General features: G+C 67.5%; 30 protein-coding genes. 11 read left to right on the forward strand and 19 right to left on the reverse strand.

All coding sequences use genetic code 11. From position 1 onward, the window contains the following. Together VGP60_RS30675 and VGP60_RS30680 are read left to right on the forward strand one after the other, a co-directional pair. Positions 1–2820 (forward strand): ATP-binding protein (locus tag VGP60_RS30675; RefSeq protein ID WP_327551627.1); only part of this gene is annotated, 2820 nt, incomplete at its 5' end. After that, positions 2813–6475 (forward strand): BTAD domain-containing putative transcriptional regulator, encoded by a 3663-nt coding sequence (locus VGP60_RS30680; protein ID WP_327551628.1) that lies wholly within the window; start codon positions 2813–2815, stop codon positions 6473–6475. The genes VGP60_RS30675 and VGP60_RS30680, both read left to right, overlap by 8 nt. A gap of 28 nt (positions 6476–6503) precedes the next feature. On the opposite strand, the gene VGP60_RS30685 is transcribed toward VGP60_RS30680, so the two are convergent. The 16 genes from VGP60_RS30685 to VGP60_RS30760 form a co-directional block, all read right to left on the reverse strand. Then, the gene (locus tag VGP60_RS30685) at positions 6504–7127 is read right to left on the reverse strand and encodes a response regulator transcription factor (RefSeq protein WP_327551629.1); all 624 of its coding nucleotides are present in this window, start codon (positions 7125–7127) and stop codon (positions 6504–6506) included. Positions 7128–7217: 90 nt separating this feature from the next. Beyond that, positions 7218–7469: a hypothetical protein gene (locus VGP60_RS30690; protein ID WP_327551630.1), complete on the reverse strand. Its 252-nt coding sequence runs from the start codon at positions 7467–7469 to the stop codon at positions 7218–7220. Continuing rightward, complete coding sequence (locus VGP60_RS30695; protein WP_327551631.1) at positions 7470–8093, reverse strand: response regulator transcription factor; 624 nt, start codon at positions 8091–8093, stop codon at positions 7470–7472. 88 nt (positions 8094–8181) lie between these two features. Further along, a complete protein-coding gene (locus VGP60_RS30700) occupies positions 8182–8766 on the reverse strand; it encodes a type VII secretion system-associated protein (RefSeq protein WP_327551632.1) in 585 nt (194 codons plus the stop codon). A 28-nt stretch (positions 8767–8794) separates the two neighbouring features. Beyond that, positions 8795–20005, reverse strand: a complete 11211-nt coding sequence (locus VGP60_RS30705; RefSeq protein ID WP_327551633.1) for a hypothetical protein — start codon at positions 20003–20005, stop codon at positions 8795–8797. A 15-nt stretch (positions 20006–20020) separates the two neighbouring features. Further along, positions 20021–20875: a hypothetical protein gene (locus VGP60_RS30710; RefSeq protein WP_327551634.1), complete on the reverse strand. Its 855-nt coding sequence runs from the start codon at positions 20873–20875 to the stop codon at positions 20021–20023. 2 nt (positions 20876–20877) lie between these two features. After that, positions 20878–21279 (reverse strand): YbaB/EbfC family nucleoid-associated protein, encoded by a 402-nt coding sequence (locus VGP60_RS30715; RefSeq protein ID WP_327551635.1) that lies wholly within the window; start codon positions 21277–21279, stop codon positions 20878–20880. Between the two features lie 227 nt (positions 21280–21506). Then, the gene (locus VGP60_RS30720; RefSeq protein WP_327551636.1) at positions 21507–24740 is read right to left on the reverse strand and encodes a right-handed parallel beta-helix repeat-containing protein; all 3234 of its coding nucleotides are present in this window, start codon (positions 24738–24740) and stop codon (positions 21507–21509) included. 15 nt (positions 24741–24755) lie between these two features. After that, positions 24756–27194 (reverse strand): hypothetical protein, encoded by a 2439-nt coding sequence (locus VGP60_RS30725; protein ID WP_327551637.1) that lies wholly within the window; start codon positions 27192–27194, stop codon positions 24756–24758. 52 nt (positions 27195–27246) lie between these two features. Then, a complete protein-coding gene (gene eccB, locus VGP60_RS30730) occupies positions 27247–28602 on the reverse strand; it encodes a type VII secretion protein EccB (protein ID WP_327551638.1) in 1356 nt (451 codons plus the stop codon). Positions 28603–28610: 8 nt separating this feature from the next. Further along, positions 28611–30035 (reverse strand): type VII secretion integral membrane protein EccD, encoded by a 1425-nt coding sequence (eccD, locus tag VGP60_RS30735; RefSeq protein WP_327551639.1) that lies wholly within the window; start codon positions 30033–30035, stop codon positions 28611–28613. 11 nt (positions 30036–30046) lie between these two features. Beyond that, positions 30047–34036: a type VII secretion protein EccCa gene (eccCa, locus tag VGP60_RS30740; RefSeq protein WP_327551640.1), complete on the reverse strand. Its 3990-nt coding sequence runs from the start codon at positions 34034–34036 to the stop codon at positions 30047–30049. Then, positions 34033–37473 (reverse strand): hypothetical protein, encoded by a 3441-nt coding sequence (locus tag VGP60_RS30745; protein ID WP_327551641.1) that lies wholly within the window; start codon positions 37471–37473, stop codon positions 34033–34035. Before VGP60_RS30745 ends, eccCa begins: the two co-directional genes overlap by 4 nt. A gap of 40 nt (positions 37474–37513) precedes the next feature. Then, positions 37514–38146 carry a hypothetical protein gene (locus VGP60_RS30750; protein WP_327551642.1) on the reverse strand — a complete coding sequence of 211 codons (633 nt, stop codon included), beginning with the start codon at positions 38144–38146 and terminating at the stop codon, positions 37514–37516. A gap of 96 nt (positions 38147–38242) precedes the next feature. Next, positions 38243–38539 (reverse strand): WXG100 family type VII secretion target, encoded by a 297-nt coding sequence (locus VGP60_RS30755; RefSeq protein ID WP_327551643.1) that lies wholly within the window; start codon positions 38537–38539, stop codon positions 38243–38245. A gap of 61 nt (positions 38540–38600) precedes the next feature. Next, entirely contained in the window at positions 38601–38921 is a 321-nt protein-coding gene (locus VGP60_RS30760) for a WXG100 family type VII secretion target (protein WP_327551644.1), read from the reverse strand. A 167-nt stretch (positions 38922–39088) separates the two neighbouring features. On the opposite strand from VGP60_RS30760, the gene VGP60_RS30765 reads away from it, so the two are divergent. Beyond that, on the forward strand, positions 39089–39856 hold the full coding sequence (locus tag VGP60_RS30765; protein ID WP_327551645.1) for an isocitrate lyase/phosphoenolpyruvate mutase family protein: 768 nt from the start codon (positions 39089–39091) through the stop codon (positions 39854–39856). A 2-nt stretch (positions 39857–39858) separates the two neighbouring features. On the opposite strand, the gene VGP60_RS30770 is transcribed toward VGP60_RS30765, so the two are convergent. Then, on the reverse strand, positions 39859–40176 hold the full coding sequence (locus tag VGP60_RS30770; protein WP_327551646.1) for a hypothetical protein: 318 nt from the start codon (positions 40174–40176) through the stop codon (positions 39859–39861). A gap of 463 nt (positions 40177–40639) precedes the next feature. On the opposite strand from VGP60_RS30770, the gene VGP60_RS30775 reads away from it, so the two are divergent. The 7 genes from VGP60_RS30775 (at position 40640) to VGP60_RS30805 (ending at position 43747) form a co-directional block, all read left to right on the forward strand. Then, positions 40640–41134 carry a TetR/AcrR family transcriptional regulator C-terminal domain-containing protein gene (locus VGP60_RS30775; RefSeq protein WP_327551647.1) on the forward strand — a complete coding sequence of 165 codons (495 nt, stop codon included), beginning with the start codon at positions 40640–40642 and terminating at the stop codon, positions 41132–41134. Positions 41135–41225: 91 nt separating this feature from the next. After that, positions 41226–41747 carry a signal peptidase II gene (locus VGP60_RS30780; protein ID WP_327551648.1) on the forward strand — a complete coding sequence of 174 codons (522 nt, stop codon included), beginning with the start codon at positions 41226–41228 and terminating at the stop codon, positions 41745–41747. Between the two features lie 63 nt (positions 41748–41810). Further along, positions 41811–42128: a YbaB/EbfC family nucleoid-associated protein gene (locus VGP60_RS30785; protein WP_327551649.1), complete on the forward strand. Its 318-nt coding sequence runs from the start codon at positions 41811–41813 to the stop codon at positions 42126–42128. Positions 42129–42133: 5 nt separating this feature from the next. Beyond that, positions 42134–42409 (forward strand): hypothetical protein, encoded by a 276-nt coding sequence (locus tag VGP60_RS30790; RefSeq protein WP_327551650.1) that lies wholly within the window; start codon positions 42134–42136, stop codon positions 42407–42409. A 69-nt stretch (positions 42410–42478) separates the two neighbouring features. Then, positions 42479–42790, forward strand: coding sequence for a hypothetical protein (locus tag VGP60_RS30795; RefSeq protein ID WP_327551651.1), 312 nt, complete (start codon positions 42479–42481; stop codon positions 42788–42790). Positions 42791–42826: 36 nt separating this feature from the next. Next, a complete protein-coding gene (locus VGP60_RS30800; protein ID WP_327551652.1) occupies positions 42827–43492 on the forward strand; it encodes a hypothetical protein in 666 nt (221 codons plus the stop codon). Between the two features lie 36 nt (positions 43493–43528). Beyond that, positions 43529–43747 carry a hypothetical protein gene (locus tag VGP60_RS30805; protein ID WP_327551653.1) on the forward strand — a complete coding sequence of 73 codons (219 nt, stop codon included), beginning with the start codon at positions 43529–43531 and terminating at the stop codon, positions 43745–43747. A 1-nt stretch (position 43748) separates the two neighbouring features. Here the strand turns inward: VGP60_RS30805 and VGP60_RS30810 are convergent, their stop codons facing one another. Beyond that, the gene (locus tag VGP60_RS30810) at positions 43749–44717 is read right to left on the reverse strand and encodes a zinc-binding alcohol dehydrogenase family protein (protein ID WP_327551654.1); all 969 of its coding nucleotides are present in this window, start codon (positions 44715–44717) and stop codon (positions 43749–43751) included. A 9-nt stretch (positions 44718–44726) separates the two neighbouring features. Continuing rightward, a complete protein-coding gene (locus tag VGP60_RS30815) occupies positions 44727–45158 on the reverse strand; it encodes a MarR family winged helix-turn-helix transcriptional regulator (protein WP_327551655.1) in 432 nt (143 codons plus the stop codon). A gap of 227 nt (positions 45159–45385) precedes the next feature. On the opposite strand from VGP60_RS30815, the gene VGP60_RS30820 reads away from it, so the two are divergent. Then, positions 45386–45775 carry a hypothetical protein gene (locus VGP60_RS30820; protein WP_327551656.1) on the forward strand — a complete coding sequence of 130 codons (390 nt, stop codon included), beginning with the start codon at positions 45386–45388 and terminating at the stop codon, positions 45773–45775. Positions 45776–45815: the final 40 nt, after the last annotated feature.

Below are 45815 nucleotides of genomic sequence, written 5' to 3' on the forward strand. Positions count from 1 at the left end.
CTGGCCGAACTCCGCCTGACCACGCTCGAAGGCCGGGCGCAGGTCATGCTCGACTCCGGCGGCCACCACGCGATCGTCGACGAGCTGTCCGCGCTCGCGCGGGAACATCCACTGCGCGAAGGGATCCACGGCCTCCTGCTGCTGGCGCTCTACCGCGGCGGCCGCCGCGAGGACGCGCTCGACCTCTACCGCCGGATCAGCGCCACCACGATCGAAAGCCTCGGCACCGAACCGGGTCCCGCCCTGCGTGAGCTGCATGAACAGATCCAGGCCGACGACCCGGCGCTCGGCCGGACGCACGAGCGGGCCGGTGGTGCGGCGAAGCCGGTGCCCATCGTCTCCAGGCCCCGTCCCGCCCGGCCGCCGATCTTCGCCGGTCGGGCGAACGAGACGGCCGTTCTCCGGACCGCGGTGGAAAACCTGCGGAGCAGAACCGGACATTCACTCTGGATCGAGGGCGAACCGGGCATCGGCAAGTCCGCGCTGCTCGCCGAAGGTCTCGCCGAGACACCCGGTTGTCAGCTGGCATGGGCGTCGGCCGACGAGCTGGGACAGCGTTTTCCGCTGCGCGTGATCCTCGATTGTCTTGACGTCACAGCCCATTCCGCCGATCCTCGCCGCGCCGAACTGGCCTCGGTGTCACGCAAGACGGAGAACGACCCGAGCGACGAAGCGATGCTGACGGCTGTCGGTGGCGTGCTGCGGCTGGTCACCGAGCTGTGTGCCGAGGGCCCGCTGATCCTCGTCGCCGACGAGCTGCAGTGGGCGGACCCGGCGAGCCTGGTCGTCTGGCAGCACCTGTCCCGCGAAACGAGCAGGCTGCCGCTGCTGCTGATCGGCGCGTGCCGTCCGGTGCCACGCCGTCCCGAGCTGGAGCGCCTGCGCGCCGGGCTGGCGGAGGCCGGGACGGACGTGCTCGCCCTCGAACCGCTGTCCGAAGCGGCCGTGCGCGAGCTGATCACCGGGATCGTCGGTTCCTCCCCCGGCGCCGCACTGCTCGGTTTCGGTGCGAGCGCGGCCGGAAACCCCTTGTATGTCAGGGAAATCGTCGAGACGCTGACCCGGGAAGGCACCATCGACGACGCCGGTCCGGCGATGCCGGCCACGCTGGTCTCCGTGGTCGCCCACCATCTCAACTTCCTGTCCGGCCGGACCCGGGACGTGCTGCGGTGGGCCACGCTCTTCGGTGAGGACTTCAGCGCGGGCGATCTCGGCGCGGCAGTGGGGAAACCGCCCGGTGAGCTGGCCGAGATGATCGGCGAGGCCCGCGCCGCCGGGGTGTTCGTCGAGTCGCACGGCAGGCTCGCGTTCCGGCATCCACTGATCCGGCGCGCGCTGTACGACAAGACCCCGGCCGCCATCCGGATCGCGCTGCACCGGCAGCTCGCGGAAGCACTGGCCAACGCCGGCGCCCCCGCGGACAGGGTCGCCGAGCAGCTGACGACAGCGGCGGTGCCGGTGGATCCGTGGGTCCGTGACTGGGTTCTCGCGGAGATCAGCTCGCTCGCGACCCGCGCACCGGTCGCCGCGCTGAACCTGCTGCGCCGGACGATCGCGTCTTCGGTCGCTTCGGGCGACGTCAAGGAAACGCTGACGGCGACGTCGGCCCGGCTGATGTTCTGGCTGGGCCGTGAGCCCGAATCCGAGGCGAGTTACGTCGTCGCGAGGACGACCGACAGCGAGCGCGCCGCCGAGATGCAGTGGATCCTCGCCTACATCCACTACCGCCGCGGTGATCTCACCAAGGCCATCAGCGGCATCCAGGAAGCCTTACGGGACAACGAGATCCCGGAGATCTGGCGGGAGCGGCACAAGTCGCTGCTGTCGATGGTCCTGCCGGCGGGGTCGCTGCTCGCGATCTTCCTGGCCGGTGGGCAGCAGGCCGACGCCGAGCCCCTCGAACGTGAGGACACCCTCGGCCGCGTGCTGGAAGCCGTGTCGGAGGTGCCGAAGCTCGCGACCCTGCACCGGCTCCTGTTCGACGACACGATGTCCACCATGCGTGGCCTGGACCGGCTCGACGCCACGCTGAACACCGTGCGCCAGCCCACGATCCCCGACGTCCAGCCGGAGCCGCGGCCGGATCCGGCCGAGTCGTACTGGCAGGGCCGCTGGGACGACGTCCTCGCCGAGCTCGACACCGCGATCCGCAACGGACCGGCGATCGCCTCCTATGTACTGGGGCCGCCGGGTTCGCTGCGGCTCATCCACGGTGTCGCCGCGCTCATCGCCGGGCACCGCGGCGGGCCCGAAGAAGCGCAGGCACATCTGCGCGCGGCGCAGGACCAGCCGATCGCGCACCCGTCCGACACCGGCGGCCTCGACTTCGTGCTCGCGGCGAGCGCGCTCGTCGCCGAGCAACGGGATCGGCCGCAGGAAGCGCTCGACCTGCTGGCGACCATGCTCGAACCGGATTACGCCGCTGTGGCGAACCGGTTCCGCTGGTTGCCGGGGCTGGTGCGCCTCGCGATGGACCTGGGCGAGCGCGGCAGGGCCAGATTTGCGACACTGCTTTGCGAGCGGTCACCAGGTCACGAGACCGTCGCGCTGCGTTGCCGGGCTTTGCTCGACCGCGATCCGGAGCCGATGCTCCTGGCCGCCGAGCGGTACAGGTCCGGTGGCGACAGGCTGGAATTCGCTCAGACGATGGAGGACGCGGCCGTGCTGCTCGCCGGGAAAGACCGATTGGCCGAGGCCACCGCCACCTTCCGCACGGCACTCGTGTCCTACGACGGAATGGGCGCCGCCTGGGACGTCCGGCGCGCCGAGCGGCGCATGCGGCAGTTCGTTCTTCCCCCCGGTCCCCGAAGCCGTGGCTGACACCGGACTCCGGGTCGAGGTACTGGGTCCGCTTCGCGCTTGGCTCGGCGAAGAGGAACTGACGCTCGGCCCGGCGCGTCAACGTGCGGTGTTCGCGGCACTCGCGGCCCGCGAAGGACGGCCCGTTTCCCGTGGTGAGCTGATCAACGCGGTCTGGGGCGAGTCAGCCCCCGCGAGCGCCGAAGGCAGTGTTCACACCTACATTTCCGGGCTGCGACGGCGGATGGATCCCGAGCGGTCGCGCTGGACGTCGGGCGGTGTGCTGCTCTCCGAACCGGCCGGGTACGTACTGCGGCTCGCGCCGGACGGCCTGGACCTGCATGTCTTCACCGAGTTACAGGACAAGGCGCAGCGGCAACTCGCCGATGGTGACCACGGCGGCGCGCTGGAGTCGTTCGACTCGGCGTTGGCGCTGTGGCGCGGCGAAGCCTTCTCCGGGGTGCCCGGTCCCTTCGCCGAGCAGCAGCGGGAGCGGCTCGGCGAACTCCGGGTGGAGTGCGTCGAAAACCGCGCTTCGACCGTGCTGAAACTGGGCGGGCACGCGGAACTGGTCGCCGAGCTCGCCGTTCTGGTGCAGGAGCACCCGTTGCGGGAATCGCTGTGGGAGTCGCTGATGATCGCGCTCTACCGCAGCGGCCGTCCCGCCGAGGCGCTCGAAGGCTTCCAGCACCTGCGCAACATCCTCGTCGAGGAGCTCGGGATCGAGCCGGGGATCGCGGTACGCAAGGTGCACCAGCAGATCCTCACCAACGACCCCGAACTGGACGCCGCCGCGCCGCCACCGCAGGCCGAACTGTTGTCCGTGGTACCGCCGCAGGTGACCCGCGCCCTGCAGGACACCGCGCGTCGCGGCCCGTTTTTGGGGCGGGCAAAGGAAACCCTGCGGCTCGGTAAACTCGTGACCGACGTCGTCGCCGGGCGTGGCCGGTCGGCGTGGATCGAGGGCGAGCCCGGGATCGGGAAGTCCGAACTGCTCACGGTGGCGCTCGCCGACGCCGGGAAGCTCGGCTGCCAGGTGGCCTGGGCGGCCGCGGACGAGCTGGGCCAACGATTTCCGCTGCAGGTGATCCTGGAGTGTCTCGGCCTCGAACAGCCAGACGAGGAACGTCCCCATCGCGGATCGACCGACTCCGACCCGGTGCTCGCGGTCGTCGACCAGCTGCTCGCACATGTCGACGAGCTGTGCGCCCGCGCTCCGCTGCTGCTGGTGATCGACGATCTGCAATGGGCCGACGACGCCAGTGTCCTTATGTGGCACCGGCTTTCGGCCGCGACCCGGCAGCTTCCGCTGTTGCTGGTGGCCGCCTCACGACCGGCACCGAACCGGATCGAGCTCGCTCAACTGCGTCGCGGGGTGGAGGCGCGGGACGACGTCGTGCTGCTGCTGACCCCACTGACCATTGTGGACACCGAGGAGCTGGTCGGCGAGATCTTCGGCGCGGCACCCGGTCCGGGTTTGCAGGCACTGGCGGCACGCGCGTCCGGAAACCCGTTGTACCTCAGGGAAGTCATGAACGCGCTCGTGCGCGAGAACGCCGTCGACGTCGCCGACGGGGTCGCCGACATCCGTGGGTCCGCGCTGTACGAAGCACCGGAGTCGCTCGTCGCGGCGGTGAGCGGGACGTTGGACTTCCTCTCCGCGACCACCACCGAAGCGCTGCGCTGGGCGGCGTTGCTGGGGATGGAATTCGCCGTCGCGGAGGTGTCCGCGGCGATGGGCAAATCGCCATCGGAGCTGCTGGACGCGTTCGAAGAAGCGGTGGCGGCCAACGTGATCATCGAGGCAGGGACCCAGCTGGCGTTTCGCCATCCGCTGCTGCGGCACGCCCTGTACGACGACATCGACGAGCCGACCCGCGCGACCTGGCACCGGCTCGCCGCCGAAGCGCTGGCGGGCATCGGCGTCCCGGTCGAACGCGTCGCCGAACAGCTGGTGGCGATGGGGATCGACGGCGATCCTTGGGTCATGGCCTGGCTCGTCGACCACCATGACACCCTCGCCAACCGCGCACCGCTGATCGCGGTGGACCTGCTGGACCGGGTGCTGGCGAACTGCCCGCCGAACGACTCGCGCCGCGAAGTCCTGCTCGTGGCACTGGTACTGGTGCTCTATCGGCTCGACCGGGACCCGGAGGACCTCGCGCGACAGGCCTTGGCAATCGCTGTCGACCCGGATCGGGTGGCCGAGATGCGCCATATCCTCGCCGCGATGCTGCACCGCCGAGGCGAAGTCGAGGCCGCGGTGGAAATGCTCGAGCCCAACGACGGCCCGGACACGCCCAAGCTGTGGCGGCAACGCCGGCGCTGGCTGCTGGCGAACTTCCGCCGCGGCGACCTGACCGATCTCGACGCGGCCATCACCGGTGCGCACGACGCGTTCAAGTCGGCGCTGGTCTCCGGTGAGCTGTACCCGGTCGGGCATTCGCTGCAGACGTTGTGGCTGGTCAACTCGATCCGCCGCGACCACAGAACCGCCCTCTATTACATCGACCGCGCGCTCACCGTGTTGAAGGACGCCGGTGAGCTCGCCGACCTGCGCTTCGACCTGCTCGACAACCGGATGTTCAGCCTGCAGAACCTCGACAGGCTGCACGAAGCCGAGGGATCGCTCCGCTCGGCGCGTGAACTCGCGGCCGAATACTCGCTGCCGCACGGGCTTCAGGTGTCCGCGGCCGTGCAGCACTACTGGCAGGGCCGGTGGGACGAGGCGCTCGTCGAGCTCGACACGGTGACCGAGGACGGCCCGGCGATCACCTTCCACGGCCTGCGTGAACCCGGTGCCGCGGCTCTGCTGCTGCACGGTGTCGCCGCGCTGATCTCGGGCCGCCGCGACAACCGGGTCGACGCGGATTCGCATCTGGACGCCGCCGAGAGCTACCTGCCGGTGACCGACGCCGAACGGGAGAGCTTCGACTTCCTGCTGGTGGCGCAGTCGCTGGCCGCCGAACGCGACGGCGAACCTGGCAAAGCGATCGACCTGCTCGCACCGATCCTCGACCCGACGTACGCGCAGATGATGTTGCGGCACCAGTGGTTGCCGGATCTGACCCGGCTCGCCGCCGGCAACGGCGACCTCGACACGGCGGCGAAAGCGCTTGCGGTGTGCGAAGAAGAGGCCACGAAGGAGATCGTCCCGGCCAGGGCGCATGCCGCGGCCGCGCGCTGCCGGGCGCTGCTCGACGGCGACCCGGGCGGGATGCTGGTAGTGGCCGAGCACTACCGCCGCGTCGGCCGGCGGCTGGAAATGGCTTCGGCGCTCGAAGACGCGGCCGTGCTGCTGGCCAGGAACGACAGGCTCATCGAGGCCAAGGCCAGATTCGACGCGGCCGTCGAGGAGTTCGCCGGGGTGTCGGCGTCCTGGGACATCCGCCGCGCCGAAAACCGGTTGCGGGAGTTCGGGATCTCCCGGCGGCTCGGCTCCGGCGACGGTGCTTACGCGGCGGGCTGGGCGTCACTTTCCCCGGTGGAGGCGGAAATCGCCAAGCTGGTGGCGGTGGGCCGGTCCAACCCGGACATCGCGCGGGAGCTGCGGCTGCCGCGCCGGACCGTGCAGGCCCACGTCGCCCGCGTGCTCGGAAAGCTGGGCGCCAACTCGCGGATCGGCATCGTCGACGAAGTCCGGAAACAGCTGGACGACACCGCGCTCACCGGGTGACACGCTGATCCGGACACACATGACGGAGTTAGATCATTCCGGCACGCATGGCGTAAGCCACCGCGTGCGGCCGGTTCCGGAGCTTCAGCCGGCTGGTGAGGGCGTAGATGACGTTCTTGACCGTGCGCTCGGAGTAGCAGAGCTTGTCCGCGATCTCGGCGGTGTCCCAGCCGTCGGCCATCAGGCGCAGGACGTCGATCTCGCGCGGGGTCAGGCCGGCGGCGTTGAGGCCGCGCGGGGCGAGGACTTCGTGCTGGAGGCGCTGGACGTGTTCGAGGAGCTCGCCGAGCAGGTCGGCCGGCATCACGCCGCGGCCTGCCGCGGCGGAAAGCACGCTGCCGACCAGCTTGTCACCGGTGGCGGCCGCACGGGAAAGCACCGCGACGACCCGGCATTCGACCGCCGTCAGCAGGTCGGCTTCCTTGAGTTCGTTGGTCACCAGGACCTTGGGCACGACCACCTCGGTGCCGAAGCCCTTCAGCAGGGAAACGACCTTGGGGGTGATCCGGTCGATGGCGACGACGAGGACGTCGTGCTCGGTCAGGTCCTCTGGCGGCACCACGATCAGCTCTGGCCGCGTCCCCAGATAACTGGTGAGGCCGGCCAACGTGATCGGGTCGGAAGCCTGCACGGCGACGCGAACGCGTTCCATCGTTACCTCCTGTACTCGTTTACTCACCGATATAGTGCGTGACCGGACTTCACGATGTCTCTACGCGCCAATCGTCGAAAATGTAGAAGATCATTCAGGTATGCCGACCACAGGCGGCTTGCCAGGCTGCATATCCCTGGCACGGTTGTCTACAAAAGCTGCCAGGTTCGCGCTACTTTTGAAGAGCGTGGACAGTGCGGCGTTCTTCGCCCTGGCCGCGGCCGGATTCTCCGTTTCGGCGACATCACCCGTCGGAGGGACAGCGTCCAACACGCGGCGTAACTCGTCGGCCGCGCCGTGAAGCCGGTTCTTCAGCCCGGCGACCGGGTCTTCTTCGCTCATCTAGATCACTCCCGCACGCAGCGCGAAGGCGACGGCGTGCGCCCTCGTGTTCAACTCGAACCGGCTCATCAAGCCGTAGAGCACGTTCTTCACGGTGCGCTCGGAGTACGCGAGCTCACTGGCGATCTCGTCGGTGCCGAACCCGTCGGCCACCAGACGCAGGACATCGCGCTCACGCGAGGCGAGACCGGACAGCGTCAGGCCGTTCGGCTCGAGGACGTCCCGCCGCATCCGCTCCAGCTGCGCGAGCAACATGCCCTGCAGGCTCGGCGAAAGGTAGGCGGCACCCCGGCTGACCGAGAGCACTACGGACACGAGTTCGGCGTCGCCGGTCTCGCGCCGCGGCAGCACGGCCACGACCCCGCACTCGATGGCCGTCATGAGATCGGCCGCGCGGAAGTGGTCGGTGACGAGCACGCAGTGCGGCCGCGCCTCCGTCCGCAGGTCACGCAGGTGCGCGAAGACGTCGTCACCCGCGAATTCCTCGACGACCACCACAACCGAGGCCTGGGCCTCGTCGGCAGACTTGACTACACGCAGTTGCGGGCTGTTACGCAGAATAGCGACCGCACCGAACTCGGTGACCGCATCGGACGAGCGAACAGCGACTTGGACAGCTTCCACGGCTACTCCCAGAGACCCCGCAAGAACCTTTCGTGATGGAGTTTGCCCAATGTCACTTCACGATGGCTCTATTTGGTTCTGTATGGGTCTACGTGGTTCGGGTGTCCCAGGGGATGACCTGCAGATCCTCCGGCGCGTGATGCTCCGCGTAAATCCTCGAGACGTCGTTGTCATCCATCGCTGCCGTCTCGCGCATGAAGTCACCGGTGAGCCGGATGGCGGACGGGCCGCCGGGGTTGAACAGCACGTCGACGTCGCCGCCCAGCCGCTTCACCAGGTCCGCGATGCCGACTCGCCACCAGCCCGGCGAGATGACCCGCGCCCGATGCGGTTCGCCGGTCGCGACCACGACACAGGCCACGTCGTCCGGCGACTTCGTGACCAGCGGCCGCCCGTCGGTACCCACCGCGAGGTCGAACAGAGTGTCGCGCAGCATCAACTGGATATGCGCCGGCTCGGCCCGCCCGAGCAACGCGAGCCGCAACACGGCGTCGAGCGGATCGGTCGGCGAGTTCACGTCGGCGGGCTGGTACCCGGGGTTCGCCCGGAACTTGCCGAGCTCCCCGCCCTCTTCGACCGGCCAAAGCCCGACCACGGCGTCGACGGGCGGCGCCTCGTTCTCGTTCCCCGCCCGCCAAGCGGGGTCCATCAGCAGGAACCAGTTCTCGGTCATGGTCGCCATGATGGTCCTTCCGCGGGCCTCACAGCCAATCCGGCCAGTTCAGCGATGCCGTTTGCGTCAGTTCGGCGGGAAACGGCTGGGGTGGCGGAATGGGCGAAATGTTCACCAGCTGGTTCGCGGCACGGGACATCAGGATCTTGCGGAGGATCGCGAGCTCGTCCGCGATCCCGTAGTGATGCCAGGTGACCGTGTTGACCTGAGCCGCGAGCTCGGGCCGCGACGCGAGGAACGTCAGCACCGCGGTCCACACCACGCCGGCCTTGCTGTGCCCGGCGAGCACGGCGGCGACGGCGTTGAGGTGCAGGTCGCCGTTACGGACTTTGAGACCACGCACGAGGGTCTGGATGATCTTCTTCGTCAGCTCGGTCGTGCTGAGGTCGTCGACGTCCGGCGAGACGGGGAGCGGTTCGGGCCGCCGGTAGCCGTCGCGGAGCTGGTCGAGGAGGGCGGTCGTGGCGGGATGCCCCTTCGGCATGGCGAAGACGTCGTTGTCGGCGCTGTCGTGACTCCATGGCCGGCTGAGGTCGACACCGGCGAGATCGAGGTCGTGCAGGTCGCCTTCGACGGAGACACCACCGAAGCGGCGGAGGATCTCCAGCCGCAGGATGTCGGCGGGCTGCCCGGCCGGTTTCGCCATCTCGGTGGCGAAGAACGGCTGGAGGGACATCGGCGACTCGGCGTTGAAGACCTCGTTGATGTTGACCACGACGACGTTCTCGGACGGCTCCAGGTGGATCTCCGAACGCGGGACGTCGGTCCACAGCACGGTGAGCCAGCCGTCGTGGCTCTCGGGGAGTTCCACGCTGCCGAGGGAAACGGCGTGCACGAGGTTGGGCGAGGACTCGGTCAGCGCGTCAAGCTGTTCCGGAGCGTCGCGGGCCATGTCGAGCTGCCGGAGCAGATGCGCGCCCTGCCCGGCGGTGAGCGACGAATAGTCTTGCCCCGCAAGGAAAGCCGGGGCGGGCGGGGTCTTCCGCGTGCCGAACAGGTCTTGGCCTAGGACGCCGTCGTCCGGCTCGGGGTCTTCGCTCGCGGGCGCGGCGTCGGACCAGAGCTCGAGCAAGAGGGGGAAGGCGTCGTCGTCATCGCCGGGCAGCGGAGCCGGGTCGAGGGTGTCGAAGGACGCGTCGGTGAGATGCGGCCGCGGCGTGAAGACAACCGTGCCGCCGGAAACGTCGAACGTCCCGCTGTCGGCTTGCTTAGTGCCTGCCGAATCCCGGAACGAACCGCCGTCAAGCACCCGGACGTCCCCGCTGGCACCGATCTCGACCCGGCCGTCCGGCGCCCGCACCCGGCCCTCGAAACCCTGTTCCCGCACCAGGTCGGTGAGCGCGCCCAGCTCTGTCGACGTCACATCGCAGCTCAAGAACACCAATGACGAGTTCCGCTGCCAACCGTTGTCGGCACTCCTCATCAGCCGGACCACACCCCGCTCGTCGAGCCGGACCTCGGTGCCGTCCCGGCGGGTGACCGCGAAACCGTCCGTGTCGTGATGGACGGCCACGGCGAACTCGTTGTCCTGGCCCGCGTTGTTCTCGAAGGCGGTGCGGAGGATTTCGGTTTCGCCCGCGCGGGGGAAACCGACCCCGATGACCTCGCCGGCCGCGTCGCGCAGCGGCACGAAGTCGATGTCGTCGAGGGCAGGACCGGAGAATTCGACCATCTCGATGGACTCGGTCGCGCCGAGGTCGCCGGGAAAGTCGTCGTTGGCGGGGCTCTCGGGACGCGCCAGGTTGCCGTTCGATTCCTGTTGCCTAGGCGGTTCCTGCTGTTCCTGTTCGGTTTCGTCCTGTTCGGTGTGGCCGCTTTCGTCGTGCTGCGGGCCGGGGTCGCCGTCCTTGTCGTCGCGCTTCGGAGTGCTGTCGTGTGGGACGTCCTCCGGTTCGGAGTCTTCGTCCGTCTTTTGCTCGTCGCCGGTTGCGGTCTCTTCGGTTTGATCCCGCGTTGTCTCGTTTTCTGGCGGCTGTTGTTCGGAGGGATCGCGGTCGGTCGGCTTCGGGGTGATGTCCTGCTCAGCTAGCGTCTTCGCCTCGGCCGCTTCCCTGTCGGCCTGCTCCTGTGCCGCGCGCTCTTCGGCCGCTCGCTGTTCTGCGGCCCTCTGCTCGGCGACGCGCTGTTCTGCCGCCCGCTGTTCGACCGCCCGCTGTTCGACGAGCTTCTGCTCGACGGCAGCCTTCTCCGCTGCGGCCTTCTCGCCAGCCCGCTTTTCAGCCTCAGCTTTGTCAGCCTTTTCCTTGGCCGCCTTGTCAGCGGCTTCCTTCTCCAATGCGGCCTTGTCAGCAGCTATCCGCTGCTCAGCCGCCTGCCGCTCGGCTTCAGCCTTGTCTCGCTCGACCTGAGCTTGCCGCTCCTGTTCCGCGCGGGCCTCGTCTTCGCGCCGCTGGTTCTCAGCGGCCTGTCGTTCAGCTTCGGCCTTATCTTTGGCATCCTGAGCTTGCCGCTCCCGCTCCGCGCGAGCTTCCTCGTCACGACGCTGCTTCTGCTCAGCGGCCCGCCGCTCCGCCTCGGCCTTGTCCTTGGCATCCTGAGCTTGCCGCTCCCGCTCCGCGCGAGCCTCGTCCTCGCGCCGCTTCTCTTCAGCGGCTTGCCGCTCCGCCTCAGCTCTATCCCGCTCCGCCTGCACCTGCCGCTCCTGCTCGGCACGAGCTTCTTCGTCACGCCGTTGCTTCTCCTCAGCGGCCTGCCGCTCCGCCTCAGCTTTATCCCGCTCCGCCTGCGCCTGCCGCTCAACACGAGCCTCGTCGTCGCGTCGCCGCTGCTCGGCGGCTTCCCGTGTCAGCCGATCCGCCTCGGCCTGGTCCCGCTCGGCCGGTGTCATGCGGGCAGAATCGAGCTCCTGGTTGTAGGTGTCCCGCGCCTGCCACCAGGCGGTTTCGGCATCGGTGACCGCGGTCTGCGCCGCCGTGGTGTCCGGCCTCGGCGCGGGCTGATTGCGAAGGCCCTCAAGCGTCTTCACCGCATCGGACCAGGTCTTACCCGCATCGGTCAGCGCGGTCGCGGCGGCCGTCATCGAGGCGGGCAGCGGGTTGGCGGTGTCAGGCCTGGTCCGCACAACGTAACCGTCGTTGACGTTCATCGTCGTGATGCCGGTGTGCTCGGTCGTCTGCCCCGACTTCGGGCGCGCCACGAACCGGAACTCGACGTTGTGAAGCATCGCCTGCGTGATCTTGTCGTCGGTCTTGATCGCGGTGGCCGACTGGGGCGAGGTCGTCGTGTTGGCAGGAATCCCGGCCTTGAGCTCGACCTGCTTGTTCTTGCCGCCCAGCTTGTAGTCGTTCTGCGTCCCCGCGAAAACGGCACCGAACGGACGCCGTTCGCCCAGCTCGGACGCACCGGACGGATGGGAAACCCCGCCACCGGCGTTCGGCGCGATCCCGGCCGCCGACAGCGTGGGACCGGTCTTGCGTTCGGTCTTGTCCTCAATGGACTTCTTCGCCGAGCCGTCGATCTCGACGCCCGCACTGACCGAGCCGAGGCGGGGATCGGCGCCGAGACGGGCGTGGATCTCCAGGTCACGACCGAGCTTGCCGGGCAGCGGAAGGGTGAATTCGCCGTTCACCATCGCCGGGAGCCCGGCCTTGAACGCGGCCGGCGTGATGCCCGCCTTCAACGCGGCGATCGTGGCGGTGTCGACGGTGACCCCGGACTCGGTGATCGCCTGTTCGGCGGCCTTCCTGACATCGGTCATGTCCCCGAAGAAATGCTCGACGGAGAAGGTGCCCGTATCCGGCAGCGTGGCGTGTCCGGTCGCCTGACGCCAGGCGTTCGTCGGCGCGTCTCCGCGTTCGGCGACGGACGTGATCGGACCCGCGACACCAAGCCGGGCCGCAGCGCCCGATGGCGCGGGAAGAGATTCCTCGGCCAGCTTCTGGATCTTGACGCCCGTGACATGCGCGGTGTCGGTCGCGACGAGCTGGTTCGCCCGCTCGTTCCCGTTTTCGTCGACCCCGAGCCGTCGCTCGATCCTGATGTCGAAGTGCATCGGCGCGGTGTAGGACCCGACCGGGCCGGAGATCGACGCCGACTGCTTGTAGTCCGTCTTCGGCGTGCTTGTGTCCTTAGTGGACTTCGTGGACGCCGAACCGTCGACCGACAGGCCACCACTGATCGTTCCCGACGACGGGCCGTGCCCCGTGGTCGGCGGTGCCTGTCCTTGGGGAACCGGATCCACTGTTTCCACCATCCGCGCTGACGGCCGAAGCGACGCGAAGAATCCGCCGATCGTCCGGCTGCTGGTCTTTTCCTTCGTGGCGGACACCGTGACCGAGTCCTCTGTGGACAACTTGTCCACGTGGTCGATTCCGGTGAAGGTCGGATCGGCGGTGACTCGGGCGTCGAGTGTCACGTAGTAGGTCCGGCCGGACCACCTGTCTTCGAGTCGCAGTGGCGTGATCTTGCCGCCGTTGAGCGTGTTGTTGACCGACCGGTTGACGTCCGACAGGAACCGGTTCAGCTCCCGGGAATTGTCGTGATTTGTGTCCAAAGAGGACACCGGAAGCAGCCTGTTCGCGGCTTCCAGGCCCATACTGGTGACGAGCGCAGTGTGCAGGTTGGCGATGCTGCCGGTGAGGTCGATGGTCGAGGTCACGCCACCGATGCCCAGCGAGGAAACCTGGTTCTGTCCCATCGAAACCGGCGGTGGCAGGGTCCGGTTCGGCGGGTGCACGATGGCCGTGGGCGCCGGCTGTGGAGTGTTCCGCAGCTCGGCGAGCTGCGAATCGGTCACCCACATCAGTACCGAACCCGGCATCGAGAACTGCTCACCGGACCGGCTCAGATCCTGGCCGCGTATCAGGCCGAACTTGTCGATGTTGCCCTTGACGCGGGTCTCGGCGACAACCTGGGCGTCGATGTTCACCCGTACCAGGGTCTTCTTGACCGGACCGTTCTCGAAGGTGGTTTTCTCCGCGCTCTTGAGATCGCCGCTCTTGCTGGTCCCCCAACTCTTCCCCCACGGCGTGACCGAGGCGATGAACACACCGAACGCGTTGTTCTTGACGTTGTTGACCGTCGAGGTCACCGGTCCGCTCATCGCGGCCACCCCGGTGAAAGTCGCGTCGATCGAGGACGTGCTGCCCTTCGACTTGCCCACCGACGAACCGCCGGCCTGGATCTGCTTGATCTTCTGGTACTCCGCCGCGGAGACGACCTGCGGATTCACCGGCGTCAACACCACCGCCACCTGGCCGTCGACGTCCGCGGCCCGGCGGCCGTAGTGCAGGCCGTCGACCACTACCGGCCGGCTGAAGAGCCGGGGATCGCTCTTGAGACTCTCGGGCGAGAGCCGATCGGCGATCCGCGTCGAGTTGCCGCCGTCCGCGAACTCGAAAATCGGATCCCCCGAGGCGTCTCGCAACTGCCCCTTCGCCGACGTCTGAAGGTGTTCCGCGCCAAGGAAAGTGACCACTTCGACGCCGTCGAGTCCACGGGAAAGCCCGTCCCCGAGCCGGCTGATGCTCGTCGGATTGACAATGGGCTGGACGGCGGTGGTGACGGCCGCGACCTGTGCCGGCGGAACGGTGGTGACCAGGATTTCGGGCACCAGCAACCGAAGCGGGATGTTCTGGGCCGCGGGTTGTCCGGCGCCGGGTGTCCGGTTGTTCGGCACGAGCGTCGGAACCGACCGGCCATGCGAGCCGAAGCTGATCCGGCGGGTGTTCACATTGAGCCGGACGTAGGAGCTGACCTGCGGGGTGATCGTCAGATTCCCGGTGAACTGGCGGAATTCGCGCGCACCGAGATCACCGTCCACGCCGAGGGTGTCGCCATGGGTCCGGTTGATCGAGGACTTGCTGTCGGAGCCCACCTTGGTGGAGTTCGTCCAGATCTTGCCACCCTTGACCGCGCCCAGCGCGGTGCCCGAGGCCTTGCCGAGACCACCGACAACCCGACCCTGCACCCCGAGGCTGAAGTTCTTCGTGTTGGTGTCGGCGAACGCGGTGCCGGTCTTCTCCTTGGTCTTGCTCGTGCCGACGGCCTTGTCCCCGGACGGCCCGTTGTTCTGGTTGCTGGACAACAGTTCGAGATCGCCGACGCTGTTCAGCTGCGCCCGCAGGGTGATGTTCGTGTGGTAGTCGTGGAACGTCCCGTTCTTGACCAGCGGAATGGTCAGCCCCGGTCCGGTGAGCATGGTGTCGATCAGATGGGACAGCTGCTGATCGGACAACGACGTCCGGACCTTGTCGTCCCTGGTGAGAATGTCGTTGACACTGGCCGAAAGTCCGCTGGCGAAATCGGCGTTGTCGAACTGCCGGACGAACTTGTCCGAGCTGAGGTGGTACGCCTTGCGCCCCGGTACATTCTGCAGAACGTCCACAATAGACCGATAGAGCTTGTCGCCGCCGGTGAAGTCGTCGATGACACTACCGCCGAGCGACTGACCATGTTCGATATGCGAAGGCGCGTAATGGGTACGAGCGCCGTCTTGGCGTGCCACGGGCGCGGGCGTCGGGTTGGGGCCGATCCGCGCGTTGTCCGCGCGGTCCTTGGTCGCCCACAGATGCGCGTCGACCTGTCCGTTCAGCGTCTGGGCCGGGTGCCCGACGCTGCGGACCTGGATGTCGTAGACAGTGTGGTAGCGGACGGCCTCGCCGGTTCGCTGGGCCGAATTCTTGCTGACATTGGTCTGCGTGTGTTCCTGACTCTTCTCCGACTCGCGCGACCAGGAAACACTCGGCCCGACGGCGAAGAAGACGGCCCCGGCATCGGCGCCACCACCGATCATCAGGTTGCCACCGAGGTTGTGCTTGGCGGAGTTCTTCTCCGAAGTGACGTTCTTGTACGAATCGGTGTCGGTGTTCTTGACGCCATCAACGGTCTCGATGACCTGGACCTGCCGGGCCACCGCCCGCATCTCGACCGCGTTGCCTTTGGACGACCACTTCTTGCTGTTCGAGTTCTTGATCAGCGGGTCGGAGCGGACCCAGCCCTTGTCCGGGTTCGCGGCGCCGTCGTACACCGTCATCGCCGGCAGGTTCTTCTTGATGTTGGCGTCACTGAGGAAATTCTGCAGCACCGACCGGCCCGGCGCGCCGATTTCCTTGAGGTGCGGCGGAAGATCGGCCGCGACCTGCTGGAAGAAGTCACCGTTCGGCGTAGTCGAGACGGCCTCTTCCACCCCGAACTTCGACGGCGGAGCCTGCGTCAACGCCTTCAACGGCGTGGCGCCAGGCTGGGTGAAAGTCGTCGGCACGCTCAGATCGACGTCACCGGTGATCGAGGACACCGGGTGCTGGCCGTTCTGGTCGACCGGCCCGGACGGTGCGATCGGGCGGTTGTTCGAATCCACCAGTGAGTAGGTGAACGTGATCGGCGCCTTGACCTGACGCATACCGTCGACTTCGACATTGCTCGAGCTGCCGACGTCCTTCGACGTCTTCGTGTCGTGAGCGGAGTTGATGCCGGTCGGCACCTGGACGCCGGCCGAGATCACCAGCGGCGGCACGGCCGACATGAAACCGGAGAGGTTCAGATCGGTGTTTCGGCTGTCACTGGCGGAATTTTCACTCTTGCGAGTGTCCTTTCCGGACGGTTTCGCCTTGTCGGTGTCCGTGGCGGTGTTGTCGACCGTCATGCCGGTCCAGTCGAACTCCCCGCGCACGGTCAGTTCCATGCTGCGCTTGCCGACCGTGATCGTGAAGGGTCGTCCGTTGCCCAGGAACGAACCGGCGTTGGTGTCGATCTGGCCCTGGATGATGTCGAGCGCCGGATTTCCCTGGAGCTGCGGCGAAAGAGTGATCAGACCAGGGCGGATGTCCGCGTTGCTCGTCGGCCGCAGCTGCTTCGATGGCCCGAGTCCCTTGCTGTTGAGCAGATAATCCGGCAGCGCGTCGCGAACCGCGTCCGCAGTGAGCGTGACGGGCGGCGCTTTGGACGGCGTGTGCAACGAATTCGGACCGAAGTCGGGGCTGGGATTCCCGGTCGGCCGATCGGTGGGTGGCGGGCTCTGATCGCCGAGCCCGTGATCGCGGACGGGACCCGCGGTCTGGGCGACTTCGTCGATCTTGCCGAGGTTCTGGTCGGTGAGGAAAGTGGCGCCGTTCCAGGCATCCTTGCCCATGATGCCCGGCTGGTCCTGGCGATTGAAGAGCATGTCCGGATCGGCGTAACCCTCGCCGAGCCCGAGGAAATGCAGCACCTCGTGAGTCAGGCCATTGGGATTGTCTCGGACATCCCATTGCGCCTGGTTGGTCGCGGGCCTGCCCTTGTCGACCGTCGAATCGATGACCTCGACCGGCACGCCGTCCGGATCGAACTCGACGGTGATGTGCAACTGGTCGCCGCCGGGGAGGTGATACTGCTGGTTGTAGTTGGTGTCGACGCTCTGGCTTACCTTGTCGCCCAGCTGTTTGAGGGATTCCGGGGTCACCGAGCCGTTGTTGGACACCAGCTTGATCGGCACGGTGAACTCGCGGACCCACTGGCCGGGACTGACCTCGAAGCGGCGGAGGTCGTAGCGGATCTGCGTGATCTTGCCGGACAGCTGGCCATTTCCGGTGCGGCCGGTGTTGTCGGGATCGAACCGCTCGGTGCTCTGCTTGGCGGGGTGGGCGGTGTCGCGGCGGTCGCCCCAGTCCTTGGGTGAGCTGAAGGTGTTCTGGTCGTCCGGGTCGGAATTGGTGTCGTAGTCGGTGTTCGTATCGGTGTCGAAGCCGAAGTCTGTGCCGGAATCGGAGCCCGGGTCGGAATCGGGGGTGACCTGGATTTCGACCGGGGTGTTCTGGGTGTCGGTCTGCGGGGTTGGTGTTTCGGTGACGAGGTTTGTGGCGGGGTCGGTCGCCGGGGCGATGGTGGCTGGGCTCTGCTGTGTGACCGTCGACGGCGGCGGAGTTGTCTGCGGCTCCGACTGTTGTCCGGCAGGCGGAGGCGTGGAGTTCTGCTGTTGCGTGACTGTCGTTGGAGGCGGCGTTCCTTGTGAACTCGGCTGCTGGCCAACCGGCGGCGAACCCTGCTGAGTCGGCGGTTGTGTCACGGTCGACGGAGGCGGCGTGCTCTGGGAACTCGGCTGCTGACTCACCGCAGGCGGTGTCGAACCCTGCTGCTGGGCAGACGGCTGCGTGACTGTCGTTGGAGGCTGCGAACCTTGCGAACCCGGCTGTTGTCCGACAGGCGGAGGTGCGGAGTTCTGCTGTTGGGCAGGCGGCTCTGTGACCGTCGAGGAAGGCGGCGAACCCAGCGGCTGGCTCACCGGCGGTGGACCCTGCTGCTGAGTAGGTGCCTGTGTCACGGTCGGGGGCGATGAGCCCTGGGAATCCGGCGACTGCCCAACTGGCGGAGGCGGCTGCGTAACCGTCTGCGCAGGCGTAGAACTCGGCGACTGTGTGACCGTCGCGGGAGGCGGGGTCCCTTGCTGACCCAGCTGCTGGCCAACCGGCGGCGGCGCAGAGTTCTGTTGTTGGACAGGCGGTTGAGTGACCGTCGCCGGAGGCGGCGTGCTCTGGGAACTCGGCTGCTGACTCACCGGAGACGGTGTCGGGCCCTGCTGCTGAGCAGGCGGCTGCGTCACAGTCGCCGGAGGCGAGCCCTGCGAATCAGGCTGGCCCACCGGAGGTGGCGTCGAACCCTGCTGTGTCGGCGGCTGGGTGACTGTCGCCGGAGGCGGAGTCGCCTGCGAACTCGGCGACTGGCCAACTGGCGGAGGCGTCGAACCCTGCGGCGTGCTGGTCGACGGGGGCGGCGAGCCCTGCGGACCAGGCTGCTGGCTCACAGGCGGCGGCGCGGAACCCTGCTGTTGCGCGGGCGGCTGCGTGACCGTCGCTGGAGGAGTCGTGCCTTGTGAATCAGGCGACTGACCGACCGGCGGAGGCACGGAACTCTGCTGCGCAGGCGGTTGAGTGACTGCCGCTGGAGGCGGAGTCCCTTGCGAAACCGGTTGCTGACTGACCGGAGGCGGAGCACCGTTCTGTTGCTGCGCGGACGGCTGAGTGGTGGTCGACGAAGGCGTGCCCTGCGGATTCGGCTGACCGGCAGCCGGAGGCGGCGCACCATTCTGCTGCGCGGGAGGCGTGCCCTGCGGGTTCGGTTGCCCAGAGCCCTGCTGCGCGCTGGGAGGCGGCGTACCTTGCGGGTTCGGCTGGCCAGAGCCTTGCTGCCCGGGACCCTGCGTGTTCGCACCGGTCGGAGGCGGCGGCTGGTCGGGGGTCGGCTGTCCACCGGAGCTGCCTGCCGGAGGCGGACTACCAGCAGGCCCTTGGCCGTTGGATCCTTGGCCGTTCGAACCGCTACCGGGCGAATCCGAGCCAGAGCCTTCCGTGCCCGAACCGTGGGAACCAGGCCCGTCCTTGCCGAAGGCGGGGCCGTCCGAGCCCGTACCCGCCCCGGAGCCTTCCGAACCGCTGGGGTTCGGGCCGTCGGTGCCGGCGGTCAGGTCGGGGGCGTTCGTTTCGGTCGCGGGGCCATTCGTGGCGTCGCTATCGGGGGTCCAGCTCGCGGCGCCGCTGAGGGCGCCGTTCAGGCCGCCTGCCCAGAGGGTGTCGAAATCGCCGCCGGTGGCGCCCGCGGCACCGGCGCCGACGATGATCTCCGTGAGGCCTTCGTTGGCGCCGTCGCCCCATCTCGTGGCGGCGAAGTCCGGCGTGAACTTCTTCATTCCCAGGCCGATCCCGCCACCGACGGCACCGGCGGCGCCACCGACGGCGGCTGCCATGTAGGTGCTTTCGACGTTCCATTCGTGGCGGTTGCCTTCGAGGAACTGGATGATCTGCGCGAGTGCGTCCATCGCGACTTCTTGGATCGCCTCTTCAGCGGCCTGCATGACGAGGTGCGCGCCGATCCGGCCCATGAAGCTCGACAGGATCTTCTGCACGGCGAACCGGCCCGCGGTGATGAAACCCGGAACCAGCCCGGCGGTGAACGGGTTCGACAGCGCCCAGAGGATTTCCGCGGCGGTGAAAGCGATCTGGATCAGCATCGAGTACTTGGCGTGCTCGACGTTCAGCGCGAAGTCGCGCGCCAGATAGGCCTGTTTCTCCGCGGTACTGGCGAAAAGCGGTGCGTTGTTGCCCAGTTCCACGGCGTACTCGTAGAACTTCTGGCCGACATCGCCGCCGACGTTTTCCTGTACGTGCCCGGCCAGCGCGTTGAGTTCGCTGACCGCGTTGACGATGTCGACCGCGGCCTGGTCCCACACCGCGGCGAGTTCGCGGAGCTTGTCTTCGTCGCCCTGCGGGAAGTTGTCGCCCGCGATGATCAAGAAGATCCAGTTCAGCGACGGATCGACCATGATGCTCATCGCGAGGCCTTCGGGTCAGCCGTCTTCGCGCAGCGGCGCACCTGAAATGGTCGGAGTGGCTACCGCGAATTTCCAGCCGATCGCTTCACCGGCGGCGAGCACGCGCTCTTGGACACCTTGCAGCCGGACGTCGGCTTCGCGCAGTATCTGCGCGGTCTGTTCCAACTCGACCTGGGTAGGCGGGCCATCGCTGACGGCGAGCCGGAGTGCGGGCGTGGCCTGGACCGGCGGGCCGAACGGCTCCGGGTACTCGAGGCCGCGACGGGCGTATTCGGCCCGGAGTTCCTGGTCGGTGTTCAGCAGTGCCGAGTTCCATTCGCGCTGGTTGGACGCCCACGAGCCGATCTGTTCCTGATCCACGGGGCCGTTGCTCACCTTCGCGAGCATCCGAACGCCGGGCACAGCGGGCACAGCGGGTACGGAAGCCTCCCGTGCCAGGAACTTCCTGGCTTGGGCAGGCCTGAGTTCGCCCCGCACGGTCTTCATCGCCAACCGTCGCGAGGCCGCGGGCGGGCCGCCTTCACCGCCGCCGCCGTCGCTGGGCTTGAAGTCCACCGCGAGCTTCCGCGCGACTTCGGTGTTGTGGTCCTCGGTCTTCACGAAGTTCTTCGACATCAACAGCAAACCGTCGGACGTCGCCTGCAGGACGTCGGCCAGCGCGGTGACGCCTTCGACGAAATTCGCCTTGTTGGTCAGGTAGCCCGGCGCGAACTTCTTCCCGGCATCGTCGTTGCCCCAGACGCCGTCGTACCCCGAAGTGTCGGAGTTGACCTGCTGCCCGAGCCGGCTGACGTTCTGCGCGACCTGGACGTACTCTCCCGCGTTCTGATCCAGACCGGGAGTGTGGACGAAGAAATCGGAAGAGGCCATCGCTAGCTCCGGTCCATCACGCTGTCGGCGGTCCTGGGTTCGAGCGGCATCATCGCCTGGAGATCGGCCTTTCCGGCGACGAGATCCTTGGCGACCACACCAGGCGGCAGGATCGGCGACAGCAGCGACGCGGCTTCGTCGAGCGCCTTCGAGCGCGCCTCTCCAATAGTCGAAAGGATGGCGGCGGCAAGCTCGGCCGGGGCCATGCGTTTGTAGGCGCCCGACGGAAACTTGAGATCGGTGACCTCGCCTTGGTGCCCGACGGTCACCGAAACCACCTGACGGGGCGACGTCGCGCTGTACGAAATCTCGCTGAGCCGACGCTGCAGTTCCCCCAGTCCGGCCCGCTGTTCGCGGTACTTCGCGAGGGTCTGCTCGATCTGCTGGTCGTAGGGCGCTGACACGGCAAGTCCTCCTTGGTGGTTGCGATGGGAAGTCGGTTGGGGTATTCGGCGGATCCAGGTTTCTGGTGGGTGTGCGGCCAGCGGGAAGCTGGGCCTTCGAGACCCCCGACGAACTTCCGATCGTGACCACTTAGTGCGCTGTTGTGCCAGTTCAGGGCCTCGGCGCCGGTGGAGCAAGTGATCGGGGTCATCACTGGTGTGCCCGTGCACGAGGTCTACCCGAAAGGTCAGCCGACCGAAGCGAGCCCTTCGTCCAGCGACACTTCCCGCTGCACCATGCCGCGGAGATCCGCCGACGCCAGCGTGCGCGAAGACGCCGTGAGCGCCAGCCTGTCCGCCAGGCGATGAGCGGACCACACTGTGCGCTCGTCGGACGCCGAAAGCTGCTCGACCACGGCTGTCCTGACGTCGTCAGGCACCATGTGACCTCGGCGTTCGAGCCGGCGCACGGCGATCTCGGCGAGGTCGGCGACGCTGTATTCCTCGATGTCCCAAGCCTCGCCGAACGATTCCCCGAGCGCGGGGACCAGCTCGAACAGCGGGACCAACGTCGTCTGCTCGCCGAGCATGATCACCACCAGATCCGCCGCGTGCCGACGCATTTCGTGCGCGAGCGCCTTGGCGATCTCGGTGCGGGAATCAGCCGAGTCGGCGGGCCATTCACCGTCGGCGTCCACGACGAGCACGCCACCTTTGGCGTCTTCGAACGCCTTACGTACCAATGCTTCCGCTTGACCTGGCCACTGTGGACGGAGATCTCCGGCGAGCGACACGCGCACGATGTGCCCGCTGCTGACCAAATCCAACTCGGCCAAGCACTGCGTGTACAGCCGCGCGACCTCACGACGGCCGCTGCCCGGCACTCCGCCGAGCACCACGCTGGCCTGGCGCCCCCACGGCTTCCGCCGCTTTTTGAGTTCGCACAAGCGCATCAGGTTGTTCCCGGCGGACTCACGCACGTCGTCCAGCCCGGCGAGGCTGTACAACCGCCGCCAGCCGTGGCTCACCTTGAGCGCACCCGCGGGATCGACATTGGCGTCTGGGTGTTCCTCCGGCGTGCCGGCACCGTTTTCCATCTCGACCATTTCGGTGCCGAGGTCGGCCGCGGTCAACCGACTCAGGTCGGAATCCTTGGCGGGCGGCGCCATCGCGAGTCGCGAAGCCTGGTTGCTGACCATCGCTTCGAACAGTTTCCGCGCCACGCGGCCGTTTCCGAAGGTCTGGTTCTTCGGGACGCGTTCGAAGTAGACGGTGAGCGCCTGCACGGCGTCTTCGGTCAGCTCGTAGTAGTGCTTGCGGACAAGGTTCGTGGTGATCGTGACGAGCTCGTCGACGCTGTAGTTCGGGAACTCGACGGTCCTGGTGAACCGCGATGCGACACCAGGGTTGGAGGCGAGGAACTTCTCCATCAGCTCCGAGTACCCGGCGACGATGACGACCATCTCGTCGCGGTGGTCCTCCATCATCTTCATCAGCGTGTCGACGGCTTCCTGACCGAAGTCCGGGCCGGTCGTGCCGGCCTGGCTGGTCAGCGTGTACGCCTCGTCGATGAACAGCACACCACCGAGCGCCTTCGTGACGACCTCGGTGGTCTTGATCGCGGTAGCACCGATGTACTGCGCGACAAGATCCGCGCGCGACACCTCGACCATGTGCCCCTTGGACAGGATGCCGAGCTCGGCGAGCACCGCGCCATACAGCCGGGCGACAGTGGTCTTACCGGTTCCGGGAGGGCCCGCGAACACGAGGTGGCGGCTCATCGGCGGCATCGGCAGGCCCATTTCGAGCCGCCGCTGGGTCATCTTGATCAGGTTGATCAGCCCAGTGACCTCGCGCTTCACCCCGCTCAGCCCGACCAGCTTCTCGAGGTCGGCGAGTGGGCCCTCGACCTCGGCACCCCCGGCTTCCCCGAACGTCTGCTGCTGTTGCTGCACCACGACCGGTGCCACCTCGGCAGTCGTAGCCGAACCGTCGGTCGTCAAGTTGTCGATCGACACCCGGTCGTGCTCGAGCGGCCGGTTGACCGCCTTGCCGGCGTTTTCCTTGACGACACAGTGGTTGACAAGCACGGGCTCGCCGGTGTCGAGCAGCAAGCCGTCACCGGCGCTGCCGTTGACGTCGCATTCGGTCAGCGAAGCCCGCGCGCCTTGCTCCAGCGCGATCCCGTTGCGCCCGGAACCCCTGACCCGGCAACGGTTCGCGGTGAGCGAGCCACCGGAGACCACCTGGATCCCGTCGGCCGTCGACTCGACGATCTCACTGTCCTGAATAGACAGTTCAACCGTGGCGCCGACCTGGATCCCGCCACCGCGGACGAGCGCCGAAACAAAAGTCGCCTGAGCACCACCAGTGAGGAGAACGCCGGTTTCACCATTGGAGGTGATCCGCGCATCGATGACCGTGACCTGCGAAGTCTCCGAGACGTCCAGCGCGACGGCGTTGCCGATCTCGACGGTCGCATCGGACAGTGTCAGCTCGCTCCGTCCTTTGAGGACAATCCCAGGTCCCAGGGTCGAGCGCAGGCGCAGCCCGGAGAACTTCGGCGAACTGCCATCGTCGACAGCGATCGCAACGGGCGATTCCTCGACGACACAGTTCTCGAACTTCGGCGCCGACTTGCCGGTGACCTGGACGGCATTGCGCCCGGCACCGGAGAACGTGCAGCCGCGGAACGTCGGCGTCGCCCCACCGGCGATATGCGCGGCCTGGACCTGCGCACCGGTGAACTTCGAGTCCGAAATGGACAGTGGGCCGCGGCTCATCACATAAAGATCGAGGTTGACGCTTTCCCGCACGGTCAGCCCGGTGATCGTGGCGCCGCCCTGCTGCTCGACGACCATGGCGGGCTTCCCCGCGCCGATGATCGTGCACTTGTCGAGCACCGCGCGGCCTTCGCCGTTGATGCAGATCCCGTTGCCCTTGGCGCGGTTCACCGTGCAGCGGCGCATGATCAGCGCGCCCGTCTCGGCGACGACCACCCCGGACGACGCGAGCTCGGTGACCTCGGTGTCCTCGACCGTGCTGGTTTCCGGCGAGGTGACGACGATGCCGGCGCCACCGGAGTTGGTGATCTCGCATTTGCGCAGGACCAGCGCGCCCTGGTTGCGCGCGAGCAACGCCGTCCAGGACGCGCCCGCGATGCGGCAGGTGTCCATGGCGACCTCGCCGCGCGGGATGTCGACCGCGGCGAGTTTGTCGTCATCGCAAGTCAGCACGATGCCGTTGAGCTGTGCGGCCTCGGTGTTGAACACCATCACACTGCCGGTGCGGGCGTAGATCTCGACCGTGCCGAGACCTTCCTCCGCGGTCAGCGTGACCATCTTGTCGACGACGACGTTTTCGACGTAGCGGCCCGGCAGCAGGCTGATCATCGCGCCGGGCTTGGCCTGCGCGATGGCGGCGTTGATCGAAGAGAAGGACCCCGGGCGGTCACTCCCGACCACGAGTAGCTGTCGGTTCATCGCTAGTCCCCTCTCCTACGCCAGGCCTGGCAGTGCTTGGAACCGGGCGGCGGACGCCTTGCCAACCCGCTGCTTCGGCGAGGCCTCGGCCCACTTGTCGGCGCAGCGCCGCAAGGAGGCCATCGCCAGTTCGTCGAGGGAGATCCGGTTCGAGTCGACGCGGCCGTCGGCGTCGATCTCGCTGGAAGCCAGCTCCCGCAACAGGATCTGGCCGCGGACACCGGTGGTGGGCTCGACCATGTCCAGCACCTTGAAACTGGTGCCGGGGATGAACAGCACGCGGTCTTCGGTGCGGTCGTCGTCGGGCTCGAGGAGCTTCGTGCGGCGCGCGGTCATCGACCACATCAGCACGTCGACCTCGCCTTCCTGGCTCGAACACGGTTCGATCAGCGAGTTCGCGAAACCCCACTCCGTGAACAGCCGCTTCTCTTTGTACAGCGCCCACTCGGCTTCCGTGGGCGAAACGGTGAAGATGGTCGCGCCGCGGTGGGATGGGAGACGGCTCAGCCCCGCGACGACACAGCGCGCGAACGGCACGTGCGGCCCGACGGTGGCGGTGCGAAGTGCCTGGTCAATGGCCACGCCCTGCTCGGAGAGATACAGCCGGACGGCGACGGCGTCGGTCAGCACCTCGGCCGAAGACCGGGAAAGTGCGCCCTGGAAGCCCGGGTGTTCGGAAAGGACCCGGGCGATCCCGTTGGCCATGACCCCGAACTCGTGGCTCAACGTCTTGCGCAACCAGGCCCGCTCGTCGTCGATCCCGCGCCGGGACAGCAACGCGGAGGCCTCGGGTGACGGCGTCGGCTGGACCCGCGCTTCCGCGACCTCAGCTGGAACCTCGGGAGCTGCCACAGGCTCCGGAGCCGGCGCTTTCTCGACAACGACGACCGGCTCAGGCTCGGGTACGTCGACAACGGGCGCCGGGGTCTCGGGGAAGAAGTCCCCACCGGTCGGCATCGACGCGCTTTCCAGCCGAAGCGAGATCGGCGACAGCGGCGCGGCGGGCTCGGGCAACGGTTCCGGTTCGGCGGCAGCCTGGACCTGCACCTCTTCGGCCACAACTACTGCCGGCGCCTCGATCGCGGAGGAAAGCTCGATGGGCTCGGCCTTCTCCACCTGCACCGGCTGGGCGGGAGCCACCGGGGCCACCGGCAGCTCCGGAGCTGTCTCGATCGCCAGCTGCGGGAAGCTCGTCTCGATCCCGGCCAGCGCGGGCCGCGACACGCGCACCGACGAGGTCCGCAGCGCCGACACCGGCGCGAGCTTGGTCGCGAGCCGCGTCGAATAGTCCAAACGGCCCAACACATCTTCGGCCAGCATCCGCATCCGGGCCGCCTGCTCCGGGTTCTCGGCTTCGAACACGAGCAGGTGCTGAGCGGCATCCGACGGTGTCGACCGGACGATGGCAGCGTTGCCGGTGTCATTGGTGGGCCGGACCCACAGCCCGGCCTGGACGACCTCGATCACGGCGTCGAGTGCGTACCAGTACACCGCGGGCGCGAGTTCTTCCATGCCGAACACCGGGCGCCGGTGGCCACGCAGCTCGGGGACGGGGTTCGCGTCGTCCTGGCGCGGCTGGTAGGCGAACTGCTGGGCGAAGGTGTTCCAGCCGAGGCTGCCGTCGGTGCGGACGGTGAACACCTCGGGCTCGTACGCGGTACCGACGGGCATTCCGGTGTAGCAGATGACTTCCTCACCGAGCAGGTTCGCCAGCGCCTGGCCGAGGGTGACTCCGTGCGGCAGCCGCATCGGGCCGTACTGCACGAACCGCACCATCGGGCGGATGTTCTCCGGCAGCCGGACCCAGAACCGGGCGACGTCGTCGAGCGAAAGGTGCGGGGTCCCCGGGCTGCCGAGGACGATCGCGAGAACTTCGGGCTGGCAAGGCAACCCGGTGATCAGCCGGGTGCGGGCCGCGCGCAGCGGCGCTTCGTGCCCGACCGGGCGGATCCACACCCCACCGGGAACGGGTTCCGCGGCACCGATCGAACTGGTCGCCCACATCTCGGCCACGAAGGAGGAATCCCAAGCGGGACGCGGAAAGCGCTTCGCCTCCCACTGCGGCGGACGGCCGGGCCGGAAGCTCACCCAGCCACTGCCGCGTCCGGAGTGGACGAACAGCGAGCCGCCCGCGCCGCGGACGACGGCACCATCGGGGGCGACGACGGTGCGGCCGAGCCGCTCGGAAAGCCACTGCCCGGCGAGCGCGGTCGTCTCCCTGGAACGACCGCCGATCACCAGCCGCACCCCACGCCGCCCGCGCGGCAGCGTGTCGGCCAGCGACTCCCACATGCTGATCGGGGAGTTCGCGGGCAGGTCGACCACGACGATGTCGTGCTCGGGGTCCTCGGCCACCGACATCGCGAGCGACTGGGCTTCGTTCGTCATGGTGTCCGTGGCGTGCACCACCATGGCGTTGCCGACGGTGTGCCGCGCCAGTTGCACCTCGGGCACGGATCGATTACGGCGCCGGTTCAACGGAGACCTGGCTAGTGGCGACATCCAGCTATCCCTTCTCACTGACGCCGACAGCGGCCCGCGATAGAACCGGGCCGGTCGGCAAAGCGGCGAGCACGTCGGCGGACACCGGGGTCGGCGCCACCCCGCCGAAGCCCAGTGCGTCGATCGAAGCGTTGTCCGGTACGAGGTACTTGATCCCCCGGTCGGTGATGAGGTAGCGGACGGGCAGTTTCTGGCCCTGCGGCACGGGTACCGCGGCGGCGAGCATCCCGGAGTTCGGCGCCATCGTCGCGCCGGACCCGCCGGTCATCGGCCAGCCCGCGTTCGGCGTGTCGGCGACGACCACGGCACTGCCGACCTCCACGCCGACCGGGTTCTGGATCAGGCAGACCACGCCGAGGCCGACCTCGACGGGCTTCGCCTTGAGGACATCGGGAATCCGCTGGGTCAGCGTCTTGTCGGCGGACTTCTGCGCGTCGACGACCGCGGCCGCGTCGATCCCGACCGGCGGCCGGTCGGCGTGGCGCGAGGCGAGCAGCGCGAACTCGGTCTCGGTCACCGGGGACAGGCCGTCCTTGCGCAGGACGTAGAGCTGGTCGGTGCCGTTCACGTTGCGCTGCCTGAACAACTGCCCGATTTTGCGCGGGCTGCCCGCGACCTCACCGCCAGGCTTTCCGTCGTCGGCAATGGCCGCGGCGGACAGCGTCGGGCCTTCGGGCAGCGCGTTGAGCCACGCGTCGGGTGCCAGCGGCGGCGGACCGGTCGGGAGGCCGAGCGCGATCGCTACGCTGTCGTCGCCGAGACGGTGCTTGACGTGGTCGATGATCAGGTAGCGGACGTTGCCCGAGGAGAGCACGGAAACGTAGGTGTCACCGAGCAGAAGCCGCGGCGCGACCGGGACATCGAGCACCATGCTCATCGCCGCGGCCTCGCCGGGTCGCCCGTTGAGGCAGAGCATCCACGGGCCGTTGGCGAGGTTGCCGGTGGTCGGCACGCTGTCCGGGGCGTCGAGGATGCCCATCGGCGCGCCGTGTGGCAGCCCTTCCAGCGAAGCCCGGGAGATGGTCTTGACGTGCCCTTCCTTGCCCTGGAACAACATCGCGGACGCCTGGTTCACCATCGGCCGGAGCTGGCCCTGGTAGTAGACGTACCGGGTGCCGGTCTCCTTCTCGACCAGGATGGCGCCCTTCTCCTGCCACGCGGTGTTCCCGCCCGGCACGATCAGGCCGTAGACCCAGAAACCGACCCCGACGAGCAAGCCGAGCGCCAGTCCACAAAGGAGCCCGAACCACGATCGGCGGTCCGGCGGTTCCGCGTGCGTCGCGTCCCCGACCACCAGCGCGGACGACATCCGGCCGATGAGGAACTTGTAGGCGTCGACGCGATCCTTCTGGGTCTGCATGGGCTACCTCACCCGGCCAAGCCGCGGGCCCAGGCGTAAACGCCCAGTACCTGCATGATCAGCGGGACGACGGCCAGCGCGGTGAGCGTCTCGAGGATGTTCGCGAGATGTCCCCAGATCGGTAGCAGCCGCCGGGTCGGCGCGCGGGTCGCGGCGAGCACCAGCACGCCGATTCCCAGTAGCAGCAAGACGATCGTGACACCGTGCCATGCGGCGGGCATCTTCACGACCATCGCCAGGATGATGAAGACGAACCCGGAGGCGCCGGAGACGACCACCGAAATCCGTTGCCAGGCACCGAAGAAGTTGCGCGAACGCAGCAGAAGCGCGACGGCGAAGACGATCGGCAGCGCGGTACCGACCCAGCCGGGTGCGTCGAGCAGGAACGGGTAGCAGGCCAGGAAGACGAACGACCCGGCCATGGTGAGGACGTTGAGATAGCGGTCGGCGAACCCGGTGCGCTCGACGACCTCGGTGGCGGGCGACGGCTCGATGTCGACCTGGAGTTCGTCCGCGGTCCTCGGCAGCTGCGGGCCGCGGAGCCGTGCGATGCGGATCGCGATCTTCGGCGCGAAGATCATCATGGCGAAGAACGCGCCCGCGATCAGCGCCGCGGTTTCGTGCGCGGGGTACTCGCCGCCGAGGTGCAGCCACATCGCGACCATCGCGGCGACCCCGCAGACCACCGCGGTGCCGAACGGGACGATCGGGATGCGCGGCGAAACGGCGAACCGCAGGCCCAGCAAGAGGCTCGCGGTGAAGGTCGCGGCGAGCGAGCCGATCACCACGGCCATCGGCTGCAGGGCCAGCGCGCCTTCCATGCCCGCGACGCCAATCGCCCCGGCCACCGCGGCGAACGCACAGGCCGAGAGTCCGGGTAGGACAGTCAGCGCACGGTCTTTCAGCCAACGGCCGGCGCACACCGAAGCGGTGGCGAAGAACAGTGCCAGCACACCCGAAGTGATCGTCGAAGCCAACCCCGACGCGCTCTTGAACAGCACCGCGATGATGGTCGCCACCGTCGCGACGCCCAGGCTCAGGAACATGTAGCGGCTGAACTCGGGGCGCCAGCGGTCGTTCTGACGGCCGATCGCGGTGGCCATGCCGTCGGCGATGTCGTCGAAGTCCAGCTCCGGCATCGGGTTGTCCGCCGGGCGCAGGTAGAGCTGCTCACCTTCGAGCCAGTCCAGGGTTTCCGGTGTGCCGTCGAGGTCGAGCGGCGCCTCGCCGAGCCGCTGCAGGACCCACGAACCGTCCCGCATGGACTCGGCCATCTCCGGGTCCTGCACGAGTTCGGCTTCGTCGACGGTGTGCAGCACCAGCATCGGCATCAGGCTCGCCACCGTGGTGGACGCCGGTACCGCGAGATCCGCGCGGCCGCTGGGGCCGAACACGGTGATCCGGCACAGCTCGGCCGGTTGCGCGCTGGTCATCGCCGCTCCATTCATCGGGCCAGTTCCATGGCGGGGGACGGGACGAACCCGGTCTGGATGAGCTTGATCCCGCGGCGCGTGACCAGCTGGGCGCGGCCGGCGGGCAGCTTGCGCGGCCCGGCCTCGCCGAGGAACTTGCCCTCTTCCTTGGGGTAGGAGAACAACAGGCTCGGCGTGCCGAGCTCCCACAGCCGGCGCAGCACCGGGTCCATCATCGCCCGCATCCCGCCGGAGCTGCTGCGCGCGACGATCAGGTGCAGTCCGATGTGGACACCCTGCGCGAGCAACGGCAGCAGCGGGTCCAAAGTGGACCCATTACCGGCGCCGAGCGAGAGCAGTTCGTAGTCGTCCACGACGACGAACAGCTCGGGCCCTTCCCACCAGTCCCGCTTGCGCAGGCGGTCCGGGCCGACGTCCTGGCCCGGGATCCGCTTGCTGAGCGACACCGACGCCTTGCCGACAAGGTCGCGCAGGCCGTCCGCGGCGATCGCGTAGCCGATGCGGAACTCCTCGGGCACGATCTGGTCGAGATCGCGGCGCGAGTCGCCGAGCAGGATCTTCGCTTCACCGGCCGGGTATCGGCCGATGACCGAGTTGATGACCAGGCGCAACGCGTTGGTCTTGCCGGTTTCGCTGTCCCCGAACACCATCATGTGCGGGGTGGCGCCGAAGTCGTGCCACACCGGGTTGAGGCGCTGTTCGTCCTGGCCGAGGCACAGGCGCAGCAGGTCGCCGGTCTGCTCGGTCGGGAGGTCGTTGACCGGCAACGTGGTCGGGAGCATCCGGACGACCGGCGCGACGCGGCCGGGCCAGAACGTCCTGGACTCCTCCGCGATCGCCTTGGTCGCGGCGGTGAGATCGTCCACCTCGGAGCTGCCGTCGAGCCGGGGCAGCGCGGCGAGGAAGTGGTAGCCCGCCGAGGTGAGCCCGCGGCCGGGCTGGGAGGGGACCGTCGCCGCCTTGCGCGAGCCGACCTCCGACTCCATCGAGTCGCCGAGCCGCAGTTCGTACCGGGTGCCGATGAGGTCGCGCAGCCACGGCCGGATCTCCGACCAGCGGGTCGCGCCGACCACGACGTGGATGCCGAACGAAAGCCCACGTGAGGCCAGTTCGTTGATCTTCGTTTCGAGGTCCTGGTAGTCCTGCCGGAGGGTGAACCAGCCGTCGATCACCAAGAAGACGTCGCCGTGCGGGTCGTCGATCTCGCCGGACTGGCGCAACGCCCGGTACGCGGCCATGTTTTCCATGCCGCGCTCGGTGAACTCGGTCTCGCGGCGCTCCATGATCTGGAGCAGCTCCTCGATCGTCCGGACCACGCGGTCGCGTTCCATCCGGGTCGCGACCGAGCCGACATGCGGCAGGCCGCTGACCGACATGATCCCGCCGCCACCGAAATCGAGGCAGTAGAACTGAACCTCGTCGGGAGTGTGGGTCATCGCGAGCGAAAGCATCAGCGTCCGCAGCATGGTCGACTTCCCCGTCTGCGGCGCGCCGACGACGGCGACATGGCCGTCCGCGCCGGAAAGGTCGGCGACCAGTAGTTCGCGGACCTGTTCGTACGGCCGGTCGACCATGCCGATCGGGACACGCAGGCGGCCGAGCTCGCTCTGGTCCTCGACGGTCATGCCGCGGACCGGGTCGGGCAGAACACTCGGGAGCAGGGTGTCGAGGCTGGGCGACTCGGCCAGCGGCGGCAGCCAGACCTGGCGCGCGGGCGGGCCGGAACCGGCGAGGCGCTCGATGAGCACGTCCGCCAGACTCGGCACCTTTTCGTTGGGGGTGGCCGGGTCCGGCTGCTTCTCGGGCTTTTCGTCTTCGACGGGCGCGGGGAGCAGTTCGTGCAGGCTCGGGTGGGCGTGCGTGACGAACGGGACGACCTCTTGGATGGCCATCGCAGCGCCGCCCGAGTCGCTGTCCGGGGCGACCGTGGCGTACGGGCCGGAGACGTAAGCACCCTTGAAGCGCAACAGGTTCGTGGTGTCGAGCTTGAGATAACCGTTACCGGGCTCGGAAGGCAGTTCGTATGCCTTCGCGACCCCGATGACACTGCGGGATTCCATCGACGAGAAGGTGCGCAGCGCGATGCGGTAGGAAAGGTGGCCTTCGACGCGGTGGATCCGGCCTTCGTCGAGCCGCTGGGACGCGAGCAGCAGGTGGACTCCGAGGCTGCGGCCGAGGCGTCCGATCGAGACGAACAGGTCCATGAACTCGGCCTTGCTGCCGAGCAGCTCGGAGAACTCGTCGACGATGACGAACAGGATCGGGAACGGCGCGAGCTGCTCGCCGTTCGCGCGGGCCTTCTCGTAGTCGAAGAGCGAAGCATAGCCGCTGGCGCGCAATAGTTCCTGGCGGCGGATCAGCTCGCCGTTGATGGAGTCCTGCATCCGGTCGACCAGCGGCAGCTCGTCGGCGAGGTTCGTGATCATCGCCGAGGTGTGCGGCAGCTTGTCCATGCCGATGAAGGTCGCGCCGCCCTTGAAGTCGACGAGCACGAAGTTGAGGATCTCGGAGGAGTGCGTCGCGGCGAGGCCGCATACCAGCGTGCGCAGCAGCTCGGACTTGCCGGAGCCGGTGGCGCCGATGAGCATGCCGTGCGGGCCCATGCCGCCCTGCGCGGGCTCTTTGAGGTCGAGCTCGACGACCTCGCCGTCTTCGGTGACGCCGATGGGCACGGTCATCCGGGCCCGCTGCGCGTTCCGCGGGCGCCACTGCGCCTGGATGTCGAAGGTGTGGACGTCCCGGATACCCAGGAGGGTGGTGAGTTCGAAGTCGCTCTCGAGTGGACGGTCGACGACGTCGACGGTGCCGCTGGTGCGCTTCGGCGCGAGCATCCTGGCGAGGTTCTCCGCCTGGATCAGGGTGAGCTCGTCGATCTCGGCTTTGCCGACGGCGTCACCGGACGGGAACTCGACCGTTCTGTCCTTTGTGGTCAGTCGCAGCACCTTGGGGCCACCGGCCATCGTGCCGGTGACGTCGAGCAGGACGACGTTGCGCAGGCCGGAGCCGAGCAGGCGGGAGTGCTCCGGGACGGTGCCGAGGTAGGCGACCACCACGACGAACGGCTCGGAAACCCCTGGGGTGGCGGACTTGTCGTGGTCGCCACGGTCGGTGACGTCCGGGCCCAGCAGGTCCATCAGCTCGTCGTGGTCGCAGGCGAGCAGGCGCAGCGGGCCGGCGGTGTCACGGGCGGTCGGGTGCGCGTTGTGCGGCAGCCACTTGACCCAATCCCATTCCGGACGGCTGGCTTCCGGGGTCAGCACGGCGATGCGCAGCTCGTCGGGGGCGTGGAAGGTGACCAGCTGGCCGATGATCGCGCGGACCAGGCCGACCGCCGGGGTGGCGTCGCCGGCGAACTCGACGCTGGTGAAACTCCGCAGCCCCACCGAAGTCGGGATACCGGACACCGTGCGGTAGGTCTCGCTGAACCGGCGTAGCGACACCGACGCCAGCGGCTCGAGGTCCTCGATCGGTTTGGTCGACGGCGGCAGGAATTCGAGCGCGGCGACCTGCGTGCCCAGCCCGATCCGCGCCCGGCCGAAGTCCGGGTGGCTGCCACGGCGTTCCCACAGCCGCGTGCCCATCACGAACGACCAGAGCCAGCGCGGGTCGGGGTTGTTCCAGGCCACGGACTTCCGCTGCTCGTCGGCGGTGTCCCTGGCGCGCTTGCGCAGCTGCGCGATGTAGCGGAGGTAGTCACGGCGTTCGGACTGCATGCGGCGCTTGCGATCCGCGCCCGCCCGGCCGATCTGCGTGAGGCTCATGCAGACCATCGCGGTGCCCATGGCGCCACCCATGACGTACATCATCGGTGAACCGTTGGACATCGAGAACATGAGGATCATCGCGACCGTGCCGATGCCCATCGGCAGGAACATCATCATCGAACCGAAGTCCCGCGACGACGGTTCCGCCATCACTGGTGGTTCTTCGAGCTCGACCTGTCCCTCGGGCATTTCCGGCCCGGCGACGCGTGGGGGCCGCTTGACGGTCACCGTACTCATTCGAGAACCCCCAAGGGTTTGGTGCCGCTCTTGCCCCAGGCGTCGTCGGTCTGCTTCAGCAGATTCGCCGCCGTGCGGGGCTCTTCCTCTTCTTCTTCGTCCGAGTCTTCTTCGGTTTCGACCGGTTCCGGTGCGGGCGGCAGCTCGTCGGTGCACATCGCGGGCGGCCGGTCCTCGACGATATGCGTGCCCTCTTCGCCCTTCTTACGGCGATACGTGGTCAGCTCGGTCTCGGCGGCGTCCTCACCCCACGGTTCGGTCTCGCGCAGCGTGTACTCCGGGGTCAGCTCCTCTTCGGACTGCTCCTTTTGCTTACCCGCCTGGGCGACCGCGAACGGCACGAGGAAAGCGAGCGCGCCCGCCCCGGCGACGAGGTCCCAAGCCGCGGTGTCCTCCTTCTGCTCGGAAGGCTTGACCACGGCCACGCGGTCCACTGTGGACTCATCGGGGACCTGCGCGGGTTGGTCTGTCGATGCCCACGCCGCTTGTTCAGCAGCGGGGGCATCGACGGTTGTGGGATCCCCGACGACGGGCACAGCGCCCGCCCAGGGATCGGTTTCGTTACCCAGCAAGCCGGAGGCGTCCGAACGCTCGGCACCACCGCTGCCCGCAGCGGCGTTGGCGCCCGGGAGACCCGGCATGGCCGAACCGGTCGCGCCCATCACGGGAACCTGGGACTGGTGCTGTTCCGGCGAAGCCCACTCGGCGGGATCGGCGGCGGGAGCGTCGATGCCATGCGGGTCGCCCACACCGGCCGTCTCGACTCCGGACCACTGATCACTCTCGTTGCCCAGCAGGCCCGACGCATCGGAGCGCTCGGCACCACTGCCACCGGCGGCGGCCGCGGAACCCGGCATGCCCGGCGATCCAGGCGACATTCCGGGCGTCATGCCCAGGAATCCCGGTGCTTGGTTCGTCGAAGCCCACTCGGCAGGGTCCTTGGCGGGCGCGTCAACGCCACTCGGATCGCCCATGCCCGGGACGTCACTACCGGTCCAAGGCTGGGTTTCGTTGCCCAGCAAGCCCGAGGCGTCCGAACGCTCGGCACCACTACCACCGGCATTCGCACCGGCACCCGGCGAACCCGGCATCCCGGCACCGGGCGAGCCCGTACCCGGCAAAGCCTGTGCCTGCTGCTGATTCGTCGAAGCCCACTCCGCGGGATCCGTCGCCGGCGCGTCAACGCCACTCGGGTCACCCATGCCGGGCATGTCAGTCCCGGCCCACGGCTTGGTCTCGTTACCCAGCAGACCGGACGCGTCCGAGCGCTCAGCGCCACTGCCACCGGCATTCGCACCGGCGCCAGGAGAACCCGGCGAACCCGGCGGCGGCATTCCCGCACCCCGGAAACCTTGCGCCTGCTGCTGGTTCGTCGACGCCCACTCCGCGGGATCCGTCGCCGGCGCGTCGACACCGTTCGGGTCCCCCATGCCCGGCATGTCGGTCCCAGCCCACGGCTTGGTCTCGTTACCCAGCAAGCCCGACGCATCCGAACGCTCGGCACCACTGCCACCCGCGGCGGCACTGGCACCCGGTGAACCCGGCATCCCACCACCGGGCATCCCCGAACCCGCACCCGGGAAGCCCTGCGCCTGACGCTGGTTCGACGTCGCCCATTCAGCTGGGTCGGTCGCCGGCGCGTCGACGCCGTTGGGGTCACCGAGACCCGGAGGCGGTGTGCCGGCCCACGGCTTCGGACCGCCGTTGAGCAGGCCGGACGCGTCCGAACGCTCGGCACCGCTGCCGCCACCGGCCGCACTGGCACCCGGCGAGCCGGGCATTCCACCACCCGGCATTCCCGCGCCGGCACCGGGGAAGGCCTGTGGGCTGCGCTGAGCCGGAGAGGACCAGTCGGTCGGGTTCTTGGCCGGAGCGTCGACACCGCTCGGGTCGCCGAGCCCCGGAGGCGGTGTGCCGGTCCACGGCTTCGTGCCGCCGTTCAGCAGACCGGAAGCGTCGGAACGCTCCGGGCCGCCACCCGAGTTGGCACCGCCCGGCATCCCGCTGCCGGGGAAACCGCTGGGCGCACCGGCGCCACGGTTTTCGGGCATGTTCGCCCCACCGGGACTGCCGCCCGACGCCCAGTCGGTGGGTGCCTGCGGGCCGCTGACCGGCGGCGGGGTGGGCGCGTTCGTGCTCAGGTTGTTCGGCAGCGCCGAAGAACCGGGGAACGGCTTGGGCGCGCCACCGGCAGGCTTTTCGAGACCGGGCAAGCCTTCGCCACTCCCGGGGAACGGCTTGGGCGTGGGCGCCTTGATGTTGTTCGCGGACGGACCGGACGAGCCAGGCGCCGGGGTCGGCACGAACGGCGTCGGCAGGCCACCGCCACCGGGACCGTTGACTCCGCCAGGACCGCCACCACCCGGGAACGGGGTCGGCGCGGGGGCGCCACCGGAGAACGGCGTCGGAGTCGGTGAACCGCCGCCGGGACCACCCGCACCGGGGAACGAAGAAGCTGAGGGGCCGCCACCACCAGGGAATGGTGACGGTGCACCACCAGAGCCGCCACCGGGGAACGGCGTCGGCGCGGGGCCGCCACCGGCACCACCACCGGTCGGAGGCGGGGTACTGCTGAACGCCGTGGGCGGCGGAGTGGAACCGGGGGGAGGCGTGCCGCCTGGAGGCGGCGCCGATCCGGGCGGGGGCACCGGAGGCGGCGGCGCGACGGGCGGCGGTGTCACCGGTGGCGGAACGGGCGGGGGAACCGGCGGGAGCACGGGAGGAGGCACCGGCGGACCGGTACCTGGGCCGTCGAACTGACTGGTGTCAACGGGTTTCACGTCGTCGCGGGTCAGTTTGTACTGACCGGTGAGGTGCCGGGCCACCTCTTTCATGTCCCGCGTCAGCATCGCGACGATTTCGGGTCGCTGCGACACGGGGATCAGGCCGTTGTCCATCGGATCCACGCCCGAGTTCTGGGCCTGCTGCGCGTACCAGACGTCGATGGCGTTGATCTGGTTCTGCGCCCAGATGAGCTGGTTGCCGTTGTTCCACAGCTGGCCGGGGATCGGGTTGATATTGGCGTCACCGCCACCGATCGACTCGGCCTGGTTCTTCACCTTGAGCGCGAACTTCTCCATGAGGTTCAGGAAAGCCTTGGCGGCTTCCCCTTTCCAGGGCCCGTTCTCGCCGGCCAGCGAACGTGCCTGCTGGGAAATGCTTTCCGCGACTATGAGCATCCTCTGCTGGGCGTTGTTGAACGAGTTCGCGGCGTCGAAAAAGGACTGCGGGTTCGCGACCGAGTGCATGGCCGCGGTGTCCGAAGAGGAGATGTTGCCGTCCGCGCCCGGGGGCACGGCGGAACCGCCGACGATCGCGGCTTTGATCTGTTTCCAGTCCCAGCTCTCGTAATCGCCGTCGGCTCCACCGGAGTTGCCGCCGAAGATCCCACCGTTGTCCCCCTCGCGGAAAGGCCCGGTGTTGTACGGATTCGTCATCGCCTCGTGCGCCCCTGTTCGATGAAACCCCGTCTACCGGCTAAAGACCGTTGATGTCGCCGTTGAGTTCCGAGACGTAGGTGCCCAGGTCCGTACCGGTCATCGCGTTGAACTCTTCGACGCTGGTGTACTTGGCGGCCAGCTCTTCCGCGGCGATGGCGATGTCCGCCATCGTTTCGCGGGTGTCGCCGATGAACTTCTGGGTCGTCATGGCGAGCCCGGTCGGTCCCATGATCTTGTCGCGCAGGGTGAACGCCTCGTGGAAACCGCCGGCCGCGATCTTGACGTTGCCCATGTCGGTCCACGACGTCTGCATCGGGTCGACGAGCGCCTTGATGTTGGCAGCGAAGGTCTTCATCGCGGCGGTGCTGACCTCGGTCGAACCGGGTTCGCCGGGACCTTCACCACCGGGGACCACCGGCGGGTCGAAATGCCCGTTGGTGCCGAAGTCGTGGTTCGTGTCGGTGGGGACGTCGTCGTGGACGTCGAACTCGTCGATCTTGTCTTCTTCGGTTTTGTAGGCCTCCCAGGCGGCCCACTCCCGATCCCACTGTGCCTCGTCGAAACTCGGGTTTTCGGTGCCGTCGATGTTGTATCGCTCGTTGCCACTACTGATGAAATCAGTCGGGCCCTTGTCGTAGGTCTTACCGGTCTGAGCATCGGTGTAAGACATTTCTATGCACCACCCCGTCGTCGAATTCAGTGGCCGAGAAGCGAAAACCGTTACGTGGCGCCGGGCTTGGCGCCCGGCCGCCACGTCACAGCGAAATCAGGCGCCACGACCCCACATGCCGGCGCCGGTGTGCTCGACCTGCAGGTAGCCGTTGGAGATCTCGGCGAGGGCGAGTTCCGCGCGGCCCAAGGCTTCCGGCATCTTCGCGGCGGCGGCGTCCCACTTCATCTTGCTGGCGTCGTACGCCTCGCGCGCGTCACTGGTCCATTCCTGGAGGCTGCCGCGAACCTGCGAATCCAGCTCCGACAGCATGTTCTGGATGTTGTGCGTGATGGCGGCCATGTCGTCGCGCACGACGTCGGCCTGCTGGAAGTTGAACTTGTACGTAGCCATGGCGCTTCCTTCGGTGATGGAGGCTCTGGAGAACCTGTCCGAAATGGAGTAACGAGACCGATCAGATACCGCTCAGGCCGCCGGCCCACGCGGAGGCGGTGTTGACCGCGGTCTCTTCGTTCGCCGAGTAGGCGTTCGCGTTGCCACCCATGACCTCGATCATGTGGTTCAGCTCGCGGATGATGATGTCGAACTGCTGCTCCCAGTCGTTCATCGCCTGGCCGAACTTGATCGAGGCGTCCCCGGTCCAGCTCGACTGCAGGGTCACCATCTCCGAGTTGACGCGCTGCATCTGGCCGGTGGCCGTCGACGAAGCCGTCTCGAAGTTGCCACAGGCAGCCTTCATGCCGGGCGTTGTTACGGATACGCTATTGACCGCCATCGAGGGTCCTCCTCGTAAGTATGAAGCGAATGGTGTGCGGGCCCAGCGACGCACTGTGACTCGCTGAGCGCAGCCTGCCCCAGCGATCCGCGCTTCGAGAAGCTTCTAAGTGTTGTCTTGCCCGTTCGACCAGTAAGCCTGCCTGCTTACGCCCTAGAGTCGATGTCATGAGCCTTCAAGCCAAAGCCAGCAAGCTACTCGACCTGCATACCGCGCCTGAGCTGCTCAAAGTGGTCAACGTCTGGGACGTGGTGAGCGCGAAGGTGATCGCGGACCTCGACGGAACCACCGCGCTCGCCACCGCGAGTCACTCGATCGCGTCGTCCTACGGCTATCCGGACGGCGAAAAGATCCCGGTCGACCTGATGATCGAAGCCGTTGGCCGGATCGCCGCCGCGACGGACCTCCCGGTCAGCGCCGATCTCGAAGCCGGGTACGGAAATCCGGGCGAGACGATCCGCAAGGCCATCGGTGTCGGCATCGTCGGCGCGAACCTGGAAGACCAGATGAAGCCGCTGTCCGAAGCGGTCGCGGCGGTCGAAGCCGTCATCAAGGCGGGTGAGGCGGAAGGAGTTCCCTTCGTGCTCAACGCCCGCACCGACGCGTTCATCAAGGTGCGCGACCCGAAGGAGGCCCTCGCCGCCGCGATCGAACGCGGAAAGGCGTACCTCGGCGCGGGTGCCCCGGTGTTCTTCGTTCCCGGCAAGCTCGACGAGCCGACCGTCACCGCGCTCGTCGAAGCGTTGGGCAGGCAGAAGGTGACGGTTATCGGCGTCCCGGGCACGTTGCCGCTGGCGAAACTCGAAGAGCTCGGCGTCGCCCGCGTGTCCTACGGCCCGTTCGCCCAGCGCGTCGCACTGACCGCGCTGGCCGACTTCGCCATCGACGTCATCGGCGGCGGCGCGCTGCCCGAGAACACCCGCGCACTGAACTGAACCTAGGCCTGGAACTCGGCGGCGTGGTCTTCGGCCCAGACGGCGAAGCCACGCGCCGGGTGTCCGGTCAGCGTCTCGACAGTCTGTGTCGTCGGGACCGGCGAGCCGTCGCTGGACTGCCACCAGTCGAGCAGACCGTCCGCAAAGGACCCGGGGATGTACTGTGCCATCTCCTTTTTCCACTCTTCGCGCGTCACCACGTTGACGGCGATGGGCCGCGCTGTCGCCCGCGCGAGATGGCCGATCTGCTCGGCGAAGCTGACCGATTCCGGCCCGGACAACGTATAGCTCTTCCCGCGTAGCGACGGTTCCGTGAGCACAGCGAGCGCTGCCCCGGCGACATCGGCCTCATGGATCGGATCGGTGTGGGAGTTCGGATAGGGCAGGCTGACCGCGCCCGCCGACTTGATCCCCCAGGCCCACCCGAGCGCGCTGCCGGCGAACGAACCCCCTTCAGTGCGGCCGAAAACGTTGCCGGATCCTTGAGGTTGAGCTTCACCGTCGCTACGCCGTCAGGCAGGCTCAGCTTGTCCGGTTCATTGGACGCGGCGCGCACGGCGATACCGCGCCCGTGCAGCAGGTTGATCAGGTTGCGCGCGACAGCGATCAGCCGCCGCCCCCGCCCGGCCAAGGTCCCGCTGACGCGCGAGCTCATCGTCCGGACAGGACTGGCCGTGCTGGATCGGGACGGGATGGACGCGCCCATGCGCAAGGTCGCCCTGGAACTGGACACCGGCGCGGCATCGCTCTACGTCTACGTCAAGAACCGCGAAGACCTGTCTCATGGCGATGCTCGACGAGGCGATCGTGGACGTTGTCCCGCAGTCGTCGTCACGGCGGGTGTCGTGGCAGAAGCGGCTGACGGCATTGATCGACGCCGTTGTAGAAGCCATGTCACGGCATCAGGGGCTCGCGCTGGTCTCCTTCGGCAGCGTCCCCACCAGCCACAACGCGATGCTGATCGTCGAGCGCGTGATCGCCCTGCTGAAGGAGGGCGGACTCGAAGACACGACGATCTCGTGGGCGGTCGACCTGCTCTACCTCTATCTGACCGCGGTCGCGGCCGAGCGGAGCGCGTACAACGACAAGGCGTCCCTCGGCCAGACCGAAGCCGGCAACGTGCGGAAGGTCCGCGAACACTTCGAGTCCCTCTCGGCCGAGAAGTACCCGATGATCGTCGGCCTCGGCGAGCACCTGATGTCCGGCAGCGGGGAAAAGCGCGCGAGCTGGGGACTGAAAGTCCTGCTCAACGGCATCATCCACACTCCGGCCGGCTGAGCTTTCGCGGCCCGAGCGGTCGTCGTGCCGTACCGGAACGGCTGACTTCGAGCGCCGCCTGGCGCCCCCGGCCGCTGGTTATGCTGGCCGTATGACCGCTCCAGAATCTTCGCCGGCCACCACCCGACGAGCCGGGAAAGTGGCACTGGCCGTAGCCGCCGCCGTGGTGATCCTGGCCGTCGACCAGCTGACGAAGTTCTGGGCGGAATCGACCCTCACCGACCGCGCGCCGATCCCGGTCATCGGCGACTTCATCCGGTTCCGGCTGCTCTACAACCCCGGAGCCGCGTTCTCGATCGGCGAGAACATGACGTGGATCTTCGCCGTCCTCGCCGCGGCAGCCGTGGTCGTCATCGCCGTGCTAGTCAGCCGAGTCCGCTCCGGCGCCTGGGCCATCACGCTCGGACTGCTACTCGGTGGCGCGACCACCCACCTGCTCGACCGCCTGTTCCGTGCCCCCGGCTTCGCCCGCGGGCACGTCGTCGACTTCATCGACTACAACAACTGGTTCGTGGGGAACGTCGCCGACATCGCCCTGTTCTTCGGCGCGGTATTGGCCATTGTTTTGACTCTGCGCGGCATCGGCATGGACGGCCGCAAGCACGAGGCCTGAACTTTCGCAAAACGCCCACCGCGTCGGCGGATCGCCAGATACGATCTCGCCGAGGTGATCATCATGAACAAGTACGACAACTGGGACAGACCACTTCCGCAGCTGGGGCCGTGGGAAAAAATCGCCGCGGAACTCGAACGCGTGACTGCCGAGCAGGCACGCGAAAGATTCACCGGCCGCTCGCGAAGTGACTTCGTCAGCGCCGAGGTCGACGGCACCGGAAAGCTGCTGGACCTCGACGTCAGCCCGGAAGCGCTGCGTCAGTCCTACCCGCAGAACATCGGGCCGGACACGATCGAAGCCATCCACGCGGCGAGAGCGGCGGCCGCGAACGCGGGCCAGGCCAAGGTCGACGAGATCCTGGCGGGGGCACACATATGACCCGCATGCGCAGCTTGGACAACAAGGTTCGTGAGCTGGAAGAAAGCTTCACCAAGACGGAAACGGCGGTCGCGAACGCGGGTTCGCAGGTTATCGAGGTCGACATCCCCGATGATCTCGGTGTGATCGAGATGTCCGGCTCCGGCCGGCTCGAGCGCATCGAGCTCGACCTGGACAACCTGCCGTACACCACCGCGCCCGCGCTGAGCGCCGCGCTGCTGGAAGCGATCGTCGCCGCCGAAGAACACGCGGCAGAGACCAGGCGCCCGGCAGCTCGTTAGCCGCCGGAAGAATCGGAGACAATTGTGGGACTAGTCAGGGGAACCAGCTACGGTGTCGTTCCCGATGCGTTGCGAACCAACAAAATCGCCTGGGACCAGGCTGAGGACAACTGGGAACAGTTCGCGAACAGCCTGCGCAACGACGTCGTGATGGGTGACGGCGACATGGGCCTCATCGGCCGCATGGCAGGTTTCCCCAGCGATTACAACAACGCGCGCGAAACCATCCTGAAGACCGTCGGAAATGGCCAGCGTCAAATGCAGGACGTCGCCCACACCCTCGACGACGTCGCCAAGACGTACGAGGAGAAGGACGCCGAATACTACGAGCAATTCGGCTACCAGAGCGACGACGACATGACGGACCGTCGCCTGCCCTAGCCGTACCCGGACCACAACGAAAGAACTGATCGAACAATGGCGGAACGACAGCGGGCACCGTGGCCCGAAAAGAACGCGGACAAGGTCTGGGAACACGCCTCGAAACGTGACCACCAAGGCGCGATGGACACTTGGTACGTCGTCCGGGACCAGCTCTTCGGCAGTGCCGACGCGATGGAAGGCTTCGCCACCTGGTGGGGCCAGTCGACGTTCATGACCAACACCGAAGACGTCATCGACCTGTCGCGCGAGAACCTCGTCGCCTACTGGCAGGGCGGCGGTTACGATTCGTATGCGGCCTACGCGATGAACGCAACAAAGCGGATCTCCCGCAACGAAACGGTGATGAACGAGATAGCGGGCACCTTCGAAGGGTGCATCGACATCGTCTACGACACTTACGCCAACGCGATTGAATTCATGTCGGCCTGTGCCCACGATCTGATCGAGGCGGAAGCGACCACCGTCGAAGAGATCGTCCTGCCGTGGACGATCATCACCAACGTCATCCAACTGCTCAACAACTTCGTGAAGAACATCAACGACCTGATCGCCAAGTCCGTCCGCCAGATGGGCGAACTCCGCGAGAAGGGTGTTTTCCTGGCACGGCAGGCCAACGACTTCGCCGACGTCAAGGAGATGGCCGGAGCGGTGGGGAACCCCGATCTGTGGCAGGTCAAGCCGATCAAGACGGAGGCCTGATCAGCTTTTGTCCGAACCATCACAGGAGGGATGCGCATGTCCGAGGGCTTCATGGAACGACCCGAGGACTCCGCGCGCCGCCTGAACCAGGACGAGAAGCCGGCGGTGGCGGACGACGCCACCGCCGGTTACCTGGAAAACCCGTGGGACCCCGAAACCGTTGCCAAGAAAAAGAAGTCCCGCCGCCCCAAAGCCCGGGTCCGTGGCAAACCCGACGACGACGAATTCCGTATCAAGTTCGACAAGGCCTGGTAGCTCACGTCGTCACGACAAGCTTTCCCTTGGTGTCACCGGATTCCATCGCCGTGTGAGCCGCGACGCTCTCGTCGAAGGCATACACCTGGTCGATGGGCACGACCGCGGTTCCGGCAGCGACGGCGTCCAAAAACCCTTGCAGGACCGCAGCAGGAAGATCCCCGGCATCGCCGCCATAAGCGCTCAGCCGTACACCCCGAGGCAGATACCCGATCGGATAGAAGTCCTTGACGATCCACTCGTTGGACAACATGCCCGTGAAGCACACAACCCCGTGCACCCGCGTGGCCGCCAACGTGTCAGGAAGCGTTGGCGTACCAACGAGTTCCAGCGCCGCATGCACCCCGTCCGGCAGCACAGCACGCACCTGCTTCGCGACGTCACCGTTGTCGATGAACACATGATCGACGCCAAGATCCTTCAACGCCGAAGTCTTACCCGGACTACGCGTAGTGGAGAAAACCGTCATCCCACGCTGCTTGGCAAGAACAGCCGTCGCCATCCCGACTGACGACGTGCCACCACGGATGAGAATCGCCTGACCAGGCTGCGCGTCAAGTCCGATGGTCAACGAGCCGTACGCGGTCTGCAACATCTCCGGCACCGCACCAAGCACGCTCCAGTCAAGCTCGCTCCGAAAGGCGATCACCTGACTGGCAGGCACACAGGTGTACTCGGCATACCCGCCGTCAAACGTGCGGCCCATCCCGCCCATCATCGCGACAACCTGCTGCCCAGCCTCGAATTCCCCACCCGGACACTCAGCCACCACGCCGGTCGCCTCAATCCCGAGCACCCGCGGAAACGTGACCCCGTCCGCCAACCCCGACCGCGTATGCAGCTCAGACCGATTGAGCCCGAACGCCTTGACCCGAATAAGTACCCACCCAAGCCGCGGCTTCGGCACCGATACCTCACGGATCTCCAACGCCTCCGGCACTCCAGGCGCATCCAAGACAATCGCTCGCATGCTGGTCACCTAAACCGTCCTCCCCTTAGCCCGAAGTTTCGCAAGCGTGCCACCCAACTGCTCCAACTCACGCGCCGACAACGCTGCCCCAAACCGAACCTCAAGCTCCTCCTGAAACACCGCACTCGCCTCCGCAAGCACACGCCGCCCCGCCGCCGTGAGCTCGATGATCGACGACCGCCGATCGTCCGGATTGGACCGCCGCACGCAGTACCCTGCCGCCTCGATCCGGTCCACAAGCTTGCTCGTCCCACCCACCGTGATCACCAACTCCCGCGCGATGTCATGCACGCGACAAGGGTCGACCCGCTCGATGACCCGCATCGGCTCAAACCGGGTCATCGGCAAGTCGAAGTCAGCCCGAAGCCGCGCGTCGACGGCGTTCCAGAGCTCGGTCTCGTACCGGATGAGCTCACTAAACAGCCGCTGCAAGTCCGTCACGATGCCCCTCAGTTACCTTCCATGGAATCTACCTCTTGTCCAACATACATTCCATGGAATATAATTGCAATCCACGACGACCGCGGGCCAAGCGAAGGGCGCATGCGGATCAAGGCCCTTCCTGCGGACCACCGGGGCACGTGGTCCCTCACCCGCCCAGCGGTACCGTCGCGTACCGCTCATGCCAAAAAGTGGAGCCGCGAAACTTACTGAGGGGAGCACCAAAAATGAGGCGTATCGCGGCGGGTCTGGTCCTTGTCTTGGCCACGTGTCTCGGTGTCGTGTTCGGTCCTGTCGGTTCGGCCAGCGCCGAACCGACAACCCACCTCGGGCCGCTGTACACCACCGGTGGCCGCACCGAAATGACCTTCATCTGGTACAACCGATCCGTCGGCGTCCAGGGGTACGTGGAGAACTTCGGCCTGAATACCACCACTGTCACGTTCAAGTTCTTCCAGGAGTCGACGTTGCTCGCGACGCAGACCCGCTCCGCGTCGGCCCAGACCAAGAGCTTCAACTTCACCCAGGCGGGCCCCTCGGGAGGAATCACCGAGGTGGACGTCAAGGTGTGCACCGGCACCGCCTGCAGTGACGACTACGTGATCCGCCCCTTCTAGGCGCGCCACCCAAGTCCGTGAAGGCCACATTGAGGGACTC

Source organism: Amycolatopsis sp., assembly GCF_036008905.1.
In the GTDB taxonomy this organism is placed as follows: domain Bacteria; phylum Actinomycetota; class Actinomycetes; order Mycobacteriales; family Pseudonocardiaceae; genus Amycolatopsis.

Bases quoted from the DNA above. Each gene is read 5' to 3' on its own strand.
- VGP60_RS30710 (WP_327551634.1), bottom strand. From the start codon at position 20,875: ATGGCCTCTTCCGATTTCTTCGTCCACACTCCCGGTCTGGATCAGAAC.
- VGP60_RS30700 (WP_327551632.1), bottom strand. From the start codon at position 8,766: ATGACCGAGAACTGGTTCCTGCTGATGGACCCCGCTTGGCGGGCGGGG.
- VGP60_RS30820 (WP_327551656.1), top strand. From the start codon at position 45,386: ATGAGGCGTATCGCGGCGGGTCTGGTCCTTGTCTTGGCCACGTGTCTC.
- VGP60_RS30750 (WP_327551642.1), bottom strand. From the start codon at position 38,146: ATGTCTTACACCGATGCTCAGACCGGTAAGACCTACGACAAGGGCCCG.
- VGP60_RS30810 (WP_327551654.1), bottom strand. From the start codon at position 44,717: ATGCGAGCGATTGTCTTGGATGCGCCTGGAGTGCCGGAGGCGTTGGAG.
- VGP60_RS30755 (WP_327551643.1), bottom strand. From the start codon at position 38,539: ATGGCTACGTACAAGTTCAACTTCCAGCAGGCCGACGTCGTGCGCGAC.
- eccCa (WP_327551640.1), bottom strand. From the start codon at position 34,036: ATGAGTACGGTGACCGTCAAGCGGCCCCCACGCGTCGCCGGGCCGGAA.
- eccD (WP_327551639.1), bottom strand. From the start codon at position 30,035: ATGACCAGCGCGCAACCGGCCGAGCTGTGCCGGATCACCGTGTTCGGC.
- VGP60_RS30690 (WP_327551630.1), bottom strand. From the start codon at position 7,469: ATGAGCGAAGAAGACCCGGTCGCCGGGCTGAAGAACCGGCTTCACGGC.
- VGP60_RS30765 (WP_327551645.1), top strand. From the start codon at position 39,089: ATGAGCCTTCAAGCCAAAGCCAGCAAGCTACTCGACCTGCATACCGCG.
- VGP60_RS30780 (WP_327551648.1), top strand. From the start codon at position 41,226: ATGACCGCTCCAGAATCTTCGCCGGCCACCACCCGACGAGCCGGGAAA.
- VGP60_RS30760 (WP_327551644.1), bottom strand. From the start codon at position 38,921: ATGGCGGTCAATAGCGTATCCGTAACAACGCCCGGCATGAAGGCTGCC.
- VGP60_RS30790 (WP_327551650.1), top strand. From the start codon at position 42,134: ATGCGCAGCTTGGACAACAAGGTTCGTGAGCTGGAAGAAAGCTTCACC.
- VGP60_RS30785 (WP_327551649.1), top strand. From the start codon at position 41,811: ATGAACAAGTACGACAACTGGGACAGACCACTTCCGCAGCTGGGGCCG.
- VGP60_RS30775 (WP_327551647.1), top strand. From the start codon at position 40,640: ATGGCGATGCTCGACGAGGCGATCGTGGACGTTGTCCCGCAGTCGTCG.
- VGP60_RS30800 (WP_327551652.1), top strand. From the start codon at position 42,827: ATGGCGGAACGACAGCGGGCACCGTGGCCCGAAAAGAACGCGGACAAG.
- eccB (WP_327551638.1), bottom strand. From the start codon at position 28,602: ATGCAGACCCAGAAGGATCGCGTCGACGCCTACAAGTTCCTCATCGGC.
- VGP60_RS30685 (WP_327551629.1), bottom strand. From the start codon at position 7,127: ATGGAACGCGTTCGCGTCGCCGTGCAGGCTTCCGACCCGATCACGTTG.
- VGP60_RS30720 (WP_327551636.1), bottom strand. From the start codon at position 24,740: ATGAACCGACAGCTACTCGTGGTCGGGAGTGACCGCCCGGGGTCCTTC.
- VGP60_RS30705 (WP_327551633.1), bottom strand. From the start codon at position 20,005: ATGAGCATCATGGTCGATCCGTCGCTGAACTGGATCTTCTTGATCATC.
- VGP60_RS30805 (WP_327551653.1), top strand. From the start codon at position 43,529: ATGTCCGAGGGCTTCATGGAACGACCCGAGGACTCCGCGCGCCGCCTG.
- VGP60_RS30745 (WP_327551641.1), bottom strand. From the start codon at position 37,473: ATGACGAATCCGTACAACACCGGGCCTTTCCGCGAGGGGGACAACGGT.